General features: G+C 64.4%; 42 protein-coding genes, 1 tRNA gene and 1 rRNA gene (1 of these 44 running past the window's edge). 28 read left to right on the forward strand and 16 right to left on the reverse strand.

All coding sequences use genetic code 11. The annotated features are described in order from the left end of the window. The 20 genes from rrf to R3P95_RS22545 form a co-directional block, all read left to right on the forward strand. Window positions 1-75, forward strand: a 5S ribosomal RNA gene (rrf, locus tag R3P95_RS26240); the annotation flags it as partial. Between the two features lie 72 nt (window positions 76-147). Beyond that, window positions 148-1029 carry a tetratricopeptide repeat protein gene (locus R3P95_RS22455; RefSeq protein ID WP_094641563.1) on the forward strand — a complete coding sequence of 294 codons (882 nt, stop codon included), beginning with the start codon at window positions 148-150 and terminating at the stop codon, window positions 1027-1029. Then, a complete protein-coding gene (locus R3P95_RS22460) occupies window positions 1026-2015 on the forward strand; it encodes an HAD-IIA family hydrolase (RefSeq protein ID WP_317549566.1) in 990 nt (329 codons plus the stop codon). Before R3P95_RS22455 ends, R3P95_RS22460 begins: the two co-directional genes overlap by 4 nt. Window positions 2016-2082: 67 nt before the next feature. Further along, a complete protein-coding gene (locus R3P95_RS22465) occupies window positions 2083-2325 on the forward strand; it encodes a hypothetical protein (RefSeq protein ID WP_068050998.1) in 243 nt (80 codons plus the stop codon). Between the two features lies 1 nt (window position 2326). Further along, the gene (locus R3P95_RS22470; protein ID WP_317549568.1) at window positions 2327-3148 is read left to right on the forward strand and encodes a TlyA family RNA methyltransferase; all 822 of its coding nucleotides are present in this window, start codon (window positions 2327-2329) and stop codon (window positions 3146-3148) included. Next, a complete protein-coding gene (locus R3P95_RS22475; RefSeq protein ID WP_149405664.1) occupies window positions 3145-4110 on the forward strand; it encodes an NAD kinase in 966 nt (321 codons plus the stop codon). Before R3P95_RS22470 ends, R3P95_RS22475 begins: the two co-directional genes overlap by 4 nt. A 2-nt stretch (window positions 4111-4112) precedes the next feature. Further along, on the forward strand, window positions 4113-5882 hold the full coding sequence (recN, locus tag R3P95_RS22480) for a DNA repair protein RecN (protein WP_317549569.1): 1770 nt from the start codon (window positions 4113-4115) through the stop codon (window positions 5880-5882). Between the two features lie 84 nt (window positions 5883-5966). Beyond that, window positions 5967-7151, forward strand: a complete 1185-nt coding sequence (gene steA, locus R3P95_RS22485; RefSeq protein WP_149405666.1) for a putative cytokinetic ring protein SteA — start codon at window positions 5967-5969, stop codon at window positions 7149-7151. Beyond that, entirely contained in the window at window positions 7148-8095 is a 948-nt protein-coding gene (locus R3P95_RS22490) for a copper transporter (RefSeq protein ID WP_149405667.1), read from the forward strand. The genes steA and R3P95_RS22490 overlap by 4 nt, the downstream gene beginning before the upstream one ends. 150 nt (window positions 8096-8245) lie before the next feature. Continuing rightward, on the forward strand, window positions 8246-9979 hold the full coding sequence (locus tag R3P95_RS22495) for a CTP synthase (protein WP_317549570.1): 1734 nt from the start codon (window positions 8246-8248) through the stop codon (window positions 9977-9979). Then, window positions 9976-10608: an NUDIX hydrolase gene (locus R3P95_RS22500; RefSeq protein WP_317549571.1), complete on the forward strand. Its 633-nt coding sequence runs from the start codon at window positions 9976-9978 to the stop codon at window positions 10606-10608. The genes R3P95_RS22495 and R3P95_RS22500 overlap by 4 nt, the downstream gene beginning before the upstream one ends. Before the next feature lie 5 nt (window positions 10609-10613). After that, window positions 10614-11528 carry a site-specific tyrosine recombinase XerD gene (xerD, locus tag R3P95_RS22505; protein WP_094641577.1) on the forward strand — a complete coding sequence of 305 codons (915 nt, stop codon included), beginning with the start codon at window positions 10614-10616 and terminating at the stop codon, window positions 11526-11528. A 109-nt stretch (window positions 11529-11637) separates the two neighbouring features. After that, window positions 11638-12600 (forward strand): ParA family protein, encoded by a 963-nt coding sequence (locus R3P95_RS22510; RefSeq protein ID WP_068051009.1) that lies wholly within the window; start codon window positions 11638-11640, stop codon window positions 12598-12600. After that, a complete protein-coding gene (locus R3P95_RS22515; protein WP_094668763.1) occupies window positions 12597-13433 on the forward strand; it encodes a segregation and condensation protein A in 837 nt (278 codons plus the stop codon). Before R3P95_RS22510 ends, R3P95_RS22515 begins: the two co-directional genes overlap by 4 nt. Next, complete coding sequence (gene scpB, locus R3P95_RS22520; protein ID WP_094668762.1) at window positions 13430-14113, forward strand: SMC-Scp complex subunit ScpB; 684 nt, start codon at window positions 13430-13432, stop codon at window positions 14111-14113. The genes R3P95_RS22515 and scpB overlap by 4 nt, the downstream gene beginning before the upstream one ends. Before the next feature lie 12 nt (window positions 14114-14125). Further along, window positions 14126-15322 carry a pseudouridine synthase gene (locus R3P95_RS22525; protein ID WP_317549572.1) on the forward strand — a complete coding sequence of 399 codons (1197 nt, stop codon included), beginning with the start codon at window positions 14126-14128 and terminating at the stop codon, window positions 15320-15322. Then, window positions 15322-16005, forward strand: a complete 684-nt coding sequence (gene cmk / locus R3P95_RS22530) for a (d)CMP kinase (protein WP_094668760.1) — start codon at window positions 15322-15324, stop codon at window positions 16003-16005. Before R3P95_RS22525 ends, cmk begins: the two co-directional genes overlap by 1 nt. Further along, a complete protein-coding gene (der, locus tag R3P95_RS22535; protein WP_149405670.1) occupies window positions 16002-17450 on the forward strand; it encodes a ribosome biogenesis GTPase Der in 1449 nt (482 codons plus the stop codon). Before cmk ends, der begins: the two co-directional genes overlap by 4 nt. 85 nt (window positions 17451-17535) lie before the next feature. Then, window positions 17536-17609, forward strand: a tRNA-Pro gene (locus R3P95_RS22540). Window positions 17610-18161: 552 nt separating this feature from the next. Further along, the gene (locus R3P95_RS22545) at window positions 18162-18584 is read left to right on the forward strand and encodes a phosphate acetyltransferase (RefSeq protein WP_149405680.1); all 423 of its coding nucleotides are present in this window, start codon (window positions 18162-18164) and stop codon (window positions 18582-18584) included. 56 nt (window positions 18585-18640) lie between these two features. On the opposite strand, the gene hydA is transcribed toward R3P95_RS22545, so the two are convergent. Genes hydA through R3P95_RS22565 form a run of 4 tightly spaced genes read right to left on the reverse strand, consistent with a single transcriptional unit; the run spans window position 18641 to window position 22526 of the window. After that, entirely contained in the window at window positions 18641-20056 is a 1416-nt protein-coding gene (hydA, locus tag R3P95_RS22550) for a dihydropyrimidinase (protein WP_317549573.1), read from the reverse strand. Next, the gene (locus R3P95_RS22555) at window positions 20026-20412 is read right to left on the reverse strand and encodes an allophanate hydrolase-related protein (protein WP_094741874.1); all 387 of its coding nucleotides are present in this window, start codon (window positions 20410-20412) and stop codon (window positions 20026-20028) included. Before R3P95_RS22555 ends, hydA begins: the two co-directional genes overlap by 31 nt. A gap of 13 nt (window positions 20413-20425) precedes the next feature. Beyond that, window positions 20426-21574 (reverse strand): NAD(P)/FAD-dependent oxidoreductase, encoded by a 1149-nt coding sequence (locus R3P95_RS22560; protein ID WP_317549574.1) that lies wholly within the window; start codon window positions 21572-21574, stop codon window positions 20426-20428. Further along, a complete protein-coding gene (locus tag R3P95_RS22565) occupies window positions 21564-22526 on the reverse strand; it encodes a dihydrodipicolinate synthase family protein (RefSeq protein ID WP_317549575.1) in 963 nt (320 codons plus the stop codon). Before R3P95_RS22565 ends, R3P95_RS22560 begins: the two co-directional genes overlap by 11 nt. A 172-nt stretch (window positions 22527-22698) precedes the next feature. Between R3P95_RS22565 and R3P95_RS22570 the strand changes: the two genes are divergently transcribed. The 6 genes from R3P95_RS22570 to R3P95_RS22595 all read left to right on the forward strand — a co-directional run bounded on the left by R3P95_RS22570 (window position 22699) and on the right by R3P95_RS22595 (window position 29617). Beyond that, window positions 22699-23703, forward strand: a complete 1005-nt coding sequence (locus R3P95_RS22570) for a LacI family DNA-binding transcriptional regulator (protein ID WP_317549576.1) — start codon at window positions 22699-22701, stop codon at window positions 23701-23703. A 228-nt stretch (window positions 23704-23931) separates the two neighbouring features. Continuing rightward, complete coding sequence (locus R3P95_RS22575; RefSeq protein ID WP_037189208.1) at window positions 23932-24792, forward strand: ABC transporter substrate-binding protein; 861 nt, start codon at window positions 23932-23934, stop codon at window positions 24790-24792. Between the two features lie 30 nt (window positions 24793-24822). Then, the gene (locus R3P95_RS22580; RefSeq protein WP_094614187.1) at window positions 24823-25563 is read left to right on the forward strand and encodes an amino acid ABC transporter permease; all 741 of its coding nucleotides are present in this window, start codon (window positions 24823-24825) and stop codon (window positions 25561-25563) included. Next, on the forward strand, window positions 25560-26348 hold the full coding sequence (locus R3P95_RS22585; RefSeq protein WP_317549577.1) for an amino acid ABC transporter ATP-binding protein: 789 nt from the start codon (window positions 25560-25562) through the stop codon (window positions 26346-26348). The genes R3P95_RS22580 and R3P95_RS22585 overlap by 4 nt, the downstream gene beginning before the upstream one ends. Window positions 26349-26480: 132 nt before the next feature. Next, window positions 26481-28472, forward strand: coding sequence for a TerD family protein (locus R3P95_RS22590; protein ID WP_317549578.1), 1992 nt, complete (start codon window positions 26481-26483; stop codon window positions 28470-28472). Window positions 28473-28582: 110 nt separating this feature from the next. Further along, window positions 28583-29617, forward strand: coding sequence for an ABC transporter substrate-binding protein (locus tag R3P95_RS22595; protein ID WP_317549579.1), 1035 nt, complete (start codon window positions 28583-28585; stop codon window positions 29615-29617). Between the two features lie 66 nt (window positions 29618-29683). Here the strand turns inward: R3P95_RS22595 and R3P95_RS22600 are convergent, their stop codons facing one another. The 5 genes from R3P95_RS22600 to R3P95_RS22620 are packed head-to-tail and all read right to left on the reverse strand — an operon-like array spanning window position 29684 to window position 47324. Continuing rightward, window positions 29684-36088: a non-ribosomal peptide synthetase gene (locus R3P95_RS22600; protein WP_317549580.1), complete on the reverse strand. Its 6405-nt coding sequence runs from the start codon at window positions 36086-36088 to the stop codon at window positions 29684-29686. After that, the gene (locus R3P95_RS22605) at window positions 36085-42888 is read right to left on the reverse strand and encodes a non-ribosomal peptide synthetase (protein ID WP_317549581.1); all 6804 of its coding nucleotides are present in this window, start codon (window positions 42886-42888) and stop codon (window positions 36085-36087) included. The genes R3P95_RS22600 and R3P95_RS22605 overlap by 4 nt, the downstream gene beginning before the upstream one ends. 25 nt (window positions 42889-42913) lie before the next feature. Continuing rightward, window positions 42914-44674: an ABC transporter ATP-binding protein gene (locus R3P95_RS22610; RefSeq protein WP_317549582.1), complete on the reverse strand. Its 1761-nt coding sequence runs from the start codon at window positions 44672-44674 to the stop codon at window positions 42914-42916. After that, window positions 44671-46383 (reverse strand): ABC transporter ATP-binding protein, encoded by a 1713-nt coding sequence (locus tag R3P95_RS22615; RefSeq protein WP_317549583.1) that lies wholly within the window; start codon window positions 46381-46383, stop codon window positions 44671-44673. Before R3P95_RS22615 ends, R3P95_RS22610 begins: the two co-directional genes overlap by 4 nt. Continuing rightward, on the reverse strand, window positions 46380-47324 hold the full coding sequence (locus R3P95_RS22620; RefSeq protein ID WP_149405691.1) for a methionyl-tRNA formyltransferase: 945 nt from the start codon (window positions 47322-47324) through the stop codon (window positions 46380-46382). Before R3P95_RS22620 ends, R3P95_RS22615 begins: the two co-directional genes overlap by 4 nt. 274 nt (window positions 47325-47598) lie before the next feature. Here R3P95_RS22620 and R3P95_RS22625 point away from each other — a divergent pair, with 274 nt between their 5' ends. After that, the gene (locus tag R3P95_RS22625; protein ID WP_068047344.1) at window positions 47599-48063 is read left to right on the forward strand and encodes an SRPBCC family protein; all 465 of its coding nucleotides are present in this window, start codon (window positions 47599-47601) and stop codon (window positions 48061-48063) included. Between the two features lie 295 nt (window positions 48064-48358). On the opposite strand, the gene R3P95_RS22630 is transcribed toward R3P95_RS22625, so the two are convergent. The 4 genes from R3P95_RS22630 to R3P95_RS22645 form a co-directional block, all read right to left on the reverse strand. Continuing rightward, entirely contained in the window at window positions 48359-49177 is an 819-nt protein-coding gene (locus tag R3P95_RS22630) for an Fpg/Nei family DNA glycosylase (RefSeq protein ID WP_317549584.1), read from the reverse strand. A 50-nt stretch (window positions 49178-49227) separates the two neighbouring features. Then, window positions 49228-49671: a carboxymuconolactone decarboxylase family protein gene (locus R3P95_RS22635; protein ID WP_317549585.1), complete on the reverse strand. Its 444-nt coding sequence runs from the start codon at window positions 49669-49671 to the stop codon at window positions 49228-49230. Window positions 49672-49750: 79 nt separating this feature from the next. After that, the gene (locus tag R3P95_RS22640; protein ID WP_149405695.1) at window positions 49751-49978 is read right to left on the reverse strand and encodes a hypothetical protein; all 228 of its coding nucleotides are present in this window, start codon (window positions 49976-49978) and stop codon (window positions 49751-49753) included. Window positions 49979-50379: 401 nt separating this feature from the next. Continuing rightward, a complete protein-coding gene (locus tag R3P95_RS22645) occupies window positions 50380-51207 on the reverse strand; it encodes a helix-turn-helix domain-containing protein (RefSeq protein ID WP_317549586.1) in 828 nt (275 codons plus the stop codon). A 135-nt stretch (window positions 51208-51342) separates the two neighbouring features. Between R3P95_RS22645 and R3P95_RS22650 the strand changes: the two genes are divergently transcribed. After that, entirely contained in the window at window positions 51343-52272 is a 930-nt protein-coding gene (locus R3P95_RS22650) for an SDR family NAD(P)-dependent oxidoreductase (protein WP_149405696.1), read from the forward strand. Window positions 52273-52275: 3 nt separating this feature from the next. On the opposite strand, the gene R3P95_RS22655 is transcribed toward R3P95_RS22650, so the two are convergent. The 3 genes from R3P95_RS22655 to R3P95_RS22665 form a co-directional block, all read right to left on the reverse strand. After that, window positions 52276-54339 (reverse strand): AMP-binding protein, encoded by a 2064-nt coding sequence (locus R3P95_RS22655; RefSeq protein WP_149405697.1) that lies wholly within the window; start codon window positions 54337-54339, stop codon window positions 52276-52278. 186 nt (window positions 54340-54525) lie between these two features. Further along, on the reverse strand, window positions 54526-56130 hold the full coding sequence (locus tag R3P95_RS22660; protein ID WP_317549587.1) for an SLC13 family permease: 1605 nt from the start codon (window positions 56128-56130) through the stop codon (window positions 54526-54528). A gap of 87 nt (window positions 56131-56217) precedes the next feature. Continuing rightward, on the reverse strand, window positions 56218-57671 hold the 3' portion of the coding sequence (locus tag R3P95_RS22665) for an alanine/glycine:cation symporter family protein (protein WP_094688591.1). 13 nt of this gene lie beyond the right edge of the window; the window shows 1454 of its 1467 coding nt (coding positions 14-1467); its start codon lies off the right edge, out of view; it ends in the stop codon at window positions 56218-56220.

Here is a 57671-nt window from a genome sequence, read left to right on the forward strand (position 1 = left end):
AACCCGGAAGCTAAGCCCTCCAGCGCCGATGGTACTGCACTCGACAGGGTGTGGGAGAGTAGGACACCGCCGAACACCCGTTGTAAGAAGGGGACCCACTTGGTGGGTCCCCTTTTTGCGTTTGTACCGAAATCCGAAAGGACGCCCGTGTCGGAAGACAACAACGATCGTCGCCCGTCCCGTGGGGACGGCGGCAACCGCCCGAGCGAGTCCCGAGACCGCAACCCCCGCGCTCAGGACCGCCGCGGAGACCCGCGTCGTTCGGACGGTCCTCCCCGCAGACGTGGCGGTGAAGGTGGGTTCTCCGGCGATCGTCGCGGAAACAGCGCACCGTCCGACCGTCGACCACCACGTCCAGAAGAGCCGGATCTGCCCGACGAGGTCGAGGCCGGACAGCTCGAGCCAGCGGTGCGTCGGGACCTGTTGAGCTTGGACAAGAACAACGCAACCGCCGTCGCGCGTCACCTCGTGATGACCAGCAGGCTGCTGGACGACGATCCGCAGTTGGCGCTGCTGCATGCGCGCGCTGCTCGTCAGCGCGCCGGCCGCATCGCCGTAGTGCGTGAAACCGCAGGTATCGCGGCGTACCACGCCGGTGAGTGGGCCGAAGCGCTGTCCGAGCTTCGCGCCGCCCGACGCATGGCTGGCGGACCGGGCCTGATCGCTGTGATGGCCGACTGCGAGCGCGGACTCGGACGCCCCGAGCGCGCCATCGAGCTCGGTCGCAGTGACGAGGCTCGTGAGTTGACCGGCGAGGAAGCGTCGGAGCTTCGGATCGTCGTGGCAGGTGCCCGAATGGATCTGAACCAGTACGACCAGGCCGTCGTCACACTGCAGACCCCCGATCTCGACGCGTCGCGCTCGGGCACGGCTGCCGCTCGCCTGTTCTACGTCTACGCAGATGCGCTGGTTGCGGCAGGTCGCGTCGACGAAGGTGTGAAGTGGTTCCTCAATGCCGCTGCAGCCGATGTCGATGGTGAGACCGACGCAGAAGAGCGGGTCGAGGAGTTGTCCGGAGGCGGTCAGTGACCGCGCTGCGCGACCTCCATGACGTTCTGCTGCTCGACCTCGACGGCACCGTGTACGCAGGCAAGGACCCCATTCCCGGTGCAGTGGAGGCGTTGTCGGGTGGTACGGAAGAGCAGTACTTCGTCACCAACAATGCCAGTCGTGCCCCCGAGGACGTTGCCGAACATCTGCGTGGTCTCGGGTTCGACACCACGGCAGAGTTCGTCGTCACCAGTTCCGAGGCCGGCGCCCGTGTGTTGGCGGACAAGTTGGATCCAGGTTCCCGCGTGCTCGTCGTCGGTACCGACGCGTTGGCGAACGAGATCACCAAGGTAGGTCTCGAGCCGGTCAGATCTGCCGACGACCATCCGGTCGCGGTGGTGCAGGGGCATTCGGTCGATACAGGCTGGAAGATTCTTGCCGAGGCTGTCCTCGCCATCCGTGCAGGTGCACTGTGGGTGGCAACGAACATCGACGCAACCCTGCCGACCGAGCGGGGACTCGTTCTGGGGAACGGCTCGATGGTCGCAGCGGTTCGCAACGCCACCGAGATCGAGCCGATCGTGGCAGGCAAGCCCGCCGCCCCGATCATGCACGACGCCATCGAGCGCAGCGGAGCACGTTCGGCACTGGTCGTCGGAGACAGACTCGACACCGACATCGCCGGAGCGAACGAAATCGATCTGCCGTCGCTGCTGGTATTGACCGGCGTGAGTACCGCTGCGGAGTTGTTGCACGCTCCTCGGCATTTGCGCCCCACTCACATCGGCCCCGATCTCGGAGTCCTCAACAAGGACGAGATGTCGTCGAGCGTCGGCAGCAAGACCGGTTGGACGGTCGGCATCGAGAACGAGGTGCTGTCCGTGCAGTACAGCGGGGACGGTGTGCCGGATGCGTTCGAGGGGGCGCTCGCCACACTGCACGTCGCCTGGTCCGGTTCGACGTTCTCGGACGTTCACTTCGAGGGAGATCGACTCGGCGATCTGCGTTCGCTCCTCGGCTGTTGAGGCTGCGTTCGACAGCAGGGTTCGGCGATCGGGCGTTCGTCGGACCCATCCGATAGCGTGAGAGGCGATGAGCGCGCCTATTCCACTACCAGGACAGCACCGGCCGAGCGGTGTCGTCGACGAGTCGTCGGCAGATCCGGACACTATTCGCACCGAGGTCGGTTCGCTGCTGAATCAGCTCACCATCGAGTCGGCGGACGACGAGGGATCCGAAGCCGTGGACTCCGAGGCCTTGGCACGCGATGCGAGTCTGCTCGACCGAGCGCACGAGGTACTCGTTCGTGCCCTGAACACCGTCGACAAGACCTGACATGGCTCGTCGCGCACGTGTCGACGCCGAACTGGTTCGTCGTGGACTCGCCCGATCTCGCGAGCACGCTTCGGAGTTGATCGAAGCGGGCCGGGTGAAGATCGCCGGGACGGTGGCCTCGAAGCCCGCTACCGCGGTGGAGCCGGGCACACCGCTGTTGGTGGCCGAAGAAGACAACGAGATCTCGTGGGCCTCCCGCGGGGCGCACAAGTTGCTCGGTGCCCTCGACGCCTTCGAGCCGCTCGGGTTGACCGTCGAGCGGGCTCGTTGCCTGGACGCCGGTGCATCCACCGGCGGGTTCACCGACGTTCTTCTCAGTCGAGGAGTGCGTGAGGTGGTCGCCGTTGATGTGGGATACGGGCAGCTGGTGTGGCGTCTGCAGTCCGACGACCGCGTTCACGTCATCGACCGCACCAACGTCCGGTCGATCGACGCCGACACGATCGGTGGACCTGTCGACGTCATCGTCGCAGATCTGTCGTTCATCTCGTTGAAGCTGGTTCTTCCCGCATTCGTCGCATGCTCGAAGCCGGGTACCGACATGGTGTTGATGGTCAAACCGCAGTTCGAGGTTGGCAAGGATCGCGTGGGTTCCGGTGGCGTGGTGCGAGATCCAGCTTTGCGAGCCGAGGCAGTGGAGGATGTTGCGAACGCGGCCGTCGGCTTGGATCTGAGTGTTCGCGCGGTGGCGGCGAGCCCGCTGCCGGGGCCTTCGGGCAACGTCGAGTACTTTTTGTGGCTGAGGGCAGGTGCAGACGAGGACTCGCCTCGCGCAGACATCACGGAACTCGTCCGGCTCGCGATCGAGGAAGGACCACAGTGACTCCGTCCCACGCAGCACCGGAACGGGAGTCGACTCGAGAGATTCTTCTCGTCGCCCATCCTGGTCGACCGGACATCGCCGAAACCGCGCGCCGCGTGGGCAAGGTATTCGACGAAGCGGGCATCTGCCTTCGCGTGCTCGTGGACGAGGTCGAGCCGTCGAAGATCGAAGCCTCCGACACCGAGGAACACGACCACGTGTTCGTCGCGGACATGAAACTGAACGTCGTCGAGTTCGGACCGGACGCAGCCGCCGGTTGCGAAATGGTCCTGGTTCTCGGCGGTGACGGGACCTTCCTGCGCGCAGCCGAACTCGCGCGAGGAGCGTCCATACCGGTGCTCGGCATCAACCTCGGCCATGTCGGGTTCCTGGCGGAGGCCGAAGCCGACCATCTCGAAGATGCCCTGGCCCGCGTCATCGCCGGGGACTACCGCATCGAGCAACGCATGACACTGGACATTGCGATCCGCGTCGGCGACCAGGTGGTCGATCGTGGTTGGGCACTGAACGAGGCCAGCATCGAGAACGGGTCACGGCTCGGAGTGCTCGAGGTGGTCCTCGAAGTCGACGGTCGACCGGTGTCGGCTTTCGGATGCGACGGCGTCCTGGTCTCCACACCTACGGGCTCGACGGCCTACGCGTTCTCGGCCGGAGGGCCTGTGGTCTGGCCCGAGCTCGAAGCGATATTGGTCATTCCGAGCAACGCACATGCTCTGTTCGCACGTCCACTGGTCACCAGTCCCGAGTCGATCGTTGCGATCGAGATCGATGCCGGCGGTCACGCGGGATTCGTATTCTGCGATGGCAGGCGCACATTGAGCCTGCCTGCCGGCGCTCGCGTCGAGGTGGTTCGGGGAGCGTCACCGATCAAGTGGGTTCGGCTCGATTCGGCACCGTTCGCCGATCGCATGGTCAAGAAATTCGAACTGCCCGTGACCGGGTGGCGGGGGAGAGCGAGGTAGGGATGCTCGAAGAGATTCGGATCGACAGCCTCGGAGTCATATCCGGTGCCAGCGCACAGTTTCACGAGGGGCTGACCGTACTCACCGGCGAAACGGGTGCCGGAAAGACCATGGTGGTCACCAGTCTGCACCTGTTGTCGGGTGCCCGCGCCGACGCAGGCCGGGTTCGGCTCGGCGCTCAGCGTGCTGTGGTCGAGGGGCGATTCAGTACCGACACCGCGTCGGAGCAGGTGATCGACGACGTCGACAGGGTGCTCGAGTCCTCGGGAGGTCAACGGGACGAGGACAACTCGATCATCGCCGTGCGTACCGTCAACTCGGACGGTCGTTCTCGTGCGCACCTCGGTGGGCGCAGTGTGCCGGCATCGGTGCTGTCGAACTTCACCGACTCCTTGTTGACGGTGCACGGTCAGAACGATCAGCTGCGTCTGCTGCGTCCCGATCAGCAACTCGGCGCGCTGGACAGATTCGCCGGGGATGCGGTGGCGTCCCTCGTCTCGAAGTACCGCACCGCGCGCAAGACGTGGCTCGACGCGCGCAACGAGCTGATCGACCGGACCGAACGCAGTCGCGAGCTGGCGCAGGAAGCCGATCGACTGCAGTTCGGCCTCCAGGAGATCGACTCCCTGGCCCCCGAGCCGGGTGAGGATCGCTCCGTGGCCGAGGATGTGCGTCGGCTGGGGGATCTCGATTCACTGCGTGAGACCGCGGAAGGTGCCTCGGCGGCGCTCGTCGGGAGTACCGAGGAGGCGTCGGACACGGCGTCCGCGCTGTATCTGCTGGGCGAGGCTCGCTCTCGCCTCGAACATGCCGAGGACGCGGCACTGACCGAGCTGCTGCCGCGACTGAACGACGCGATGGCGATCGTGGGCGACATCGGGGCAGACCTCACCTCCTACCTGACGGATCTGCCGTCCGATCCGGGCGCGCTCGACTTGATCCTGAACCGGCAGGCCGAGCTGAAGTCGTTGACACGCAAGTACGCCGCCGATGTCGACGGCGTCATCGCCTGGGCGGAGGACGCCCGTGAGCGGCTCTCGCACATCGACACCTCGGCCGACGCGCTCGCCGAGTTGAGCGCCAAGGTCGACGCGGCTGCGGTCGACGTCGCGGCAGCTGCGTCGAAGCTCAGTGCGGCTCGGGCCAAGGCCGCTGTGAAGCTCTCGAAGGCGGTCAGCGTCGAGCTGGCGGGTTTGGCCATGGGAAAAGCCAAGCTGCAGATCGATGTTCGCGCACTTCCCGCCGGTCCGTCCGACACGGCTCCGATCGTCGTGGACGGGGCCGAACTGCATGCGGGCAGCAGTGGCGTCGACGAGGTCGAGTTCAGGCTGTCCGCGCACGACGGTGCCCAGGCTCTTCCGATCAGCAAGAGTGCGTCGGGCGGTGAGCTTTCGCGGGTGATGTTGGCACTCGAAGTGGTGCTGGCGGGCTCGGACAAGGGCGCGACAATGGTGTTCGACGAGGTCGACGCCGGAGTGGGTGGTCGCGCGGCCGTCGAGGTCGGGCGTCGACTCGGCCGGTTGGCGCGCACGCACCAGGTCATCGTGGTCACCCACTTGCCTCAGGTCGCAGCATTCGCCGACACACACCTGGTGGTCGACAAGACCGATGCGAAGAAGGGCGCGGCGAACAGTGGGGTTCGGACGCTGTCGTCGTCGGAACGCGTCGTCGAGCTCGCGAGAATGCTCGCGGGTCTGGACGACACGGAAACCGGTCGCGCGCACGCCGAGGAGCTGCTGGCCACCGCAAACGCCGATCGGGCAGCGTTGTAACTTTTGGTGCTGATGTGATCAGTGTGGTAGTTGTTTCGGCGCGCCTCCGTCGTCGGGCGTGTCGATCGGGTCATCATGGTCCTCATGAAGATGCCGGCTCTGCTGTCACGTAGTCAGGATTCGCTGCCCGGAATCACCGGGATCGCGCGAGTCGATCGCAACACGGCCAAGCTGCTCAAACGGGTCGGCCCCGGTGACATCGTCGTGCTCGACGAGCTCGACCTGGACCGCCTGACCGCTGATGCTCTCGTCGAGGCAGGGGTGCTCGCGGTCGTCAACGCGTCGCCCTCGATCTCCGGGCGCTACCCGAACCTGGGGCCCGAGGCCATCGTGGCCAACGGGATCACCTTGATCGACTCGGCCGGCACCGAGGTCTTCAAGAAGATCAAGGACGGAACCAAGGTTCGTCTCAACGACGGCGGTGTCTACACCGGTGATCGGCGCCTCGCGAAGGGCGACGAGCAGAGCGAAGCCGAGATCTCGGACAAGATGATCGAGGCCAAGACGGGTCTGGTCGACCATCTGGAAGCGTTCTCGGGCAACACGATCGAGTTCATCCGAACCGAAAGTCCGCTGCTCATCGACGGCGTCGGTGTGCCGGACATCGACATCGATCTCAAGGGTCGCCATGTCGTGATCGTCGCCGACGGTCCCGGGCATGCAGAGGATCTGAAGAACCTCAAGCCGTTCATCAAGGAGTACTCGCCCGTCATCATCGGTGTCGGCGCGGGTGCCGACACCGCCATGAAGGCAGGTCATCGCCCCGATCTGATCGTCGGCGATCCCGAGGACGTCACTGCGCAGACGCTCAAATGCGGTGCAGAGGTGGTGCTTCCGGCGGATTCCGACGGCCACGCGCAAGGACTCGAGCGCATTCAGGATCTCGGTATCGGTGCCATGACGTTCCCGGCCACCGGTGCCGCTGCCGATCTCGCGCTGTTGTTGGCCGATCATCACGGGGCGTCACTCATCGTGTCGGTCGGTAGCCCGGCCAGCCTGGACGAGTTCTTCGATCGCGGTCGACGCAACACTAATCCGGCCGCGTTCATGACGCGTCTGAAGGTCGGGGCCAAGCTGGTCGACGCCAAAGCTGTTGCGACGCTCTACCGCAGCCGCGTGTCCGGCGGTGCGATCGCGCTGTTGATTCTGGCTGCGCTCGTTGCCGTGATCGTGGCGCTGGCCGTGTCCAACATCGGCGGTGAAGCGTTGGATTGGGCAATCGATCTGTGGAACCGGTTCGCTCTGTGGTTCCAGGGGTTGCTTTCGTGATTTCGCTTCGCCAACATGCCATTTCGCTGGCCGCGGTCTTCGTGGCACTGGCCATCGGCATCGTGCTCGGCTCGGGTCTGCTCTCGAGCGGGCTGGTATCGGGCCTCCGAGACGACAAGACCGGTCTCGAAACTCAGGTGGACGATCTGCAGGCGACCAACAATCAGCTCGGTGAGCAGCTCAACTCGGCCGACGGATTCGACGCTGCGGTATCGGGCCGGGTGTTGCGAGACACGTTGGTCGATCGCAGCGTCGTGGTCATCACCACTCCGGATGCCGATCCCGGTGACGTGGACGGAGTCACGCGGTCGATCGGGGCTTCGGGTGCCACCGTCACCGGCAGGGTGTCGCTGACCGATTCCTTCGTCTCCGCTGCGAACGGCGACGATCTTCGTACCCGCCTGACCAATGTCATTCCGGCCGGCGTGCAGTTGCGCACCGGCGCGGTGGACCAAGGCAGTCTCGCCGGAGACCTGCTGGGTTCGGTTCTGCTGCTCAACGCCGAGACCGCCCAGCCGCAGTCGACTCCAGAGGAACTCTCGCTGGCGCTCGAGACACTGCGCAGCGGCGGCTTCATCGCGTACGACAACGGTGCCGTCGCGCCCGCTCAGTTGGCAGTGGTCGTCACCGGTTCCGGCACCTCGGACGTGGAGGACGGCAACCGCGGTGCCATCGTTGCGCGGTTCGCGGGCGCTCTCGATTCACGTGGTGCAGGCGCGGTACTGGCCGGCCGATCCGGCGCGGCAGAGGGCAACGGTTCCATCGCCGTCGTGCGAGCAGATTCGGCGCTGTCGTCCGCTCTCACCACAGTCGACAACGTCGACCGTGAAGCAGGGCGAATCACCACGGTTCTCGCTCTGGCGGAGCAACTGGACGGTGCCTCGGGCCGTTACGGCACCGGAGCGAACGCGAACGCCGTGACCGTCGGAGCGCCGGCGAGCTGATCGTCGTCGGAACGAGCGTGTCGTTGGCGGTGAGGTAGGTACTGGTGTTACCGTGAAGTCCCGTGGGTAGCAGGCCCAATTTCCACGCTTCACCTCTCTTATCAGCCCCCTGATAGGAGCAAGCCCTGCAGACTCGTCACGGGAGCCTCATTGTCACGCCTTCAGTCGCGTTCCGACACCAAGCACATTTTCGTCAGTGGGGGCGTCGCGTCCTCACTCGGAAAAGGCCTGACGGCATCCAGCCTCGGCCAGCTACTGACCGCACGCGGATTGCGCGTGACCATGCAGAAGCTCGATCCGTACCTCAATGTCGATCCCGGCACGATGAACCCGTTCCAGCACGGTGAGGTCTTCGTCACCGAGGACGGCTCCGAGACCGACCTCGACGTCGGACACTACGAGCGATTCCTCGACCGCGATCTGTCCGGGTTCGCCAATGTCACCACCGGCCAGGTCTACTCGACGGTCATCGCCAAGGAACGCCGCGGTGAATACCTGGGCGACACCGTTCAGGTGATCCCGCACATCACCGACGAGATCAAGCGTCGCATTCTCGCGATGAACGGCCCGGACCTGCAGGGTCATCAGCCGGACGTCGTGATCACCGAAATCGGCGGCACCGTCGGCGATATCGAGTCGCAGCCGTTCCTCGAAGCAGCGCGTCAGGTGCGCCACGACGTTGGCCGCAACAACGTGTTCTTCCTGCACGTGTCGTTGGTTCCGTTCCTGGCTCCGTCCGGTGAACTCAAGACCAAGCCCACCCAGCACTCCGTCGCAGCACTGCGCAGCATCGGTATCCAGCCCGACGCGTTGATCCTGCGTTGCGATCGCGACGTGCCGCCGGGGCTCAAGAACAAGATCGCGCTCATGTGCGACGTCGACGTCGACGGCTGCATCTCCACGCCCGACGCGCCGTCGATCTACGACATTCCCAAAGTGCTGCACAAGGAAGGCCTGGACGCGTACGTCGTCCGTCAGCTCGGTCTCCCGTTCCGCGATGTCGACTGGACCATCTGGGGTGGACTGCTCGAACGCGTCCACCAGCCGCGCGAAACCGTGCGCGTCGGCTTGGTCGGCAAGTACGTGGACCTGCCCGACGCGTACCTCTCGGTCACCGAGGCGCTGCGTGCCGGTGGCTTCGCCCATCGCGCGAAGGTCGAGATCAAGTGGGTTCCATCCGACGAGTGCTCGACGCCTGCGGGGGCGCAGGCCGCGTTGGGCGACGTCGATGCCGTGCTCATTCCCGGTGGCTTCGGCATCCGCGGTATCGAGGGCAAGCTCGGGGCCATCGAGTTTGCGCGTACACGCAAGATTCCGTTGCTGGGGTTGTGCCTCGGGTTGCAGTGTGTGGTCATCGAGGCGGCTCGTTCGGTCGGTCTGACCGATGCCAATTCCGCCGAGTTCGACCCGGACACCAAGGATCCGGTGATCTCCACGATGGCCGATCAGGAAGACGCCGTCGCCGGTGACGCCGATCTCGGCGGCACGATGCGCCTCGGTGCCTACCCGGCGACCCTGCAGAAGGGCTCGGTGGTCGCGGCGTCGTACGGCACCGAGACCGTCTCGGAGCGCCACCGTCATCGCTACGAGGTCAACAACGACTATCGGGACCGAATTGCCAAGAGCGGCTTGGTGTTCAGCGGTACTTCTCCGGACGGCCACCTGGTCGAGTTCGTCGAACTGCCCGCGTCGGTTCACCCGTTCTTCGTCGCCACGCAGGCGCATCCGGAGCTCAAGAGCCGGCCGACTCGTCCGCACCCGTTGTTCGCATCGTTGATCAATGCGGCATTGAAGTACAAGGCTGCAGAGCGGCTGCCGGTCGACATTCACGGTGACACCGTGGCGGCGGAGGAATCGGACGCCACTGCCGAGACCGTCGGATGACCGAGCCCCGGCACGAGTTCACCACCCTCGACTCGTCGGTGCCGTACTCCGGTGCCATTCTCGCGCTCCGGCTCGATCAGGTCGCGATGCCGAACGGTCGCAAGGCCGAGCGTGAGGTGATCGAGCATCACGGCGCGGTCGGGATTCTGGCCGTCGACGATCAGGATCGTGTGGCGATGATCGAGCAGTATCGGCATCCCATCGGGCGACGCCTGTGGGAATTGCCGGCCGGCCTGCTGGACGCGCCGGGGGAGCAGCCGGTACTGGCGGCTCAGCGTGAACTCGCCGAGGAAACCGGCCTTGCCGCCGGCACATGGTCGGTGCTGGTCGACGTGTTGGCCTCGCCCGGGTTCACCGACGAAGCCGTACGGATCTTTCTGGCACAGGACCTGACGGAAGTGGATCGGCCGGAGGCACACGACGAGGAAGCAGACATCGAACTCTCCTTCGTGCCGATGGACGAGGCCGTCCGGCGGGCGCTGTCGGGTGAGATCGTCAATGCGTCCGCTGTGGCGGGCGTGCTCGCGTTCGCTGCGGCGCGCGCTGCCGGCACCGAACTGCGCCCCGCCGATGCCCCGTGGCCCGATCTGCCGACAGCATTCGAGAAGCGGAAGAGTTCACGAAAGTAGTCACCGTGATCGGCCAGCAGATTCAGACCTACCTCGACCATCTGGTGGTCGAGCGTGGGTCGGCGCCGAACACGGTGTCGTCCTACCGTCGCGACCTGGTGCGGTACGAGCGGTTCCTCGGCGGCTACGGCATCACCGATCTGGCGAAGGTCTCGGAGAACGACATCACCGAGTTCGTGCTCTATCTGCGGCGCGGTGATGACGAATTCCCTGCTCTCGCAGCAAGTTCGGCAGCTCGGACGCTGATTGCTGTGCGCGGTCTGCACCGGTTCGCGCTCGCGGAAGGGATGGTCGAGCGCAACGTCGCGAGCGAGGTCAAGCCGCCCCAGCCGGCGAAGCGGTTGCCGAAGTCGCTGCCCGTCGATCAGGTGGTGGCGCTACTCGAATCGGCCTCGGTTGCCGGTCCCGATGCCCCGCGCGGACTGCGGGATCGAGCGTTGTTGGAGCTCCTGTATTCCACCGGGGCTCGAATTTCCGAGGCAGTGGGGCTCGACGTCGACGACATCGACACCGAAGCTCGCTCGGTGCTGCTGCGCGGCAAAGGCGGCAAGCATCGCATCGTCCCGGTCGGGCGACCCGCGATCGAGGCAGTCGACGCCTACCTGGTGCGTGGACGGCCGGGGCTGGTCTCGCGCTCGAATCCTGCGCTGTTCCTCAACGTCCGAGGCGGCAGGTTGTCTCGGCAGAGTGCGTGGCAGGTGTTGCAGGATTCGGCCGTGCGGGCCGGGATCACCGCGGGGGTCTCACCGCACGTTCTTCGGCATTCTTTCGCTACGCATCTGCTGGACGGTGGTGCCGACGTTCGCGTCGTGCAGGAGCTGTTGGGACATGCGTCGGTGACGACGACGCAGATCTACACCCTCGTCACCGTGAACACGATGCGCGAAGTGTGGGCCGGCGCGCATCCGCGGGCGAGATAGCACGAGGCCGGCGGCCGTGCGTCAGCGTGTCCGATGACGCTGCCGGCGCACCAAGCGGTAGCGTTCTCAGAACTACTCGAAGACGAACGGGACAGGGGAGCGCTGGAACGTGTCGACACCGCAGCCGCCAGCGGCGGAGTCAGCTTTGGATCATCCACATCTCGACGGTGGCCTGTTCCAGACGCGTCAACCGGAATCCAGTCGGGAGACACGCGACATCATTCCTGCTCCGAACGAGCTCGGGCCCACCGGTCGGATGACTCGGACCGTCCCGGATCCGCAACCGTTGGCCAATCACGGCCCGGCCAAGATCATCGCGATGTGCAACCAGAAGGGTGGCGTCGGCAAGACGACGTCGACCATCAATCTCGGTGCCTCGTTGGCCGGCTACGGCCGTCGCGTGCTGCTCGTGGACCTCGACCCACAGGGCGCACTGTCCGCGGGATTGGGCGTTGCACATCACGAGCTCGATCTGACGGTCTACAACCTCCTCGTCGAGGCGAAGGTCTCCGCCGACGACATCATCATGCGGACTCGTGTCGAGAATCTCGATCTGATGCCCAGCAACATCGACCTCTCGGCCGCTGAGATTCAGCTGGTCACCGAGGTGGGCCGCGAGCAGACGCTCGGTCGAGTGCTGCATCCGATTCTGGATCGCTACGACTACGTGCTCATCGACTGCCAGCCGTCCCTCGGTCTGTTGACGGTCAATGCGCTCACGTGTGCCGACGAAGTGTTGATCCCGATGGAGTGCGAGTACTTCAGCCTTCGTGGCCTGGCATTGCTCAACGACACCGTCGAGAAGGTGCGCGATCGTCTCAATCCGCGGCTGAAGTTGGCCGGCATCGTGGTGACGATGTTCGACGCCCGCACACTGCACTCGCGTGAGGTGATGACGCGAGTGGTCGAGGTGTTCGGCGACGTCGTCTACGACACGGTGATCACACGCACGGTTCGGTTCCCCGAGACCAGCGTTGCCGGTGAGCCGATCACCACGTGGGCTCCGAAATCCGGCGGCGCACAGGCGTACCGCGCCCTGGCGCGCGAGGTGATCTACCGGTCGGGTCCGTGACCGTCGACGCTGCTGACGAAGCCCCGATCGAGGTTCCCGCCGACGCGGATCCGTCGAAATTTCGGGTGCGTCTGCTCAACTTCGAGGGACCGTTCGATCTGCTGCTGTCGCTGATCAGTCAGCACCGCATGGACGTCACCGAAGTGGCGTTGCACACCGTCACCGACGATTTCATCTCGTTCACCAAGTCACTCGGTGCCGATGTCGGCCTCGACCAGACGACGGAATTCCTCGTCGTCGCCGCGACTCTGCTCGATCTCAAGGCGGCGCGGTTGCTGCCCTCGGGTGATGTGGAGGACGCCGAGGATCTCGCGCTACTCGAAGTGCGAGATCTCCTCTTCGCTCGGCTGCTCCAATACCGCGCCTACAAGCAGGTCGCTCTGCTGTTCGGTGAGCTGGAAGCTGCTGCGCTGCGGCGTTATCCGCGATCGGTGTCGGTGGAGGACAGGTACGCCGACCTGATTCCCGAGGTGCTGCTCGGCGTCGACCCGGCCACGTTCGCCGACATCGCCGCAGCGGCGTTCAGGCCCAAGCCGATTCCCCAGGTGGGACTCGATCACATTCATCAGCACGCTGTCTCGATTCCCGAGCAGGCGGAATGGCTGCTCGAGAATCTGCAGGGGCGAGGCCTGAACGAGTGGGCCTCGTTCTCGGAGTTGGTGCAGGACTGCGAGGTGCAGGTGGAAATAATCGCGCGATTCTTGGCGTTGCTGGAGCTGTTCCGGCAACAGGTGATCGCGTTCGAGCAGCCCGAGCCGCTCGGCGATCTTCGAGTGAGTTGGACCGGTAAGGACGAAGGACCCATCGTGGTCACGGAAGAGGACTACGCATGAGTGCCGACCCCGAACTCGAGCTCGAGGACGTCGACGATTCCGAGGAGCTCGACGACACCACTCTCGCGTCGGCTCTCGAAGCTGTGTTGCTGATCGTCGATACACCGGCCTCGGACGAGCAGCTCGCCTCGGCCGTGGGTGCCTCGGTGGCCCGCGTGCGCGCGACCTTGACGGCGATGGCCGCCGAACTGACCGAACGAACCAGCGGAATCGACCTTCGCTACGCCGGCGACGGATGGCGTTTCTACACCCGAACCGCCTATGCGCCGTACGTCGAACGGCTGCTTCTGGACGGCGCTCGGTCCAAGCTCACACGCGCGGCATTGGAAACCCTGGCCGTGATCGCATATCGTCAACCGTTGACCCGCGCACGAGTCAGCGCCGTGCGAGGAGTCAACGTCGATGGAGTGATGCGTACGTTGCTCGCCCGTGGACTGATCTCCGAAGCAGGAACGGACCCGGAGACGAACGGCACGATGTACTGCACCACCGAGCTGTTCCTCGAACGGCTCGGGCTCGCATCGCTCGGTGATCTACCCGAACTGGCACCGCTGTTGCCGGGTGTGGACCTGATCGACGAGATCAGTGACAGCATGGACACCGACCCGAGAATGACCCGCTCCACCAAGAACCGCGGATCGAAACCCGATCCGGCAGCCGAGCTCGACTCGGACGACTGATAGGTAAGACAAGTGAACAAGCCCGCTCGCCGTGATGGCACACCGGACCGTAACAAGAGACAAGACCCACGCAGGAAGCCGACCGCAGGTAGGTCGGACACTCCGCGTGACGCGCGCCGCGGAGATCGCACCCGCGACGCTGCGCCTCGTGACGGCGCTCCCCGCACCGGAGGACCTCGCGCCGGAACTCCTCGCACTGGAGGACCTCGCGCAGGCGCGCCCCGTACCGGAGCTCCTCGCACAGGAGCCCGACCTGCCCCTCGCCGTGGCGTCGAGCAGGACGAATCGACCGATTACACGCCCGTCGAGACCGGCGTCAACGACCGCAGCAACGACGCTGTTCCTCGCAAGAAGCCGTCGCGTCCCAAGCCGCCGAAGCCGCAGAAGAAGCAGGTTCCGTCGACCACGATCAGCAACGCCAAGCCGGCGAAGCATCAGCACACCGATTCCTCACCGCGCAAGCACGTACCCGCCGGTGAAGGTGTTCGGTTGCAGAAGGTGCTCGCACAGGCCGGCGTCGCATCGCGTCGCGCCGCCGAGGAACTGATCGCCGACGGCCGCGTCGAGGTCGACGGACGCATCGTCACCGAACAGGGCATCCGCATCGATCCCAACATCGCCGTGGTCCGTGTCGACGGCACCCGCGTGGTGGTGAAGGAAGAGCTGGTTCATCTCGCGATGAACAAGCCGCGTGGATGGCAGTGCACCATGTCCGACGATCTGGGACGCCCATGCGTCGGCGACATCGTCTCCGAGCGAGTCCAGGCGGGGCAGCGACTGTTCCACGTCGGCCGTCTCGATGCCGACACCGAGGGACTGTTGCTCTTCACCAACGACGGTGATCTTGCTCACCGCCTGATGCACCCGTCGTTCGAGGTTTCGAAGACCTACCTCGCGACGTTGTCGGGCACCATTCCCCGCACGCTCGGCAAGCAGCTGCGCGAGGGCGTCACTCTCGACGACGGCCCGGTGAAGGTCGACGGCTTCCAGCTGCTCGACATCTCGGACGGCAAGTCGCTCGTCAAGGTGACCCTGCACGAGGGCCGCAAGCACATCGTGCGTCGGTTGTTCGACAAGGTCGGATTCCCGGTCGGGCGCCTCGTGCGTACCGATGTCGGCAATATCGTGCTCGGCGATCAGCGTCCAGGAACACTGCGTGTTCTCGGTCGCGGCGAGATCGGCAAGCTCTACGAATCCGTAGGCCTGTGATGAGTGCGCTCGTCGTGGCGATGGACGGTCCCTCGGGCACCGGTAAGTCGTCGGTATCGCGCAGACTGGCGTCGGCACTGGAAGCCAGCTACCTCGACACCGGTGCGATGTACCGCGTCGCGACGGTATGGGTTCTCCGTTCGGGCGTCGAGCCCACCGATGCGGATGCGGTCGCGAAAGCCGTTGCGGCGCTTCCCCTCGAGATCGGCAAGGACCCGCTGTCCGAGACCGTGTTGCTCGACGGCGAGGACGTCAGCGGCGAAATCCGCGGCGACGCAGTCACCAAGGCCGTCTCTGCGGTGTCCGCAGTGCCTGCGGTGCGCGAGTTGTTGGTGCAGATGCAGCGCGACCTCGCGAGCTCGTCGACGCGAATCGTCGTGGAGGGCCGCGACATCGGCACCGTCGTTCTTCCCGACGCCGACGTGAAGGTGTTCCTGACTGCCTCACCGGAGGCGCGGGCAGAGCGTCGCAACAAACAGAACATCGAACAGGGTCGCGACGACGACTACGAATCCGTGCTCGCGGATGTGCAACGCCGCGATCATGCAGATTCGACGAGAGCAGTGTCACCGCTTCGTCCCGCCGAGGATTCGGTGATCGTCGATACCAGCGAGCTGGATCTCGACGGCGTGATCGAGCGTTTGCTGCTCGTGGTGAACGACAGAAGTGGAGCAGTGCAGTGAGTGAAGAATTCTTCTCCGGCGCAGCGGAAACCGCGGGCGACGGAATATGGAGTGACGAAGGCGAGTGGGAGTACGTCGACCTCAACGAGGGCGACGACGGCGAAGACGCCGTTGCCGTACCGACTCTCGCCGTGGTGGGTCGTCCGAACGTCGGTAAGTCGACGCTCGTCAACCGCATCATCGGACGCCGCGAAGCCGTCGTCGAGGACGTCCCCGGCGTCACCCGCGACCGGGTGTCGTACGAGGCCAACTGGAGTGGTCGACGCTTCCTGGTGCAGGACACCGGCGGTTGGGAGCCCGACGCCAAGGGTCTGCAGGCATCCGTTGCGCGCCAAGCCGAGTTGGCCATGCACACCGCCGACGCGATCCTGTTGGTCGTCGACGCGCGAGTCGGCTCGACGACGACGGACGAGGCTGTCGCACGAGTGCTGCGCCGGTCGAAGACTCCGGTTTTGTTGGTGGCCAACAAGGTCGACGACGGCCGCACCGAGTCCGAGGTCGCCGCACTGTGGTCGCTGGGTCTGGGGGAGCCGCTGTCGGTTTCCGCGACTCACGGCCGCGGTACCGGTGATCTGCTGGACCGGGTTCTCGAGGCGTTGCCCGAGACTCCGCGCGAAGGAATCCCCGGTGGGGGACCCAGGCGTGTTGCTCTGGTCGGTAAGCCGAACGTGGGCAAGTCCTCGCTGATCAACAAGCTCTCGGGTGACGAGCGCTCGGTGGTGCACGATGTTGCCGGCACCACCGTCGATCCCGTCGACTCGTTGGTCGAATTGGGCGGCAAGACATGGCGATTCGTCGATACCGCCGGACTGCGCAAGCGCGTCAGTCATGCCAGTGGTGCCGAGTTCTACGCATCGCTGCGCACCAAGTCCGCGATCGAGGCCGCCGAGGTCGCGATTCTGCTTCTCGATGCTTCCGAGGTGATCTCGGAACAGGACATGCGTGTGCTCAGCATGGTCGCCGATGCCGGCCGCGCTTTGGTGTTGGCGTTCAACAAGTGGGATCTGGTGGACGACGATCGTCGTCAGCAGCTCGAGAAGGAGATCGATCGCGATCTCGCTCGGGTGCCGTGGGCACAGCGAGTGAACATCTCGGCGCAGACGGGCCGTGCGGTCCAGAAACTCGTGCCCGCTCTCGAGACGGCTCTGGAGTCGTGGGACAAGCGTGTCCCCACCGGCAGGCTGAACACATGGCTCAAGGAGGTCGTGGCGGCCACTCCGCCGCCGATGCGAGGCGGACGCCTGCCGCGCATCATGTTCGCGACGCAGGCCAGCACCCGGCCGCCGACGTTCGTGCTGTTCACCACCGGCTTCCTCGAGGCCGGCTACCGCCGATTCATCGAGCGGCGTCTGCGTGAAGAGTTCAACTTCGACGGCAGCCCCGTCCGTGTTTCGGTACGTATCCGCGAGAAGCGGGAACGGCCGGGCAAGGGCAACAACCGCTGATGTAGCCCGACCCCGCCCCTGAGCAGGCGATTTCCTCTCAGGGGTAGGGCTGGGGTAATCTCAGCAAGCGCCTTTCGAGGTGCGGCGGGCTGTGGCGCAGCTTGGTAGCGCACTTGACTGGGGGTCAAGTGGTCGCAGGTTCAAATCCTGTCAGCCCGACACATTGCAGGTCGAAGACGGTTTCGGAGAAGTCCGGAGCCGTCTTTTTTGTCTGCGTTGCCGAGGCGCATCGACGCGTCACGAAGCACGAACTTGGAGAAACTCCGATGTCGGTGCCCTGTGCGATTCTGCACGGCATGGCGATCTGCATGGCGTGTGAACTGGAAATGCTCGATTCGGTGGGTTGCACATGGCGGCCCAGCCGAATACCCAATGGACGGACAAAGTGCCACGACTGCGCTGCACCGCCGGGAGCACTTCACCACCCGGGCTGTGACGGTGAGCAGTGCCGATGTGGCCAGATGCTCTCGTGCGGCAGCGGATGCGCAGTCGACGAATGCGAACGTGAAGACGGCCACGACTACGTCGGTGGAAGCTGCAGGTGGTGCGGGCAACCGTTCGGACAGCTCCGCCTCGTCAGTGGCCCATGACATTGCCGGCAGGCATCTGGTCTGTGTAGTCGGTCAGGTCGATCCCCGAGTTGTACAGGTGTCGATATCTTCCAGTCGGGTGCTGGTTCGAGAGATCACTGCTCTAGGGCATCATGGTTCTATGAGCGATCCCGAATACCTCGCCACATTGCTTTCTGCGATCGATGGGGAGATCGCGCGAATCTCTGCCGCCGAATCAGGCTCTGACGAACAGGCATCGGCTATCGACGATGCGGCCGATGCCGTCTTCCGGTTGCGCGAGAAGGTCAAGGCCGGCTACTCCGGCAAGAAGGCCTACTACCTCGCGGCGTCGACCGATCCGAAGGGGATCAGGGTCGAGGGAATTTCTGCCCTGCACGGTAAGCGTGCCCACGAACTGGTCCGAGACGGTGGTTGGATGCACGCGGATTCCACCACCGTCCTCGAGGCTCTCGATGACGACCGAATCAGTCGGTATCACGCCATTGCGGGACGTGGGGTCGCACAGACGTTTCGCGACTCACGTGAATACCTGGCGGCGGCAGTAGCTCTCGCCGATAAGTAGTCCGAAGTAGCACCACGTCGAGGCAGCCGAACCCGTCGACGGTAGAAGTCCGGGCCTCACATGCTGAATGCCCCGCTGAAGTCGAGGGGTGCCGCTTCGAGGTGTCGGCCGCGGGGAGTGGCGTCGACGAGTTCGCCGTCGCGGACGACAATCTCGCCGCCCACGATCACGGTGACCGGCTTTCCTCGAAGTCGGTATCCCTCGTAGGGGGTGTAGTCGGTCGCCATGTGCAGTGTTTCGGTGGTCACCGTCCATTCCAGTTCGGGATCCCAGATGGCGATGTCGGCGTCGGACCCCGGCATCAGTGATCCCTTGCGGGGAAACAAGCCGTTGGTGCGCGCTGGATTCGACGAGGTCAACTCCACGAATCTGCTTGCAGTCAGACCCAATCCGTCGACATAGTGCGAGTAGATCACCGGGAGACGCGTCTCGACTCCGGGCAGTCCGTTGGGCATGTGCCGCACGTCGTGGCTGTGCACCTGCTTCTGTGCGGTGTCGTAGCAGCAATGGTCGGAACCGATGGTGGTGATGTGCCCGGTGAACAGGTGACGCCCGAGTTCCTCGACCACCTCGGCCGAGCGCAGCGGTGGGCAGCAGACAAATCGTTCGGGTTGTTCACCCCCGTAGGCCGAGTCGTCGAGGATCAGATGGTGCGCAACCGATTCGGTGAAGGCGACGAGCCCTCGCTTGCGAGCGTCCGCGACCAGTTCGACGGCAGCCGGAGTCGACTGATGCACGAAATAGACCGGCGCATTCTGTGATTCGGCGATCGCGAGAATGGCGGCGACCGAGGCAGTCTCGGCGAGCTCCGGCCGCGTCTGCGACATGTGTGCGGCATCGACTCCGTCCGATGCGGCTGCGAGGTTCTGCGCGTCGGTGACGATCGCGTCGGACTCGCAGTGGATGATGACCATTCCGCCGAGATCGCGAGTGGCCTGCATCGTGTTGAGGATGGTGTGTTCGTTCGCCATCGTCTCACCGGCGTAGGTGGTGAACATCTTGACCGTCCGAATACCGCCGTCCGCCAGTGTTTTCAGTTGGTCGGCGGTGGTGTCGGTCCACTCGACGACGCAGGCGTGCAGAGCCGAATCGCACAGTCCGCTCGACGCTTTCGCTCGCTGCACCTCGGCAGCGTCGAGCGGCTCTTGACCGGGACGGGGGATAGCGAAGTCGATGATCGTGGTGGTACCGCCGAACACGGCCGCCGTCGTGCACTCGAGATACGAGTCGAGCGAGGTGAATTCGCCGGAGGTGAACCCGACGTGGCAGTGTGGATCGACTCCACCCGGCATGACGAGCTTGCCGGTTGCATCGATGACCTCCGCAGCCGCGTCGACCTCGCTCCCTGGGGTCAGCACCGCAACGACCCTGCCGTCGTCGATGAGCAGGTCTGCCGGAGCCGCCCAATGGGATTCGACGACCGTTCCGCCGCGCACGACCTTCATCGTGTGCTCGCGAGGTAGGTCAGCCATCCGCCGCGGTCACTGATGTCGGTGACGCCCGCGGCTGACAGGTAGCTCTCGCGCATTCGCATCGACAGGGAGCCCGAGCCATCCGCCAACTCGATGACCCCGAGTTCGAGTTCACTCGGCTCTCTGGGGAGGAGCTCGTCGCGCAATACGTCGTACTCGACCTCGTACAGCTCGCCCGGTACCACGAATCCATCGGTTGCGACCGGGTGCAAACCGGGGAATTCGTCGCGCACGGAAAAGAATCGGTATTTCGGTGCGGTATCGACTTTTCCCACGAATCGCGCCTTGTGCAACGCGTCGTTCAGGGTGCCGCCGGACATCGCCTGTCCGTTGACGAACATCGTGACCAGTGCCATGCGAAGCCTTCTTTCAGTGGGTAGGGAGGTGGACGAGGCGGTCGGGGGAGAACGCCGAGATATCGAGTTCTGGTTTTCTGCCGTGCACCAGCTCGGTGAGGATGTGTCCCCACAACGGTGCGAAGGTGAACGAGTACGTGCCGCCTGCCACGAAGAGTCCCGAGGCTGCGGCGAGTTCGCCGATGACCGGCATTTCGTCGGGCGTGGTGACCACGGGCCCGGTCCAGGTATCGAGAAGCGCATTGTCGCCCAGCGCAGGCAGAAGCCGTCGGATCTGCTCCAGGTTTCCTGTGGTGCTGTCGGATCTGCTCGGGGCCGTCTCGCTGTCGTGGAACGCACCTGCAGGCCAACCGCCGCCGAGGACGAGGCGTCCCGTTCGATTCTGCTTGATCGACATTCCCTCCCCGACGTGCTGCACCAGCACTTCGAGTGTCCGAGGTGCGGCATCGAGCGAGTGCATCTGCAACGAGGTCGGGACGAGATCGAGCGATACCCCTGCCAGAGCCGCGATCGGAGCCATCCACGGCCCTGCAACGTCTATCACCACGGGTGCAATCCACGTTCCACCGTTGGTGCTTACGGTCCAGGCGTCACCGTCGCGGGTCAATCCGGTGACCGGTGTCGACGGATGTACAGACGCTCCTTCGGCCGCGGCCTGCCGCAACAGGGCAGGACCGGCGAGGTCGGGTTCGGCGAATCCGTCCCACGGACACCAGGTTGCGGCCTGAACACTCGGGCCGAGCAGCGGTAGCGCCTGCCGAGCCTCGTCGCCGCTCAGTACCTCCGTCGGGATCCCCGCAGCGCGTTCCCATCGGTGCTTCGTGATGAGTGCGTGGACCTGCTCTTCGGTTTCGGCCACCATGAACCCGCCGCACCGGTTCAGCCCGAGACCGGGCACAGTCTCGTCCAGTGTGTTCCACAGCGAACTCGTCGACTTCTGAAATGGAAGCAGTTGTTCGACGTCGACGGCTGTGCCCTGCCCAGGCCTGCGCGTATGAATGGTCTGGATGTGCAGGTTGCCCGCGGTCGTACCGGAGCCGGCGGTGTTGGGTAGGGTTCGATCGAGCACAGCAACGCGGGATCCCGCGCGGGTGAGGGCGAGAGCCGTTGCTGCACCGACGATTCCGGCTCCGATGACAACGACGTCGACCTCAGACCGCATGAACAGCTCCTACGGTCGCGTAGGCATCGTCGATACCCGATTCGACGATGACGGATTTCAGCGCGGCAAGCGTGTCGGCGTCGGTGACCGGCAGTAATGGTTCGCGCACGGCACCTCCCGGTTGGCCGAGAAGGTTCATCACGGCCTTCAGCTGGGGGATGGGGGAGGCGTACACGCCGCTGTAGTCCGAGGCGATGAGCCGGCCCGAGAACGCGCGATAACGATCGACCCACATGCGTGCGGTGTCGGCGTCACGTGCAGCGACGGCCTCGTAGAACGGCACTGCGAAGGGCGCGCCCACCCCGCCGCCGTCGATATTGCCGTCCCCACCCAGCTCGAGCAGCGTGGCAAGGCCGCGTCGATGCAGAAAACTCCCGAAGACACGGACGCGGTCGGACACGGCCTCGACGGTGTCGAGCATGGCGAGCCAATCACCGGTGCTGTCTTTGATCGCGACGACGTTCTCCAGGTCGGCCAGTCGAGAGAACAGGTCGGGTGAGGTGCCCATGTCGACCGCAACGCCGCGTGGCCAGTTGTAGACCATGAACGGCAACGATGCTGCGGTACTGACGCTTCGGTAGTACTGGAATGTCTCTTCCGCCGAGGTGTGCACGTACGGCGGAGGGGTTGCCAGTACACCGTCGGCACCGGCGGAAGCAGCGTGCTTCGCCAGTGCCGACGACTGCGCAGCTGTGTACGCACTGACACCGATCACAACAGGGAAGCGGCCTACGACTGCATCGATCGATGCTTCCGCGACGGTCATTCGTTCGTTGTCGTTCTGGCTGAACCATTCGCCTGTGCTGCCGTTCACGAGTACACCGTGAACACCCATCTGCGCGTAAAGATTCATCAAGTCGAAAATTGCGTCGGTGTCGACGTCACCCGACTGCGTGAACGGTGTGGGAGCAGCGGGCCAGTAACCGGACCACGCGACATCATCGCGATTCATGGGAGTGCCTTTCGGGCTCGGGACGATCGACGACGCGTCGTACCCGCATTTGTGGGATCGATTGCATAGACTGCCTTCGGGGTGGTCGAGTCGTCAAGCCGGAAACGTACTCGTAACGCGACCACGGTCGAATATGTCTGTCCGAGGCGTGAAGCAAGAGAACGGAGAACCGATGGCGGTCACCTTGATCGACGTTGCGAGCGCTGCTGGGGTTTCGCGCAGCACGGCATCACGCGCATTGAGTGGATCGTCGCTGATCTCCGCGGAGACACGGGCAGCGGTGGAGGATGCGGCCCGGGTTCTCGGGTATCGGCCGAACAGGGCTGCGAGTGCGCTGCGCTCCAACAGGTCGCACTTGGTCGGTCTGGTCATGAACAACCTGCTCAACGCGACCTTTCACACGGTCGCCGAGGTCGTCCAGAAGAGAGCGGCAGCCAGCGGATTCCAGGTCCTGCTCTGCATCACCGATGCCGATCCGGCGCGCGAGGACGACGTACTGGCCATGCTGGGCGAGCACGGCGTCGACGGAACCATCGTGATCGGCAGCGGTCGAAGTGCGGCGGCGTCGAATGCGCTTCTGGAGCAGGGCCGCGCGGTGGTCAACCTGATTCGTTCGGTCAAGGGGAGCTCGGCGTCGACGGTGCTGGCAGACGACGTGACGGGTGCTCGCGATGCGACAGCGCATCTGATCGAGCTCGGGCACAGTCGTATCGGCTATATCGGTGGAAACGAGGATGCGACGTCCGGACGTGAGCGCTACGAGGGCTATCGACTGGCGCTGGCGGACGCAGGTATCCCGGTCGACGAGACGATCGTCCGGAAAGGCCCGTTCACCACGGAATTCGGTGCCGAAGCGATCAACTCGTTACTGGATGCACCCCACTCGATGACTGCCCTGTATGCGGCCAACCACGAGGCTGTCTTCGGCATCCTGCCCACGCTCGTCGGCAGAGGCGTGTCGGTACCGGACGCGTTGTCGCTGATCTGCCACGAGGACATGCCGTGGCTCGCGATGTGGCGGCCGGCAATCACAGTCGTCGACAACGGCGCGGCCCAATTGGCCAACGTGGCCATGGATCTGTTGTTCCAGCAGATCAAGGACTCACTCGAACCCGACGGGCGTACGTATCGAATCGGTGCTCGTCTGGTGGAGCGGGCGTCGTGTGCCGCACTGTGATCGACGTTATCGGATCACAGGAACGGCGACTGCGATCACGTGCGAACGGTTAACAGTTGATGTACCGCGTGTCGGCAGTGTTAACCGCGTTGACGCCTCCGAATTCGTCTGCGACGCTTGATGCAATCGATCCCAACGGATCGGCTCTTCTCGAATCACTCCGTCATCGTCGCTGCCGCCCCGTCCTCGAACGTGTAGTGCTGCAGTCGATATCGAAAGGCTCGCTCAATGCGCAAGTTAACAGGACTCGCCGCTATCGCTGTCGTGGTGGCCGGCCTCACTGCCTGTAGTTCCTCGGACGATTCCGCAGCCGCGCCTACGGACTGCACACCCACGCTCGGTGCTTCGGACCTCGCCGAAGAAGGCGTACTGACGATGGCCACCAACGCAACCCTTCCGCCCATGCAGTACGTCGATCCGAACGGGGACGTGATCGGCATGCGCGTCGACCTCGGCAAGGAGATCGCCAAGCGCCTGTGTCTGACGCCGAAGTTCGTCAACATCGAGTTCGAGGCGCAGATTCCCGGTGTGCAGGCCGGCCGCTGGGACATGATCGACACCGGCATGTTCTACACGCCTGCCCGTGCCGAGACCATCGATCTCGTTCCGTACGAGGTGCAGGCAGTCTCGATCTCGGTGCCGTCGGGCAACCCCGAATCGATCTCCAGCGTGGACGACCTGGCGGGCAAGACCATCGGAGTCGAAGCGCCCGGATACGAGTTCGACACGCTGACCGCCATGGCCGAGCAATTTGCGGCCGAAGGAAAGCCGGCGCTGACGGTGCAGACGTTCAAGACCAATGCCGATGCTTATCAAGCGCTTTCGGCGGGACAGCTCGACGGGACCTCCATCGTCGAGTCGGTCACGTCGTTCTACCAGGAAGACGGACGCTTCGAGACAGCCGTCGGTGGAATCAACGAGGCACCCCTGGCAATGGGATTCGCCAAGGGCAGCAAATCCTCCGCTGAGGTGGCGCGCGTGCTGTCGGAGATGAGGAGCGATGGATATCTGCCCGAGCTGTTCGAGCAGTACGACGTCACCGGATACGACGGCGACATTGCCGTCAGCACCGGTCCTCTCGACAGCTGATCCGACCAACGCAAGTCGAAAGGCACCCCCATGTGGTCCTGGGACGCATTTTTCTCCATCCTGACGAGCACTCAGCTGCTCGAAGGCGCGTGGGTCACGATCTGGCTCACCGTGGTCAGCATGATCCTCGGACTCGCTCTCGCCGTGGTGGTGGCCTCCGCGCGATCATCCAAGCTCGTGCCCCTGCGGATAGTCGCCGGGTTCTACGTGTGGCTGATGCGCGGCACGCCTCTACTGGTGCAGTTGGTGATCATCTACACCGGACTGCCTCAGGTCGGCATCAAACTGGGTGTGATCGAGGCGGCACTCGTGGGCCTGGTTCTCAACGAAGCCGCATACCTGTCGGAAATAGTCCGTTCCGGATTGCTGTCGGTTCCCACCGGACAGACGGAAGCGGCACGGGCCCTCGGCATGTCACCCACGAAGGTCTTCCGCGTGGTGGTTCTTCCACAGGCGCTGCGGGTGATGATTCCTCCACTCGGCAACAGCTTCAACGGATTGCTCAAGACCACAACGCTGGTATCGGTCATCTCGGTGCAGGAACTGCTGCGTCGGACGCAGTTCTTGGTGCAGGTGAATTTCCGAGTGCTGGAAGGGCTCTGCGCGGCAGCGTTGTACTTCCTGGTGCTGACAACTCTGTGGGGGTTGATTCAGAAGATGATCGAAGTACGAGTAGGACGTGGATACGACCGCAATTACCGCCGTAAGGGCGGCCCGTCGAGTCCGAAGCTCGACGACAGCGCGATGAAAGCCGAGGCTGTGAACCGATGACGAGTGCGACGTCTGCGACCACGAAGGCCACGACGATGGTCGAGGTCAAGAATATGACGAAGGCCTACAACGATCTCGTCGTCCTCGACGACATCGATTTCACGGTCGACAAAGGGGAAGTGGTCCTGCTCCTCGGGCCGTCGGGAAGTGGAAAGAGCACCCTGCTGCGCACGCTCAACTGTCTCGAGACGATCGAATCCGGGACCGTCCGAGTATGCGGCGAGATGATGGGCTTCTCGGAGGGGGTCAAGCGAACGCCGCTGTCGGAGGCGCAGATCGCCAAGCAGCGGCACCACACAGGAATGGTGTTCCAGAGCTTCAACCTGTTTCCCATGATGACAGCGCTGGACAACGTCGCATCGGGTCCGCGTCATGTCCTCGGTACGCAGAAGGACAAGGCGCGCAGACAAGCTCAGGAACTGCTCGACCTCGTCGGCCTGTCGGACAAGGGGGAGAACTACCCGTCACAACTGTCCGGTGGTCAGCAGCAACGCGTGGCGATCGCCCGAGCGTTGGCGATGAAGCCCGAAGTGATGCTGTTCGACGAGCCCACGTCTGCCCTCGATCCCGAGATGGTCAACGAGGTCCTCGACGTCATGCTTCGACTGCGCGACGAGGGCATGACGATGGTGGTGGTCAGCCACGAAATGGGCTTCGCGAAAGCGGCCGCAGACAGGGTCGTCTTCATGAGCGACGGGAAGATCGTTGAAGAGGCACCTCCCGGTGAGTTCTTCGACAATCCCAAAAGCGCTCGTACACAACAATTCTTGAGTCGCATTCTCTGACAAGCGTAAGTGGGGCCGACCATGCGTGCCGTAGGTCGAATGAATGAATGTCGAGCGAGGACGACTCACATTGCCACCCGGTGCATAGGGTGAGCAGTCGGAGTCCGTTTTGTCCGACAGGAGCGTGTCAGCGTGAGTTCACCCATCCTCGCCAAGGGCCAGAACATTTCCCTGCCGGACGAGGTGACCGAGCTGGATGTCATCGTGTCCTGGGTCGACCCGGAGCGAGATCTCGATGCGTCTGCGCTGCTGGTGAATTCGAGCGGGCACGTTCGGTCCGACGCAGACTTCGTCTTCTACAACCAGCCGGAGTCCGAGGACGCGACCGTACGATACCGCGGGAGCAGTAGCACCGACGAAGGCAAACAGGAACGAGTGTCGATTCACCTCGATTCTCTCGCAGCCGAAGTCGACAAGGTGGTCATCGCGGGTAGCTCCGACGACGTTCCGTTGGGTGAATTCGGAAAACTGTCGATGCAGGTGCGGGATCAAACCGGTTCTGTGCTCGGGGAGTTTCTCACCGCCGATGCGTCGTCGGAACGTGCGTTGGTGTTCGGCGAGGTGTATCGGCGGAACGGCGCATGGAAACTGCGGGCGGTCGGACAGGGCTGGGAAACCGGTCTCGGCGGTCTTGCGCAGGACTTCGGAGTCGACGTCGACGACAGCGAGCCCGAAACCTCGGAGAACGACGTGGTCGTGGTCGAGGTCGCTGACTCGCATGTTCAGGCCGTCGACACGACCGGTGAGATCGTCGACGTCTCGGTCGTCGATGTCGAACCGCCGAAACGTGGCGTCCGCACCAAGAAGCCCATTGCCAAGAAGGTCACGCCGCCTCGGTTCACCCTGGCCGGAGGAGAAGCGTGGCAGACGGCTCGCCTGTTCTCCGTTTCCGGTGTCGGATCCGGTGAGGAGCAGGAGAAGAGGGCCACCTCGGCACTGATCGCGACGATGCAGGCGGTTCGTCCGTTCGCTCGCGCAATCTGCGCACATGCCGGAGCGCCATCCGGTCCCTTCGAGGGCTATCTCGAAGTGCAGTTCGCCAAGGGCGAGGGAAAAGTCATCCCCGACGGTGTGTTCCGCGTATCGCGCGCGGGCCAAGTGTGGACCGCGTTGCTGGAAGTGAAGACCGGTACCGGCAAGCTGCAGAAAGAGCAGCTAGAGAATTACCTCGATGTCGCGAAGAGGCACAGGTACGAGACCGTTCTGAGTTTGTCCAACGACATACCTGCCTCCGCCGGTGAGCTTCCGGTCCAGGTGAACAAGACCAAGCTGAACAAGGTATCGCTGCGACATATTTCATGGTCCGAGGTCATTCACGAGGCTCGCATGCTGTTGTCGCACGGCGACCTTGCCGATTCTCTGCAGGTATGGATTCTGAGCGAATTCGTCCGGTACCTGACGCACCCGAAGTCCGGCGCGACGGAGTTCGTCGACATGGGTCGCCATTGGGTGGCAGTTCGTGACTCCGTCACCGCCGGGACCCTCCGCGCGAGTGATGTCAAAGCGTTGTCGGTCGCGAACACGTGGGCGTCGCTGTCCAGGCACCTGGCCCTGCGGATGACCGCCGATCTCGGCGTTCCGGTGAAGCACCACCTCCCGAGGAAATTCAGCGGAGATCCCCAGGCGCGCAACGAGTACATCGTCGAGCAGCTCGTTGTCTCCGGGTGTCTCTCGGCCACATTGCGCATTCCGGATGCCGCCGGGGATGTCACTGTCGAAGCGGATATGCGTACCAACAAGATTCAGTGCAGTACCGCAGTCGACGCGCCGACCGACGGAACCGCGCTCCGGCGAGCGTCGTGGCTACTCAAGCAACTGAAGAACGCTCCCGCCGATATCTTGGTCGAAGCCGTGTTCGCAGACGCAAGCGAAATATCGTGCGAGAACCTGGCGACCGTGCGAGCGGATGCCAAATCGTTGACCGCAGGCCGATCCAGCGAATTGCAGTACTTCACGCTGACGTCACCGACCAAGATGGGCAGCAAGCGCTCGGGATCCGCGGCCGGCTTCATCGGTAGCGTGACCGACGGTCTCGACGCCTTCTATCGCGATGTCGTCCAACCTCTGAAGCCATGGGTCCCGTCGGCACCGGGAACGTCATCGGTCGAGACCGTGGCCGACTGATCGGACCCACCAAGGCGAACCAACTGCACCGAACCCCCGTCGTGTTGGTTAGTCTATCCAAACACAGGCAACGTTTGCCTAACTTGGATGATGGGGAAAGAATGCGGACCTTGAGAATTTCAACGACTCGAACGCGGAGATCTCGGCGCACGCTGGCGACGACATTCGCAGTGCTCTCGATGGTGGGCGTCACCGCGTTGAGCGGATGTTCCTCTTCGGACAACGAGCCGGGGGAGTCGAACACGACCAGTTCGGAGTCCGGTTTCAGCTACGTGGACGGCCGCGGCGAAACCGTCGAACTAGACGCGGTGCCGTCGCGCATCGTGGCCAGCGAACAGGCTGCCGCAGCGTTGATCCCGCTGGGCATCAAGCCGGTCGGCATCTGGGGAGGGAGCTCCTTCGAGTCGTCGATCCCGCTGCGCGGACTCGATCTCGACGGCATCGAAAGCGTGGGACAGGCATACGGCGACATCGACGTCGAACAGGTCGCGGCCCTCGATCCCGATGTGCTCATCACCGGCTGGTACGCCGGGGACGCCTACGGCGGCCTCGGTCTCGAAACATCCGACCTCGCCAACCAACTCGAGCAGGTCGCACCGTTCCTTGCTGTCTCCGCGCAGAAGCCCTCCTCCGAGACCCTGCAGGACTACGAGACACTGGCCACCGAACTCGGTGCCGACGTCGATACCGACGCGAACCGGGCCGACCGTGAGGCCTACGACTCCGCTGTCGCCGACCTGAAGGAAGCAATTGCTGCCAAGCCGGGTCTGACCGCGATGGCCATCTCCCCGTCGGACCAGTACTACGTCGCGATCAACGACGAGTTTCCCGAACTGCGTGACTACCAGAACTGGGGTCTGACGCTTCTCGAGTCCGACGTTCCACGCGCCGCCGACTCGGGATCCTTCACGCCCGTGAGTTGGGAGAATGTCGGTCAGTATCAGCCGAATCTCATTCTGCTGGATACTCGTTCGTACTCGACCCCGCTGGCGGAACTGGAAGCCGACCGTCCGACCTGGGCCCTGGTCAACGCTGCGGAGGCCGGAAACATCGCCGACTGGACCACCGACGCGACCAACAACTATGCGAGCTACACCGCGCAGATCGTCGATCTGACGGCGGCGATCGACAAGACGACCGTCTAGATCCACAACTTCGGATCGAAGACCGAGCCGCTGCCCCCACCTCGGCAACCCCGAGGTGGGGGTACGTCATTCGATGCGAGCCCAGATGTAGTCGGCCACTCGTTGCCCGAACACCGACCAGTTGTGCGCCTGACCTAGCTGTGCATGCTCGAGGTCGACGGAGTGCACGTGGACGGTCCCGGTGATTCTGTCCTGCCACTGGCGGTCTCGGCGACGCTGCATCTCCAGGGGCGTTCCACGAGAAGCTCCGATCAGCAACGCGTCGCCCGCGTGGCGGCCGACCGTCGGTGGTATCGACAGAGCGAGGTGCCGACCGAGGGTGCGCACCAACCGGTCCTGTACCTCGGAAGCGAAGCTCGACAGCAGCGGATCCGTCTGCATGTGGCGCCGAAAATTGTTCTGCGCCTCCTCTATGCCGTTCTCAGACAGATCCTCACGTTCGGCCGTGTCTGCGCCGGCGACGTCTGCGTAGGAATCGAGCAAGACCAGCGACGCCACTTTTTCGCCCCGCTCGTGCAGACGCGCGGCGATCGCGTGTGCGAGCTGCCCGCCGAAAGACCATCCGAGCAGGTGGTACGGACCGTGTGGTCGGACGGCTCGGATCCGCTCGACATGGTCGTCGACCAAGGCCTCGATCGACGTCAACTCGATCGCGTCGTCGCCGCTCTGCAGCGCCGGGTCCTGGATGGCGTATACCGATATCGAGGGATCGAGGAACCGCAAGGCTCCGATGTAGGACCAACTGAGACCTCCGGCAGGCTGCAGACAGAACACAGCGGGATCGCCGGCTCGACGCAACTCCACCACCGGTGCGAGCATGCCGTCTCCGCCACCGTCGATGACCGCACGTGCCAGACCCGCGACTGTCGGTCGCGCGTAGATGTCGCGCACACCGAGCTCGAGATCCACCGCGCGCAGACGAGACGCCAACCGGACAGCAGCCAGTGAATGCCCACCCAACGCGAAGAAGTCGTCGTCTCTGCCGATCTCGGTCACGCCCAACACGTCGTGGACCGCATCGGCGATCAACGATTCGACATCGCCTCGCGGACGGTCCACCGGCTCGGCACTCTCCGACGGTGCAGGCAGCGCCGCGACGTCGAGCTTGCCGTTGACCGTCAGCGGCAGGCTGTCGACCACCTGCACCGATGCCGGGACCATGTAGCTCGGAATCAGTTCCCGTAGCCCGTCTTTGACCGATGACGCGGTGATGTCCGACGCTTCCGGGCCGTCGACGAGGACGTACGCGGCCAGTTCCGTACCGCCTGCCCGCTCGAACACGGTCACCGCGGCGCGCACGATGCCCGGGAGCCGCAGCAGCGCGTCCTGTATCTCCCCGGTCTCGACGCGATGGCCCCTGATCTTCACCTGATTATCGGCGCGGCCGTGATAGGAGATCAACCCGTCCGGGTCGCGCGATACCAGGTCACCGGTTCGATACATTCGAGAACCGTTGTCCGTGAAAGGGTTTGCCACGAAACGTTCCGCAGTCAACCCGGGCCGTCCGTCGTATCCACGCGCGAGGCCTGCACCCGACAGATAGAGCTCGCCGATGACGCCGGGTGCCGACAGCCGCAATGCGGTGTCGAGCACATGCGCGGTGGTGTTCAGAATGGGCCGACCCAGTGTCGGCGTCGATCGGTCCTGCACGTCGGCACCGAGCGCGTTGATCGTGTATTCGGTGGGCCCGTAGAGGTTGTACCCTCCCGTTCCTGGTGCGTCTCGTAGGTCGGACCACAGGCGGTCTCCGACCGCTTCGCCGCCGAGCGAGACGAAGACAAGACCCGCGGAGTCGTCGTCCCGCAGGGACGTGTTCAGGCACCGCGGGCGGGCCAGCAGGCCGGCGTCGACGAGATGTTCACCGTAGGTCGGTGTGACGTCGAAGGCATCGATTCTCTCCGCATCGAAGTAGTCGAGGAGAATCGCCGGATCGCGTCGCGTCTGCTCGTCGATCACGTGCACCGTGTGGCCCTCCAACAGCCAGAACAACTGCTCCCACGATGCGTCGAACGAGAACGACGTGGTGTGCGCGATCGCCAACTGTCTGTGCCCGGCCCGGGCGACGACGGGCTCGAAGATTTCCTTGCGATGGTTGACGAACATGTTCGTCAACCCGCTGTACGGGACTGCAACCCCTTTGGGACGCCCGGTCGATCCCGACGTGTAGATGATGTAGGCAAGCTGGTCGAGTCGCCGCGCGACATTGCCGGGTGCAGGCAGTCCTTTTCCGACACCGTCGACGTCGAGTTCGATGACGGCAGCGGACTGTTCGGTCGTGACGCTCTGCAGCTGTTCCGCCAGCGTGCTCGTCGTCAGAACGACGTGCGGGCGCGATTCGCGCACGATGTACTCGATGCGGTCGACGGGCATCTCGGTATCGACCGGAACGTAGGCAGCTCCTGCGGCGAAGACACCGAACAGCGCCTCGACCATGAGCTCGGTGCGGGGGAGGAAGAGCATGACCCGCGATTCCCCGACGACGCCGTTCGATCGCAGCAGCGCCCCGAGATTCAGTGCGCGTGAATGCAGTTCGGCAAAGCTCCACCGAACATCCCCGGCCACCAGTGCCAGCGCGTTCGGTCGGTCTGCAGCGCGTGCAGCGAACAGATCCCACACCGTGTGCTCGGGTACAGCCGAGCCGAGTGCGCCCGAGTGTTGCCGCGTCCACGCGAGCTCACGCGGGGTGAGCAGAGCGATGCTCGCCGCCGCCTCGTCCGGTGCCGCAGTCAGCGCGGCCAACGCCGCCCGATAGGTGTCGGCGATCGCTGCTGCCCGGGCATCGTCGAGAGCGTCCCGTCGATGCATCACTCGCACCCGGGCACCGGACTCCACCGGCGCGACAACCACCGTCAGTGCGTAATGCGTTGCATCACTGAGCTTCTGGTCGATCACCCGAAGTGCGCCATCGGGACCCAACCGCTCGTCGGGCGGGACGACCGGGATGTTCTGGAAGACGAACAACGTATCGAACAATCCACGGTGCCCGGCGCACTCCTCCAGGTCGGACAGCGCGAGATACGGATGGGTGAGCAGGGGGCGTCGCTCGTCCTGAATACGGGCCAGATGGTCACGGACGGCGAGAGCGGAATCGATGCGCACCCGCAGCGGGACCGTGTTGAACAGCAACCCCAGAAGCTCGTCGATACCGGGGATCTCGGCCGGCCGACCGGACACCACGGTACCGAACACCACATCGTCCTGGCCGGTGAACTTCTGCAGAGTCAGCGCCCACGCAAGTTCGTACACGATGCTCGTCGTCACGCCGGTCTGCGCAGCGAGTTCCTTCACCTCTCGGGTGAGTGAGCGATCGAGATGGAAGACCGTCTCCGCCGAACCGGCCGGATCGACCGATGCCGCGGTGCGCCGGGGAGCGAGCAGTGTCGGCCCCGGCGTGCCTGCGAGCTGGCGCCGCCACATCTGCAGGCCCGCATCACGATCACGAGTTCTCAGCCACATCATGTAGTCGTCGTACGACGCACGGTGACTCGACTCGGTGCGGCCGGGCCGGGTGTATTCGTCGAGAACGGCCCGTAGGAATCTCCAGATGGACCACCCGTCGAGAACGAGATGTTCGATGGTGAACACCAGTGCACTCCGGCCCTCGGGGAGCAGCGCCACGCCCAGTCGGACGAGCGGCGGCTGCACAGGGTCGAATCCCTGTGCAGCCTCGCGCCTTTCGAAACGTGTCAGCTCCACCTGAGCCGCATCTGCGTCGAGGTGTCGCAGATCCGTCGTCGCCCAGGGCATCCGGACCGTCCTCGGCACTGCGGCAACGGTGCGCTCACCGAGCTGGACATATCCTGCACCGACCTGCGGGTGCGCGGCGAGCACGGCGTCCGCGGCACGTCGCAACAGATCCGTGTCGAGCGAGCCGGACAGTCGCATCACCGTCTGCGACAGGTAGATCCCCTCGCCCTGTCCATCCAGCTGCTGATGGAAGAGAAGCCCGTCCTGCAACGACGTCGTCGGGTAGATCGCTCGCAGCGGGCCGAGAATCGACTCCACTGATCGACGCTCCCGCGGGTCGAGTCCGGCCATGTCGGTACTGCGATCGATGCCGTCTGCAAACGCGCTGGCCACCACTGGATTGACTCCGGAACCCACTGCGTTCAACCTGGTCGCGACAGCCGTCGCCAGGCGTGCGGCGACGTGGGCGACGTCGATGTCGGCGAGGGCGGACACCGAACACGCGCACGACCACGATCCGGTCTCGGTTCGGAGGAACCTGACGTCGATCTCGGGCGCGGAGGCGCTCTGTACGAGGTGCTGCCCTTCGGCACTCGAAATGTGGATGCGGACCTGCAGATCGGCAGGCGGTAGGTCGTCGAACACACCAGGGGTGTGTTCGCTGAGGTGCGCGGCCACCCCGAAGGATGCGGCGTGCTCGGGGTCGGCATCTGCGCCGAGGAGGGTGCCCGCGTCGATCACGACGGGTAGCCCGCGGCGCAGGCAACCCACCGTTCTGGAACCGTGTTCGACGTTTCGGTCTCGGTCGGATTCGTCGACCCACACCACCATCGACTCGTGTCCGGCGAGCTCGGTCATCACCTCGCGCACCGACTCGAGGACAGCCGTCCGAGTCTCGACGATGCCGGGAAGTCCGGTCGTGGTCAGTGGTGCAGAACTCTCGGCACCACCACTCGCGGGTGCTGTCGGCACGGAGAAGAGGGGCGACCCTGTTTCTCGCCGGTCGATCACATTCACGGCCGCATCCACGACGTCGAGCCACGTCTCGGCGTGGTCGACGATCGAGAGGTCCTCTGCCAGGTCCTGATCGAGGCGTGACCATCGTGCCGAGGAGCCGACCGCCACGTCGACCACCGATCGATCACTCGTCAACGCATCGAGAACGGACGGCCACGACTCCTCGTCGACCGCCGCGTGGGTCATCTCCAGTTGCAGTGCACCTTCGCCCGTCCAACCGGCTCGAAGACCCCCGTTCGCGACAGCCCCGAATTCCGTTTCTGCACTGTGGATCCGAGACCGCTCGAGAATCTCCGTTGCCGTCAGAGAGGTACGCACCGGCATGTCACCGTCGGTGTCGAGTCCGGTGGAGAGCATGTCGTGCCGAAGGTGGAGGCCGATGAGCGTCGCCTGGGCACGACGGATCTGCCTCTCGGACAAAGGGAGTGTGCGTGACCACTTGCCGGGAAGCGGCCGAGCGGGTATCGGGATCCGTTGCGGGGCCGAGTCGTTCGGACTGGTGGCCAGTTCGGAGATCCGCCGGTTCGGATCTGCGACGGCCTGAGCTGCGATCAGTGTCATGTCGTCCAGAATCGTTCGAATGGTTCTGTCCTCGAACAGTTCCCGGCGGTAGAGGATGTCGAATCCGAGTCGACCCGATTCACCTCGTGGACCGATGGCGGCGATCAGATCGAACTTTGCCGACGCGTCGTCCGGTGGGCGGAGGACTCCGTCTACGGGCCCCAGCGACACCGGTTTCGGTCGCGTGTCCACCTCGGCGATCATTACCTGGAACAGTGGATGCACTCCCGGGGTTCTCGCGGGCCGGATCCACTCGACGACGTCGTGGAACGGGGTGTCGCGACGGTCGACACAGTCGAGCGTCGAATTCCTGGTCCGCGCGGTCAATTCGGTCACTGTGGGGTCGCCGGTGAGGTCGGTGGGCAGCACGATGGTGTTGACATAGAGCCCCACCGCATCGGTCAGCGCGTCCGGTGGTCGAGTATCGACGGCCGTGCCCATCGGGATCAGGTCGCCGCCGCCGTGGGCACGCAGTGCGAGAGCAGTGACGATCTGGAGAAAGACCAGTCGGCTGATGCGGTTCGTCGTGCAGAACTGCTCGATGTCGTCGTCCAGGAACGTGGGCAGTACCGTTTCGATGATCCGCCCCGCGGTGGACGGCACTTCGCTGCGGGCGTGATCCAGCGGGAGAGCGACGGGCTCGACGTACGGTGCAAGAGTGGACGTCCAGAACGGTCGATCTGTCGTGACGTCGATGGAGCCTTCGTCCTCCGCATACTGCGCGTAGTCCACCGCCGACGCCGGCCAGATCGGTTCCTCGCCTCGAGCACGCGCGTCGTACGCGATCCGGATGTCTTCCAACAGGATCGGCACCGAACCGCCGTCGGCGGCGATGTGGTGCACCGTCAGGACCAAGCGAGACCGGTCGTAGAGATCTGCGGCGAAGGGGATCTCGGTGCCGAGGTCGAATGTGCGGGGGTTGTACGGTTCACCTCGACGGTCCGCTACCTCCACTGCGGCTGTGGGTTTCAGGTGGCGCAGCACCCTGCCGTCGTCGTTCGAGTACACACTGCGCAGCGACGCATGGCGTGTTGCCACATCTGCCAGTGCATCGGCCAGGACGTCCAGATCCGGATCCGACGTCAGATCGAGGTGGACCGGCATGGTGTACGCATGGCGGTCCGTTTCCATCTGATCGAGGAACAGCATCCGCTGCTGTGCAGTCGACGCCGGCCCGGTACGTGCGGACGTGTGGGTGTTCGTCATCGGTGAACTCCTGATGCGAGTGTGCCGAGAAAGTGTTCCGCCACTGTCGACGCGGTGAGAGTGTCCGAGAGCGCGAGGTGATGCACGGACAGCAAGGCGGACCATCCGTCGCTCTCGTGTTTTTCGACATGGATGTGGAGCAACGGGCCGGTGTCGACATCGATCCCGTTCGCGACGCTCGCCGAATTCTCTTCACCTGCAACGTGCACGACGGTCTCGATGTTCACCGCGTCGGGATGTATCTCGAAGGCTTTCCACAACCTGCGCCGGGAGCGGTCGATGCGGGTGCGCAGTGCCGGGAACGTCTTCATCAGCGCTGTTGTCGACCGGCGCACCTCCCTGTCGAGGTCTACTGCGGTCAGATCGGAGCGGACGTCGATCTCGACCCGAACCGTCTCGATACGGTCGTCGATGTCCAGGCCCGACTTCACCGCGGCCCTGGCGAGATCGGGCAGCGGCACAGCGACATCGGCACGGGAAACATGTTCGTGTGAAGCATCTTTCGTCGCCGCGTCGTGCACCGCGGCCTCGGCCAGTGCGGCTACCGTGCGGAGATCGAAGATCTGCATCTCGGTGATACGCCAGCCGCGTCTGCGCGCGAGGGTGACCGTGCGAATCGCGCTGATGCTGTCGCCGCCGACTCGAAAGAAGTCGTCGTCGATTCCCATGTCGTCGGCCTCGAGTCCCAGGGCTTCGGCGAAGGAGGCACGGATCGCGATCTCGCTGTCGGTTGTCGGTACTCGATCACTCGATGGCGAGACATGGAATTCGATGGGGGGAAGGCCGTTGCGGTCGAGCTTTCCGCTCGAGGTCAGCGGGATCTCGTCCAGGATTGCGATACGAGCCGGAACCCACGACGCGGGGAGGATACGGGTGACCGTGAGGCGAATATCGTCCTCGAGCAGAGCCGTTCCGGCATCTGCGACGACGTATCCGACGAGTCGCGGCCCGGCTGCCGTGATCTGTTGGGCCGCGGCGCTCGACCGGACGCCGGGATGGGCGCGAAGCGCGGCCTCCACCTCGGCCAATTCGATACGTTGGCCGGCCAGCTTGATCTGGCCGTCGGTCCGGCCGAGATACTCGATACTGCCGTCACGTCGTTGCCGCGCACGGTCGCCGGAGTGGTAGAGGCGGGCACCGGGGACGTCGGCCCGAGGGTCGGCCACGAACCTGCTCGCGGTCAGCGCGGCCTTGTCGTGGTACCCGCGGGCCAGTTGCGTTCCCCCGAGGTAGAGATCTCCCTCGGCACCGGGCAGCACCTCGGCGAGCGTGTGATCGAGTATGCGGCAGTAGGTGTTCCACACCGGCGTGCCGATCGCGACGGACAGCCCTGCGACCGGTCCGCGCGCCGAGACGTTCTCGGCGGTCACGTCGATTGCCGCTTCGGTGGGGCCGTACAGGTTCAGCAGGGTCGCCCGCGGGAAGACCGTGGCCACCGACTGCGCATGCTGCGCTGTCAACGGCTCGCCGCTGCAGACGATCAGCCGCAGCGCACTGGCGTCGAGGACAGGGTTCGCGGGTTCGGACGTCGCCGTGGTGAGGAATTCGCCGAGCATCGAGGGAACGAAGTGGACGATGCTCACTCCGTGCGTCGCGATGAGGTCCGCCAGCCGCCGTGGATCTCGGTGGCCGCCGTCTTCCACCACGACGACCGACGTTCCGGTGACGAACGGCAGAAAGATCTCCCAGCCCGAGACGTCGAACGACGCGGGGGTCTTCTGCAGGAACACGTCCGTATCGGTGATCTCGTGATGTTCTGCGGCCCAGAGGACGCGGTTCACGATGGCCGAATGGGACACCGCGACGCCCTTCGGTCGTCCGGTCGAACCCGAGGTGTAGAGAACGTACGCCGGATGATCACCGCGCAGCGGGCGTCGGCGTTCGTTGTCGACGACCGGATGCGTAGGAAGTTCGGCCAGCCGAGTGGCCACCGCTGGGTCGGCGAGGTCGATCAGGGGCACATCCGAATCGGAGAAACGTGCAGCGATATCGGCGGTGGTGACGATCGTGGCGGCACCGGAGTCTTCGAGCAGGTAGCGAAGCCGTGATTGGGGCAGTGCTGGATCGAGTGGCACGTAGGCGGCTCCCGAGAAGGTCACGGCGAGGATCGTGACGATCAGCGCGGGTGACCGATCGAGTGCGACCGCCACGACGTCCTCGGGTCCATGACCGGAGTCGATGATCAACCGTGCCAATGCGGACGCCTCGCCGAGGACTGTTCTCAGGTCTCGGCGACGATTTTCGAATATCAGCGCCGCGCCGTCCACCGGGGATGCGCGAGTGATGATTCGGTCGAGCGTCAGGCCGGGTTCGATGGCTCGTCGAGCGCCGGAGAGTCGCGACAGCGTGGCGTGGTCCTGGGCGTCGAGCAGATCCACCGCGTCGACCTGCAGGTCCAGCGAGGCCGGCATACGCTGCAACACCGTTTCGAGTCGCCTCATCAGTGCGTGGGCGGCGTCGGTGTCGACGACGTCGGTTGCGTACTCGACAGCAAGACCGACGGCCGAATCGTTCTCGTACAGAGTGATACTCACGTCGTACTTGGCCGTACCGGTGTCGACGGGCAGCCGTTCGGTGACCAGGTCGCCGAGAGTCAGAGTGCCCCCGCCGTCCCGGTGTGGTTGGTGGACCACCATCACGCGCACCGGAGGCTGCTCGCGCAGCGCCGGCACCGCGGCCACGACCTCCTCGTACGGTGCCCTCGAATGCGCGAGCGCGTGCAGCGTCTGGTCCCGGGTACGCGCGAACACTTCTCGTAGCGTGGGGTTTCCGCGTAGATCTGCTCGCAGCAGCACGGTGTTCAGGTGGAAACCCACTTCGTCGCTCGCGTCGTCGTGGCCTGTTTCCGGGGACCTGATCGACATCGGGGACGCCGTGAGGAACTGCTCACCCGATCCGCATGCGCGCAGTGCGATCGCCGTCGCAACCTGAGTGGCCATGTACATGCTCGCCCCGCACTCGCGCGCCGTGGACCGCACAGCCGCTGCGACGTCGTCGGCAACGACGCGTCTGATCGTCCGCCCGGTCCGTGCGCCGGTATGGCGGGCAGCGCGCCAGCCCGGTACGTCCAGGACCGGCGGTAGTGGAGTCAGATGTGCTCGCCACGAGGCGATCTCGGACTCATGATCCTCCTCGAACACCGCCGTCGGGGGCGGCGCGGTACCCAGGTCGAGTGGTGTCCGGCCGGCACCGCGCGCAGCGTAGGCACGCGAGAGGGTGCGCAGCAGAGCCGGTTCCGACCATTCGTCCGTCGCGATGTGATGCACGGCGAGAACGAGCGTCGTGCAGTCCTGCTCGTCGTCGTGAACGAACACGCCGGCGCGCAGCGCTATCGACTTCGAGGGATCGAATCGTTCCTGCAGGAACTGCTCGATCGCCTGCGCCAACTTCGAGGACGACAGGGCGTGACGTCGCAGGGCAGGGGCCGAGCGTTCGTCACTCGGGTCGAGGATCTCGACCGTCAGTGCTCCGTCGTTCTCGACGTACAACGACCGCAGAGATCGATGACGTGCGGTGACGTCGGCGAGTGCCTGTTCGAGAGCGGAGTGGTCGAGTGGACCGGCGACCCTGAACACCAGCGGTACCGTGTAGGTTCCGCCGTGTCCACTGAGTCTGTCCGCCAACCACATTCGTCGCTCTCCGGCGTTCATCGGCCGGGTGCGCGTATCGATGTCGACCGTCTCGTCGATATTCGTTTCACTGTCGGCGCACGGCGGCTGTTCCGCTGCGTCGATGTAGGCAGACAGAGTCGCGACCGTCGGGTGATCGAACACCGCTCGCACCGATATCCGTAGGTTCAGATCCCGATTGACCCGGGTCACCAGACGCATCGCGGCCAGCGAATCTCCGCCGAGGTCGAAGAAACCGCTGTCGGGTCCGATGGAATCCAAGAGCGCCTGCGAGCCGGCTTCGCGACCGAGCAAGGCCGCGATGTGTTCGGCCAATCGCCGTTGACCGTCGGTCAGCGGGCCCGCCGGCGCACCTCCGACATCCGGGACGGGCAGGGCGCGGCGGTCGACCTTACCGTTGACGGTCGTGGGAAACGCCTCGAGCACCATCAGATGCGCGGGAATCATGTGCTGGGGCAGCAACGTCGTCAGATGCGCGAGAACACTGCGAGAAAGGTTGTCCGAGTTCGGGTTCGCGTCGTCCGTGGGTACCACGTAGCCGCACAGAACGGGTGTTGCCGCTGCGTGCACGAGCACGACGGCAGCGCGAACCTGGGGATGAGTGGCCGCGGCGGCTTCGATCTCTTCGAGTTCCACCCGCATGCCGCGGATCTTGACCTGGTTGTCCGCTCGGCCGAGGAAGTCGAGTGTTCCACCTTCCGTCCAGCGAGCGCGGTCACCCGTTCGATAGGCGCGGCCGCCGACCTCGAGGGCGAAGGGGTCTGCGACGAATCTCGCGGCAGTCATGTCCGATGCGCCGACGTAGCCGCGCCCGAGCAGGTCACCTGCCGCGTAGAGCTCGCCGCCCATGCCCACGGGGAGTGGTCGCAGGCGGTCGTCGAGCACATACAACCGGCAACCCGGATTCGGTTGCCCGATCGAGGTGGAGATTCGGTCCGATCCGGTCCCGTCGTACACCACGTGCGAGACCCCGATCGTCGCCTCGGCCGGCCCGTACCCGTGATAGAGGGTCCCGGTCATGCGAGACCGGAACCGCGAGAACAACTCCGGAGTGAGAACTTCGCCGCCGCACCAGACGTGACGAATCCCTGCCATCGCGTCGGTCCCGGCGCTGGTCTCGAGGAGCACGTCGAGCATGGAGGCGACGAGATATACGAAGGTCACTCGCTCACGGGATATCAACTCCAGCAATCGCTGCGGGTCCCGATCCTCTCCCGGTCCCGCTACGACGACGGTTCCTCCCGAGCACAGCGGGAGCAGTAGCTCGTTGATCGAAATATCGAATGCGAGTGGAGCTTTGAAGAGGCTGGCATCACCCGGGCCCACCTTCAGGATGTGCTCGATCTGCCACTTCATCCGGCTGGCGATGGCCTCGTGCCGGATCATGGCCCCTTTCGGCCGACCCGTCGAGCCCGAGGTGAAGATGACGTATGCCAGGCCGGCTCCGTGACGGACCACTCCCGACGGCGGGGTGACCGGTCGGCTCTCGTGCTCCCATCGGTCGAGGGCCACCGCTATCGACAGCACCTCCGTGTCCTCGTTCGACTCCGAGCTTCCTGGGCCGCGCAATGCCACGCCGATGTTCGCGTCACGGACTACCGCAGCCCTGCGGGCCTGGGGCCACTGCGGGTCGAACGGGACGAACGCTGCTCCTGCCGCGAGAACGGCCATGACGGAGACGACCATCTCGGCCGACCGAGTCATGTCGATGGCCACACGTGCTTCCGGTCCGACTCCCGCCGCCACCAACGAGTGCGCGAGTTGGCTCGAGCGGTGGCTCAACTCGGCGTAGGTCAGACGGGTTGAGCCTGCAACGACGGCGGTCGCGTCACCTGTCCGCTCCGCCCACGCCTCGAACATCTGCACGACATCCTGCTCGGCGAGGCAGTGACCGGTCTCGTTGACGTCGGTTACGAGCGTCTGCAGCTGCTGCGAGGAGGCGAGGGGCAACGAGTCGATCGGAGCATCCGGTGCGGTGGTCGCGGCATCGAGAAAGACCGCAAGCGCGTGCGCATGGGCTCGGATCTCCGTCTCTGTGCCGGCACCTCGTAGCTCCATTGCCAGCCACGAGCTTCGAGGGTTCGCACGGTCGATGGTGCCCTCGACCACGAACTCGAGGTCCGTCACAGGCCCGAGCCAGTTCTGACGCAGTCGCGCGCGCTCGCCTCCGAACATCGAGTCACGTTCGGCCACCAGAACATTGATTCCCGGAGCGATCAGCGCAGAGTCTCCTCGCCGCAGCCGGAGCAGCTCGGTCACCACATCGGGTGCGACCGCGGTGTGAGGTCGCATCCGCGTCAAGGTGGAATCGACGTTCGCCAGCACGTCGACGACGGTCCTGCCCTCGTGTTCGAGCACGAACGGCACGACGGTCGAGGTCATTGCGATCGGAGATTCCGCCGGGGCACGGCCGGCGATCGCCAAGCGGATGGGTTGCCGCCCTGCGGGTCTCGTCGTTGCGGCGTATGCGCCGAGGAGACCGACGAGCGTGCGGCGCGGCGACGTGCGCGAGCGATCGGCCAACGCGAGCACGCGGTCGACGACGTTCTCCGGTAGCTCGACCGCGATGTGCGACACCGTCAGTCCTGTGTGCTCGAGCAGACCCTGATCTTCGGGCAGGCTCGCGACCACCGCATCCCAGTAGTCGCGGTCCTCGCTCGGTGAGGCGGTGTCGGTGCGAGGACGCGTGGATCGGTCCGTCCGAACATCGTTGTAGACGTCGGCGACCCGTTCTGTGAGTGCGGCGACCGAAAGGCCGTCGATCACGACGTGGTGGTAGGCCTGAATCCACCAGAGCCGCCCGTCTTCTGCGGCGGCGACGATGTGGTGATGCATCGGGCCGGTGTCCGACGACCCGATCCTGGACCGAGCCTCGGTGACGAGGGAATCGATGTGCGTGTCCGATCCGGACGTCGCATGTGTCTCGATGCGTCCGGGCACCGCGTCGACGATGTCGAGGTCACCGTTCGGGGACGGCGTGAATGCGCGATCGAGATGCGGCAACCCGGCGAGCGTGGCTGACACCGCACTGTGAAGACGCACGGGGTCGGTGGTCGTGGGGAGCTCGAGTCGCCACGCCAGCGAGTACGTGCCCTCGCCGGCGTCGATCTGCGCGGCGGTCCAGACGGCTCTCTGTGCGGGGGTGATTCGAGGTGCGTCGAGCATGGTCATCCAGGTCTCCTCGTCGTGGGTGCGTCTACTCGACATCTGTTCTGCCCGACCATGCCGACCAGAGACGCGCATACCGGCCGTCTGCTGTCACGAGATCGGAGTGGGTGCCTGATTCCACGACACGGCCGTGTTCGAGCACCACGACCGTGTCTGCTGCCACGGCCTGCGTCAGCCGGTGCGCCACGATCACCGTGGTCCGGCCCTCGGTCGCTGCCGATGCGGCTTCTTCGAGCAGGCGGGCTCCGCTACTGCCGGCCTCCGCGGTTGCTTCGTCGAGTATTGCGACCGGGGGATCGGACAGGATCAGTCTCGCCAGTGCGAGCTGCTGCCCTTGAGATGCACTGAGCGGATGCCCGTTCTCCCCGATGCGTGTGTCGAGGCCCTCCGGCAGAGCCCGGACCCAGTCGGCAGCTCGGACCCGATCGAGGGCGTCCCACAGAGCGGTGTCGTCGGCATCCGGGTCCGCGAGCCTCAGATCGTCGGCAAGAGGGCCGGCACTGACGTGGACGTCCTGCGAGAGGATCGCGATGTGCCGCCTGAGTCGGTCGGTACCGAGATCACGTAACGGAATGCCGCCCAACGTGACCGAGCCGCGGTCGGGCTCGAGGGACCCCGCTGCGAGAAGCGCGGCAGTCGTCTTTCCGGCACCGGTCGAGCCGACCACCGCCACCGTACTTCCGGCGGGAACGCTGAGCGAAATGCCGTGCAGAACGTCGCCCCCGGTGGCGTAGGCGTACGTGACGTCGGATAGTTCCAACGTCGCGTCGACAGGTTCGGCGTCGATCCCTGTCGTTCGCGTCGATGCCATGTCGACCACGCCGACGAGACGATCGAGGCTGGCACCGGCGGATTGGATATCGTCGAACAGGAACAGCACCGTACCGAGCGGGTTGAACAGTCGATGGAACATCAACGTTGCAGCGGTGACTGCGCCCAGAGTCACGAGATCGCCTCTGACCAAGAAGAACCCAGTACTCAGGATGATGGTGAGACCCACCAGTTCTGCGCGGTTCTCCTTGCCGACGAAGCGAGTCAGCAGTGTGAACGTGGCGATGGAAGAGTCCCTGGCCCGTTCGGATTCCGTCTCCACGGACGCGACAGCTGTGTCTTCGCGGCGGTACGCGCGCACCGTGCGCGCGCCTTGGATGTTGCTGATCAGCGCCTGCGAACGGTCGCCCATCGCGGCCCGTTCGGCTGCGTAGAGAGGGCCGCTGCGCGGCAGATACCACCGAAGAGCGGTGACGTACAACGGTAGTGCCAAACTGCCGGCCAGCCCGAGACGCCAGTCGATGCCGTACATCGTCACGACGGACACCCCGATCAACAACACCGCGTTCACCACGGCGGGGAGTACGCCGTTGACGGCGCGGGTCACCTGGGACACGTCATCGCTGATGCGCGAGAGCACATCTCCGCGTCCCGCCCGTTCCACCGTGCGGGTGGGGAGCGCGAGAACTCGGGTCACCACCTGCTCGCGCAGCTGTGCCACCACGCCTTCACCCAGCTTCGCCACGAGGTAAGCCATCAGTCCGGCGAACACCCCGTTGACGCCTGCGGCGATCATGACCAGAACCACCACCATCACGATCCGGCCCGGCGGCGCGCCCGCGACGACCTCGTCGACGAGGCGACCGAGAATCAGGATCGGTGCCAGAGCCGATACGGCGGAGACGATGCCGACGAACGGAGTGACTGCAACGAGCCCTGGCCTGGCCGCGAGCTGTCCGCGTAGCCACGACCACGATCGTCCGGCGGTTGCAATGGGCAGACGGGTGTCGTCGGTCATCGCAGCACCGCCTCCGAATAGCCCTCGGCCCGTTCGAGAAGAACGGAATGGGGTGCGTCCGCCGCGATTCGGCCGTCACGTATCACCACTACCCGGTGAGCCACGGACAGCAATGCAGGACTGCTGGTCACGATGATCGTCGTTTTCGGGGTCCGTACGTTCGGCCCGTGACGAAGAGTCGCGATGCCCCGAGCGATGGTGTGTTCGGTGACCGAATCGACTGCGGTGGTCGGTTCGTGCAGCACCAGTACGGGAGGCTCGGCGAACAGGGCCCGTGCCAGCGCGATGCGTTGTCGTTGTCCCCCGGACAGATTGGCGCCCCTCTCGGTCAGCCGCTGTTCGAGACCGTCGGTATGACTGTCGACGATCTGGTCTGCGCCCGAAGCGCGAAGCGCTCCATCGAGCTGTCGGTCGGTGTATTCGCGTCCGACAGTGATGTTGTTCTTCACCGTGTCGGCGAACAGGTCGGAGACGTGTGGTTCGACCACGATTGCCGCTCGGACCTGCGCGAGTTCGATGTCGCGGGTGGGCGTGCCTGCGAGCAGAACATCGCCGCTGACGTCGGCAGCCGAAACCTGCCCGGACAGAACGGCCACGATCGACTCGGCGTCCTCGGACCCGTACGCCAGGATTCCGACTGTCTCCCCAGCCGCGATGTCGAGGTCGATCTTCTGCAAGGACCGGTGCGTGACGCCGCGGAGTCCGAGATCGAGCCGCTTGCCGGTGATGTGCTGGTTGCCGTGGTGCAGAATTCGATCCGCTCCCAGTACCAGGGCGACGCGATCGGCGGACGCCCGCGCCCGCGCGATGATCGCCGGGGTGGAGGACAAGACACCCAGTGGTTCGATGAGGAATTGCGCCAGACCGACGACGGCAATCAATTCTCCGACGGTGATGCGTCCGATGAGAGCGAAGTAGCCGGCAAGCCCCGCGACGGATGCAGCAACCACCGCGCTCACGCCGGTGGTGATCCCCGATTGCGTCGCCAGCGATCTCGCCGTGAGCAGTGCTGCACCGAGGGCTTTCGCGCTCGCTTGTCGATAGCGCGTCGCCGCTACGGTTTCCGCGCCGATACCTTCGATCGACCGATGCCCGCTGACGAGGTCGGTGGCCAGCGCAGTCGCCTCGGCGACCGTTCGCTGCTGCTCGGCCGCCCGCCTGGTCACCCGCGGTGCGACGAGCTGAAGCACGGCGACGAAGATCGGGGTGCCGATGAAGATGGCGAGTCCCAACGGCACGTCGATGACCATCAACGCAATGGCCGTGGCGACGACGGCGGTGGCAGCGGCCGCGATGCGCGGGAACAGATCCAGGAACCATGCCGACTGTTCGGCGTCGGTACTGGAAATGGTCAGTAGCTCACCACCCCGCAGAGTTGTGTCCAGGCCACGCGGATCGAGAATTCGACCGGTGACCTCCATTCGTATGCGGTGCGCCTCGTGCTGCAGAGCGACGTTGAGGAACCGCATACCGAACTGGTAAGCCGTTGTCAGACAGAGAAACAACGCTGCAAGTCCGACGATCGAGAGGACGAACCAGGGGACGTCGCCCGAGGAGATCGCCGAGTCGATGATCCACCCCAACGCGATCGGAACTGCAGTCTCGGCAAGCTGGTGGATGCAGATGAGCAGTGTTCCGATGCTCACTCTGCGCTTGTTGCGCGTCAGTGTTCGACGGACGATTCGCCCGCCTGTGACGTCGTCCCTCATGCCGTGGGCGTGAGGTAGCCGCCGCCGGTCACGAAGTAATCGAGCGCATCGACATCGTCCCCACTTTCGGTGCGCACGCGATCTATGACGAGTCCGTGGTTGGTGCCGCGGTGGGCGTCGGGGCCGGACACGATCACCATTCCCGCGCCCTCCCTGATGAATATCCGACCGGGTGTTCCGCCGTAGATGCCGTCCGAGACGTGAGCGGTGATGATTCGAAGCTTTCGGCCTTTGTGGAAGGTGTAGGCGTTGGGATAGGGATCGGACATCGCACGAACCAATCTGTCCAGGTCCTCGGCAGGCCAGGTCCAGTCGATGCAGCTGTCCGACTCGTGTCGTTTGTGGAAGAACGTTCGTTTCGTCAGATCCTGCGGAGTCCATGTGGCCGTGCCGTTCTCGATACTCTCGAGTGCGTCCAGCAGCACCTCGGGGATCAAGTCGATCGTCGCCTCGACGAGATCGGTGGAGGTGTCCCTCGGTCCGATCGGAACCGCTCGTTGGGTGATGACATCGCCGGTGTCGAGTTCGCCGTCCATTCGGTGCGCCGTCAGTCCGGTCTCGGCGGCACCACTGATCAGCGCCCAGATCACCGGAGAGAATCCGGTGAAGGCGGGAAGCAATGAGTCGTGCAGGTTGACCGTGCCGTGCGGAGGCATCGCGAAAATCTCGGGAGGCAACCAGGTCCGCCAGTTGTTCGCAACGATGATGTCCGGTGCCCACAGCTGCAGACGTTCCTCCAGCGCTTTGTCGGGACGCTTCGCCAAGTACACCTCGATGCCGTGATTGCGTGCGAGATCTTCGACGGAATCGGACCAAATGCTCTCGTAGGCTTGCTCGCTGACCGGATGCGTCACTACCGCGACGACGTCGTGGCGTGAGTCCACGAGCGTCTGCAACGTCTTGTGACCCCAAGTCTGGAAACCGAACAGCACTACCCGCATTGGCTCATCTCCATGTCTCTGCTCCGACGAAGTGGCACAGTGCCTCGCCTTGTAGGTGGCCACCGAGGATTCACGTCGTACGCGATCGATCACCCCGAGCCGATAGTTAGGCTAGCCTACCATCAACTCAAGGGTCAGGTGGGTGGGCGAAGTGGCCCCGAACTGCAGAGACGTCGACGAAAAAGCCCAGTTGGGACGCGGTGTGACGACGGTTCGATCGAATCTTTCGGCGGTGCCGCGATTGAATGTGTCGAACTCTGGGCACAGAGGAAGAATGACCGACAACACGAAAGTCACAGTCGAACGAACCATAGAAGCTCCCGTCGACGCTGTTTTCGACGTGCTGACCAACCCCGAGCGGCATCAGGCGCTCGATGGATCAGGCTTCGTACGAAGTGTCGACCACGCCGACCGGATTCAGAAGGTCGGCGAGAAGTTCACGATGAACATGCAGGGCGATCACATGGGCGGCGAGTACCAGACCGACAACCATGTGACGGGCTACATCAAGGACAAGCTGGTCGCATGGACGACGGCACCCGCAGGCAACGAGCCTCCCGGCTGGGAGTGGCTGTGGGAGCTCGAGTCTCAGGGCCCGAACGAGACGCTGGTCCGTCACACCTACGACTGGTCCAAGGTCACCGACAAGAAGCTGCTCGAGCAGATCAAGTTCCCTCTGGTCACCGAGGATCAGCTGAACGACACACTGGGTCGCCTCGCGGTCGAAGCGACGTCCTGACCCAACGACTCTTCTGGGACGCACAGCCTCAGCTCAGCCGTAGAACGCTGTGGCGTCGGCACTCTCTATCGGCATCCAACGCCGCCGGGAGTCCGTCGACGTGGAAATGGCCGTGCGGTCGACTCCACGGCGAAGCTCGCGGGAACCGGCGGCAGCTTGTTCGCTACGAGTTCGGTGCGCGCCTCGTCGGGGAGGTCGGCGTCCGGTGAGTCTTCGCTGCATGCGATCTCGTGTGACAATTCCGAAAAATGCTGTCCTACAGCGTTATCGAGCTCGTCCCGCACGATGGATCGGATCAGGATTGTTCACGAGAACACCACCAGGTTGTGCGGCCACCCACCGTTCCGCGTGCCATCGGGGCACCACATCGCGGGCACGCCGCATCGGTTTTTCGGAACGGAATGATCTCCCCGGTGTGCACTCCACCTTTCTTCGTGGCTGATCGAACAGCGCGACGCAGAACAACGCGAAGCTCGTCGAGCTCCTCCGTCGTGAGCGTGTTGGCCCGCCTGGACGGTGATTGCTCGCTCTGCCACAGCACCTCGTCGGCCAGTAGATTGCCGACCCCCGCTATCGCCGCTTGATCGAGCAGTCGTGCCTTGAGAGGTGCACCGCTGGAACCGATTCGGTGGCGGAAATCGTCGCGCGTGATCTCCGCGGCATCGGGACCGAGAGCGTCGATGTCGGGTTCGAGTCGAACCCGGCCGAGTCGGCGCTTGTCGAAGAGTCGGAGCTGTCCACCGTCTTCGAACGTCATGGAGAACCGAGTCCACTCCGGCTTGTCGGTCGGGCGCTCGCCGACATGGGGATCGCCGCCTCCGTACTGCGACGTCCGCTCGCCGTCGGGAGCGGTGACGATGACGCGTCCGCCCATGCCCAGGTGTATGCCGAGGGTCGGCCCGCTCGAGCCGTCGGCCGTGACGGTCTCGCACCACATCGCCTTACCGCGTCGACGCGCCTCGGTGAGTTTCCCGCCGATCAGTGCGCCGGCAATATCGCCCGGCATATGAGGTCGGCACTCGAACGTATCGGTGTCATCGATGTCGACGATGACGCGACCGAGAGCTTTCTCGACGACCTGTCGGGCGTTTTCGACTTCGGGTAATTCCGGCATGCACCCGGTGTACCCACTTCGTCGACACTATGCGCGGGTGCCGCCGTCGATCATTCGGCTCGTTCGTCGTCCCTCGCGGGCACCAGCGGACCCAGTTCGGCATCGAGCACCATCTGCACGACGCGCATCGCAGCCAGCGCCGCAGGCGCACCGCAGTACCCCGCCGTGTGGACGACAGTTTCCGTGATTTCAGTTCGGGTGAGGCCGTTGCGGAGAGCTCCGCGTACGTGTCCTGCGAGTTCCTCGTGGGCGCGTAGCGCGATGAGGATGCCGAGGTTGAGCAGGCTCCGACTGCGGTTGTCAAGGCCGGGCCGCGTCCACACGCCGCCCCACACGGTGTCGGTGACGAAGTCCTGCAGGGCAGCGGAGTCGGTGTCGGCGGCACTGGCAAACGCCTTCTCGACGTACTCGTGGCCCATCACGTTTCGACGGACCTCGAGCCCGTCCTCGAAGCGCGGCCCCGTGTTTCGACTCGTGGCCTCGTCGTCGATCATGGTGGTTTCTCTCCTTCGTCTGCGTGTCGACAGATCATGGCAGGGGTTCCAGCGGAACCGCAGGCGGAAGCGAAGTCGGTCACGGCTCGCTCTGTTCGGCGTTCGTTCGTGGATCACCGTGATCAGGTGGAGTGATCCCCCGCTCGCGTGGCGCGCCCATGAAGGCCGATCCTCCGACAGCGCTTTCGATTCCGTGAAAACGGCCGCGCCGCATGCGCGAGCGAAGTATGCGTGCGATCAGTACGAAGGCACCCAGAACGACGGCGAAGCCTGCGACCACGGCAAAGACTGCCAACGATGTGTCCATGATGTCTCCGATCCTCATCTCCGAAACCCGACCGGCCTCTGTCGATTATGAGACCTGGGACCTGCTCGGGTGGTGGAACCGGGACGTAGGTGTCTTTCGCTCCGCTCAGCGCGGAGGAACTGTCCCTCCGTCACGGTCGTCCCGCGCAGGTTGTGTGTCGTCGGAGACTTGTTCTGCACGAGTTGCTTCGAGGAACAGCTGAAGAAAGGAAGAATGCTCGCCCCGTTCCTGCGAGGGCCTTCCCACTCGGGGGCCTTCCGATGCCTTCGACATATCGATTCGCGTTCCTCCCGTGTCGGCGATCAACAATCTCAGATTCTGAATAGTCAAGCAACTGAGATAGTAGATACAAAGCGCGGCACTAAGTGAACGATCGGCGAAATGCGGCGACCGAGCGACTCCTAACGGTGTGCGTGGGCGGCGAGGGTGCCCAAGAGCTGCAATGCATCGGCCGAGGGGCTGTTCGGTTCGGCGTGATAGGCAACCAGGGTCTGGCCATCGGTACCCGCAACGGTCAGTTTCTCGTGCCGAAGGTCGAGGGGTCCGACCTCGGGGTGATCGAGAAGGCTGGTGCCGCCCGTTCTCAGATGTACGTCATGGCGCGCCCACAGCTGCCTGAACACCGCGCTCGCGATCGACAGTTCGCCGACCAGTGCGGTGAGGACCTCGTCGTCGAGATGCGTCGCCGACACAGCCCGAATTCCAGCCACGGCGTCGGTGGTGACGCGGCTCCAGTCGCGGTGCAACTCTCGCTCGTCGGCATCGAGAAATACCGCACGGAGCAGGTTGATCCCAGGGGAGTTGTTGGGAGACAACGCCGTTGCCATTCGATTCGCGGCCAACACCGTGAAGCGGCGATCGTGAATCAACGCCGGCATCGGCAACGCGTCGAGAAACCGAAGAGTTCCGGCCGACACTCGCTCCCTCCTCCTCGCTGGACGGCGAGACGATGTAGGGGGAGTGCCCAGAGCGTGCAGGTATGCAATGCTGTCGGCGTCGAGACGCAACACCGCGGCCAGGGCGTCGAGCACCTGCGTCGACGGAGTCTGGTTGCGGCCTTGCTCGAGCCGAACGTAGTAATCGGTGCTGATTCCCGCGAGCATCGCGACCTCCTCACGGCGCAGACCGCGAACGCGACGCCTCCCACCACCGATGAGGCCCACATCCTCGGGTTCGAGCTGCTCGCGGCGCGCTCGAAGGTACCCACCGAGCGCCTCGTGGTTGTCCATCGCTCCACCGTAGATCCGGAACCTGGGTGATGAGTAGCCCGCACGAACCCAGGATGCCGCGGGCTCGTGATGGTTCCTGGGAGTACCTCACTCTGGGAGTACCGCACACAGCGGATTCACGAGAAGGAGTGCGAAATGACGAGAATCGTCACACCGTTCGGTGCCGACGCCACCGCCGACGAGGTCAGCGAAGGCATCGATCTGTCAGGCAATCGCGCCATCGTCACCGGGGGCGCGTCGGGCATCGGGATCGAGACCGCTCGGACGCTCGCTCGCCGCGGAGCACGGGTCACCCTCGCTGTCCGCGACGTCGTCGCCGCCAGGAGGGTTGCCGCGGAGATCGTCGCCGACACCGAATATTCCGAGATAGACGTACGCGAGCTCGACCTCACCGACACCGCATCGGTGAGAGCATTCGTCGACGCGTGGGACGAGCCCCTGGATCTGCTCGTCAACAACGCGGGTGTCATGGCCATCCAAGAGCTGACCCTGGTCGAGAACACGTGGGAAAGGCAGTTCGCGACCAATTTCCTCGGCCACTTCGCCCTCACGACAGGCCTTCACGACGCCCTGCGGCTCGCCGACGGCGCGCGCGTGGTGTCGGTGGCTTCCTCGGCTCACCTGTTCTCGCCGATAGTGTTCGACGACATCGACTTTCGCTTCCGGCCCTACGACCCGCTGCAGGCCTACGGTCAGTCCAAGACTGCCGTCGTTCTGTTCGGAGTGGCCGCGACCTCACGGTGGGCGGACGACGGAATCACGGTCAACTCTGTGAACCCGGGAGCAATCGCGACCTCTCTGCAACGCCATGTCGGTGGCACGCTCGCCACTCCCATCGAACTGCAGAAGACCCCGGCGCAAGGCGCGTCGACATCCGTGATGGTCGCTACCAGTGGACAACTGGATGGCATCGGTGGCCGCTACTTCAACGACAATCGGGAAGCGATCGCCGTCGATCACAGACCTACCGACATCACCGAACTGGCGAACTCCGTGGCCTCGTACGCCCTCGATCTCGATGTCGCCGAACGGCTCTGGGCCATTGCTGCCCGTGCCGTCGAATGACGATTACATCCCAGCGGCGGTAGGCGGCTCGATCAGCATCCTCTTCATCACCTTGCCGGTCGCGGTTCGGGGCAGTTCGTCGAGGAATGTGATGTCACGGGGAACGCAGAAGCGGCTCAAACGGTTTCGGATGTAGGCGCGCACCATGTCCGCATCGAGGCCCGCTGATCCGCGGCCGACGACGAATGCGGCCAAACGCTGCCCGTATTCGCTGTCGGGCACACCGACGACCGCGACCTCGCCGACCTGAGGAAGATTGGCGATGGCATCCTCGACGGGGCCGGGAAAGACGTTCTCGCCTCCGGAAATGATCATCTCGTCGTCCCTGCCGCAGACGAACAGCCGCCCGTTGCAGTCGATGTACCCCAGGTCGCCGGTATCCATCAGCGCAGCTCCGCGGGCGGACGCCGTCGACGGCGGTTGGGCGTTGGTGTACCCGTCGAAGAGCATGTCGTTGCCGACGAAGATTCGGCCGAGGGTTCCCACCGGAACGGCAGTACCGTCCGCGTCGAGTACCGCGACCGTCGTACCCAGCGGAGGGCGCCCGGCAGTGGCGGGGGCGGCGCGCAAGTCTTCGGGGGTGGCGATCGTTGCCCACGAGACCTCGGTGGAACCGTAGAAGTTGTAGAGGACGTCACCGAAGACGTCCATGAAGCGGCTCACGGTCGATCCGGTCAATGCCGACCCACTGCATGCGACGACGCGCAGGCTCGAAGTGTCGTAGCGTGATCGGACCTCGTCGGGCAGGTCGAGTATCCGCTGCAGCATGATCGGAACTGCGATCAGCGAGGTGCAACGGTGCGCCTCGATAGCCCGCAAGCAGTCCTCCGGATCGAATCGATCCTGAAGAACCACCGTGGCGCGCAGCGGCGTACTGATCTGAAGTGCCGCCAACCCCCAGCTGTGGAACATCGGTGCCGCGATCAACATCGTCTCGTTCATCCGGAGGGGCATGCGAGAGAGCATGGCTGCAACAGTTCCGAAGCCCTTCGGTGTGGGACGAACCGCACCCTTCGGTGACCCGCTGGTTCCCGAGGTCAACACGACCACCGATCCGGGTCTGTCCGGCCTCGTGAACGTCGCGGACGGTGCTGCGACGAAGTGTTCGAGGGTGCGTCGACGCGGAACGGCGGTATGAGACGACAGGCTCACACGAGTGACGGCGTCGGGCAGGTAGCGAACCATCGAGTCGAACTCGTCGTCGACGAACAGCACTCGGAGCTGGTGTCGGGCGGAAATGGTCTCGATCTGGCGGGCAGCGAGACCGGTGTTGAGAAGGACCACCTCGACCCCGAGCATGCCGCACGCGACGGTGCACTCGATCATCCCGGAGTGGTTTCGGGCCAGAATGCCGACGGTGCTACCGGGACTGATTCCGGCCGCATCGAGACCTGCGGCGATGCGGTGCGATCGCTGGTGGATCTCTGCGAAAGTGCGAGTCCCTCGGTCGTCGATCAAGGCAATCGCGTTCGGCGACTTCGCTGCTGCGGCCGCGAAGCCTCCGCCCAGAGTGAAGCCCCATTTCGCCAGTGAGTTCAGCTGCTTGTACGCGCGGTCGGGACGTGCAGCACGAATGACGCCGGTTCCCACCATCGTCTTCATGATTGCCAACGGGAGTGACCGAGAATCGCCGGTATTGGACACGATCGACGTCGAGGTGCCGGACAGGCAGTTGTCCAGTCGGCGTAGACCACCCATCACCCAATCGACCACCGCGCGGTTGTGCTCGGGTTGGGGCGAGTACGACCCGCCGAGGCCCGCTCTGAACACGGTGACATCGATCTTCGTCTCGCCTGCCGAGCGCGCAGTGAGGGTGAATCTGATGAATCCGCCGGACTCGACGTGCTCGATGGTGATGATCGGCCGGTTTCGTCTGTTCACCACCAGGTCGAGGGCGTGCTCGACACCGCCGACTCCGCACCGGTAGCCGGCCGTGGATTCACGGAGCACGCAGTAGTCGAGCCCGGGGAAGTAGCGTGGGAACAGCTCGACCGCGCTCAAGACCCCGCAGACCTGCTCGATGTCGTGTGCGAAGACCGTGCTGCAGTCGATGACGTCCGAGACCATGCCCCACCCCCCGTACCTTGCCGAGCCGGCAGGGACGCCGACTCAACACCGACCAGGGGATGGCGGCGCGCACCTGGAACGGGTCATCCGCCTGGATGAAGTCGTCATCGTAAACCCGAAGCACGCTTGTCTGGGCGAAATCAGCCGAAGTCGGTCTTCGATCGTTGATTTTTCCTGTCCAGCGCGTCAGAACTGGATGCCCAGCGACCATGCGAACACCGTGTACGCGGCGATGGTGATCAACGAGATGGCGATCAGATTGAGCCAGAAACCACCACGCATCATCTGACCGATCGTGATGTATCCACTGGCATAGGACACCGCATTCGGTGGAGTCGCGACCGGCAGCATGAACGCACAGGTCGCGGCCAGCGCTACGGGGACGGTCAGGACCAGAATATCGATGTTCATGCCCATCGCGACGCCCCCTGCTACCGGGAGGAAAGTCGCCGCTGTCGCGGTATTGCTCGTGATCTCGGTCAGGAAGATGATCGCGGCCGTGGCGACGACGACCAACATGACCACCGGAATCGTGTCGAGACCGCCTGCGACGCTACCTATCCACTCCGTCAGGCCGCTGGACTCGAACTGTGCCGACAGGGCGAGCCCGCCGCCGAACAGCAACAACACGCCCCACGGGAGTTTGACGGCGGTCTCCCAATCGATCAGACGCACACCCTTCTTGCTGCCGCTGGGAAGCAGGAACAGCAGGAGAGCTGCGGTCATGGCGATGCCGGTGTCGGATATCGGCGGGCTGTCGAAGAGCAACGGAACCCCCACCCAGGAAGCGGCCGCCAGGCAGAAGATGATCGCGACCCGAATCTCTCCCTGCGACATCCTGCCCAGGGCGTCCAGTTCACCTCTGATCAGCTGTTTGCCGCCGGGTATGTCGTCGATCTCCGGCTTGAACATCACGTGGGTCAACAGGAACCAGGCGATCACGAGCAGGATCACGGCGAGCGGAACGCCGGCGATCATCCACTGCAGGAATCCGATGGTGATTCCCTGCCCCTCCAGGTAGCCGACCAGCAAGGTGTTGGGCGGGGTGCCGATGATCGTTCCGAGTGAGCCGATCGATGCCGCATAGGCGATACCGAGCATCAGAGCGGTGCCGAAGTTGCTCTTGATGACGGCCTGTGTGATGGTCTCGGCGTCCGGGCTCGCTTCACCGTCGGAGCCGGGTACAGCTCCGGCCTTCCTGCCGATGTCGAGAACCAGAACGAGGACCGAGACACCGATCGGAATCATCATCACAGCGGTGGCCGTGTTGGAAACCCACATCGACAGAAAGCCGGTCGCGATCATGAACCCGGCGATCACCATGGTCGGTTTGGTGCCCATGGCGTTGACCGTCAGCAGCGCGATACGGCGATGCAGATTCCACCGTTGCATGGCCAGCGCCAGGAGGAAGCCGCCCATGAACAGAAAGATGATGTTGTTGCCGTACGAGGCACCCACGTCGTTGACGACGACGCCGGAGTCGAATACCGGAAAGATGACAAGGGGTAGCAGTGCGGTCGCCGGGATGGGCACCGCCTCGGTCATCCACCAGATGCCCATCAATACCGCGGTGGCTGCCGTCAGCCGTGCCGGGTGCGCCACGTCCTCCGGGAGAACCAGATAGACGAGAAGTGCCAACAGGACGCCTGCGCCGAGTCCGACCCATTGCCGCTTGCGGCGACCGGGCTGCACTTCGTCTTCGCGTTCTCCGGCCGATCTCCGATCCACTTCGTCGAAGTCGTGGCCTTCGGATGCGCGACCGGCCTTCTCGTCGTCGCCGACCTGCGTCATGGAACCTCCTCGGTGTGGACGTTTCATCACCCTAACGTGTGAATTGTCCGGAAGGTCCGAATCGAACAGTGTCGACGCTCGCTTCGACTACCGCGCGACGTCGGGCTTGTTCGCCGCCGGATCGTTGTCGAGCACCGGATCCCACACGTCGCCGGGTAGGTCGCCCGGCAGATGGCTGTTTCCGCGTCCGACGAATTTGTCGTCGCGACCTTCGCGCCGCATCGCCTCGAAGTCCGCCAGCGCACCGAAGGCCCATTTGCCCAGCAGCGCAATGGCTACCAGGTTCACGGTTGCCATTGCCGCCATGGCGACGTCCGCGAGTGCCCATACCGTCGTCAGCGCGGACAGGGAGCCGAAGCCGATGGCTGCAAGGACGATGGTGCGCAACAGGTTCAGCAGTTTGCCCTCGACTCCGAGGAAATTGAGATTGATCTCGGCGTACGAATAGTTGCCCAGGATCGAGGAGAACGCGAACGTGAAGATCAACAGTGTCATCGGAATCGTGGTCCACGTGCCCAGCTGAGCTGAGATCGAGTCCTGAGTCAGAACCGCGCCCGCCACTCCGCTCGGGTTGCTGATGTCGTACACGCCCGAGACCAGGATGATGAACGCTGTCGCACTGCAGATGACGATGGTGTCGAAGAAGACTCCGAGCGACTGGATCAGACCCTGCTTCACCGGATGGGACACCGTCGCGGTCGCTGCGGCGTTGGGCGCGCTGCCCATGCCTGCCTCGTTGGAGAACAGTCCGCGCTTGACGCCGTTGAGCATGGCGGCCAGGATTCCGCCCGTCGTGCCGCCGATCGCCTCGTTCAAACCGAATGCGCTGGAGACGATCTGACCGAAGACCGTCGGGATCTCGCCGATGTTCATCGCCACGATCACCAGTGCGAGCAAGACATACACCAAAGCCATGACGGGGAGCAGGTACTCGGCCACCCGCGCGATTCGCCGGACACCACCGAAGAGGATCGGAGCAGACAGCACCACCAGGAACACCGCGATCCACCCGGCATCGATGTTCATCGTGGACGAGAACGATTCGGTGATGGTGTTCGCCTGAACCATGTTGAATGCGAAGCCGAAAGCGAAGATCAGCAGGCACGCGAAGACGATTCCCCATCGACGCGAACCCAGACCCAATTGGATGTAGTAGGCAGGACCGCCCCGGAAGCTGCCGTCGGGATTGCGCACCTTGTACATCTGCGCCAGAGTCGCCTCGATGAACGCCGTCGCCATGCCGACCACCGCGACCAGCCACATCCAGAAGATTGCACCCGGTCCGCCGAGAGTGATCGCGATGGCAACACCTGCGATGTTTCCCGTACCCACCCGGGACGCCAGGCCGACACAGAAGGCCTGGAACGCCGAGATGCCGCCCTCGGCATTCGACCGAGATCCGCCGATTGCCTTGAACATCGACGGAAGAAGTCGAATCTGAACGAATTTGGTGCGAACGGTGAAGTACAGTCCGACGCCGATCAACAAGTAGATCAGGAAGACGCTGTAGAGACGATCTGCCAAGAAGTCGATTATCGAAC

This window comes from Rhodococcus cercidiphylli, assembly GCF_033042225.1.
Taxonomy (GTDB): domain Bacteria; phylum Actinomycetota; class Actinomycetes; order Mycobacteriales; family Mycobacteriaceae; genus Rhodococcoides.

What these genes read in the sequence shown, in the direction of transcription:
- R3P95_RS22660 (WP_317549587.1), bottom strand. Translation starts at nt 56,130, where the DNA reads ATGACGCAGGTCGGCGACGACGAGAAGGCCGGTCGCGCATCCGAAGGC.
- R3P95_RS22570 (WP_317549576.1), top strand. Translation starts at nt 22,699, where the DNA reads ATGGCGGTCACCTTGATCGACGTTGCGAGCGCTGCTGGGGTTTCGCGC.
- R3P95_RS22655 (WP_149405697.1), bottom strand. Translation starts at nt 54,339, where the DNA reads ATGGTCTCGGACGTCATCGACTGCAGCACGGTCTTCGCACACGACATC.
- R3P95_RS22635 (WP_317549585.1), bottom strand. Translation starts at nt 49,671, where the DNA reads ATGATCGACGACGAGGCCACGAGTCGAAACACGGGGCCGCGCTTCGAG.
- R3P95_RS22585 (WP_317549577.1), top strand. Translation starts at nt 25,560, where the DNA reads ATGACGAGTGCGACGTCTGCGACCACGAAGGCCACGACGATGGTCGAG.
- R3P95_RS22605 (WP_317549581.1), bottom strand. Translation starts at nt 42,888, where the DNA reads ATGACCATGCTCGACGCACCTCGAATCACCCCCGCACAGAGAGCCGTC.
- R3P95_RS22465 (WP_068050998.1), top strand. Translation starts at nt 2,083, where the DNA reads ATGAGCGCGCCTATTCCACTACCAGGACAGCACCGGCCGAGCGGTGTC.
- R3P95_RS22600 (WP_317549580.1), bottom strand. Translation starts at nt 36,088, where the DNA reads ATGACGAACACCCACACGTCCGCACGTACCGGGCCGGCGTCGACTGCA.
- R3P95_RS22580 (WP_094614187.1), top strand. Translation starts at nt 24,823, where the DNA reads ATGTGGTCCTGGGACGCATTTTTCTCCATCCTGACGAGCACTCAGCTG.
- R3P95_RS22615 (WP_317549583.1), bottom strand. Translation starts at nt 46,383, where the DNA reads ATGAGGGACGACGTCACAGGCGGGCGAATCGTCCGTCGAACACTGACG.
- R3P95_RS22620 (WP_149405691.1), bottom strand. Translation starts at nt 47,324, where the DNA reads ATGCGGGTAGTGCTGTTCGGTTTCCAGACTTGGGGTCACAAGACGTTG.
- R3P95_RS22555 (WP_094741874.1), bottom strand. Translation starts at nt 20,412, where the DNA reads ATGGCACTGGTCACGATGTTCGTCAACGGACAGGCGATGTCCGGCGGC.
- R3P95_RS22650 (WP_149405696.1), top strand. Translation starts at nt 51,343, where the DNA reads ATGACGAGAATCGTCACACCGTTCGGTGCCGACGCCACCGCCGACGAG.
- R3P95_RS22640 (WP_149405695.1), bottom strand. Translation starts at nt 49,978, where the DNA reads ATGGACACATCGTTGGCAGTCTTTGCCGTGGTCGCAGGCTTCGCCGTC.
- cmk (WP_094668760.1), top strand. Translation starts at nt 15,322, where the DNA reads ATGAGTGCGCTCGTCGTGGCGATGGACGGTCCCTCGGGCACCGGTAAG.
- scpB (WP_094668762.1), top strand. Translation starts at nt 13,430, where the DNA reads ATGAGTGCCGACCCCGAACTCGAGCTCGAGGACGTCGACGATTCCGAG.
- hydA (WP_317549573.1), bottom strand. Translation starts at nt 20,056, where the DNA reads ATGGCTGACCTACCTCGCGAGCACACGATGAAGGTCGTGCGCGGCGGA.
- R3P95_RS22545 (WP_149405680.1), top strand. Translation starts at nt 18,162, where the DNA reads ATGAGCGATCCCGAATACCTCGCCACATTGCTTTCTGCGATCGATGGG.
- steA (WP_149405666.1), top strand. Translation starts at nt 5,967, where the DNA reads ATGAAGATGCCGGCTCTGCTGTCACGTAGTCAGGATTCGCTGCCCGGA.
- R3P95_RS22645 (WP_317549586.1), bottom strand. Translation starts at nt 51,207, where the DNA reads ATGGACAACCACGAGGCGCTCGGTGGGTACCTTCGAGCGCGCCGCGAG.
- R3P95_RS22630 (WP_317549584.1), bottom strand. Translation starts at nt 49,177, where the DNA reads ATGCCGGAATTACCCGAAGTCGAAAACGCCCGACAGGTCGTCGAGAAA.
- recN (WP_317549569.1), top strand. Translation starts at nt 4,113, where the DNA reads ATGCTCGAAGAGATTCGGATCGACAGCCTCGGAGTCATATCCGGTGCC.
- R3P95_RS22565 (WP_317549575.1), bottom strand. Translation starts at nt 22,526, where the DNA reads ATGAATCGCGATGATGTCGCGTGGTCCGGTTACTGGCCCGCTGCTCCC.
- R3P95_RS22625 (WP_068047344.1), top strand. Translation starts at nt 47,599, where the DNA reads ATGACCGACAACACGAAAGTCACAGTCGAACGAACCATAGAAGCTCCC.
- R3P95_RS22575 (WP_037189208.1), top strand. Translation starts at nt 23,932, where the DNA reads ATGCGCAAGTTAACAGGACTCGCCGCTATCGCTGTCGTGGTGGCCGGC.
- R3P95_RS22610 (WP_317549582.1), bottom strand. Translation starts at nt 44,674, where the DNA reads ATGACCGACGACACCCGTCTGCCCATTGCAACCGCCGGACGATCGTGG.
- R3P95_RS22500 (WP_317549571.1), top strand. Translation starts at nt 9,976, where the DNA reads ATGACCGAGCCCCGGCACGAGTTCACCACCCTCGACTCGTCGGTGCCG.
- R3P95_RS22470 (WP_317549568.1), top strand. Translation starts at nt 2,327, where the DNA reads ATGGCTCGTCGCGCACGTGTCGACGCCGAACTGGTTCGTCGTGGACTC.
- R3P95_RS22560 (WP_317549574.1), bottom strand. Translation starts at nt 21,574, where the DNA reads ATGCGGTCTGAGGTCGACGTCGTTGTCATCGGAGCCGGAATCGTCGGT.